Source organism: Echinicola sediminis (genome assembly GCF_054777495.1).
The window spans coordinates 1-47,584 of sequence record NZ_BAAHAP010000041.1; the positions used below are offsets into that span (position 1 = coordinate 1).

Sequence of the window (47,584 nt, forward strand, 5' to 3'; positions counted from 1 at the left end):
GGCCTTCATTTTATTTCCGGGGAAGGAATAAACCTGCAAAAGATACAATGGATTTAACTGAGAAGCTGTATCTGAAAGTACTGGAGAAAGCCGTCAAAAATAGGGTAATAGACAAGCATCGCTTGGAATTCATAAAAAAGAACTGGAAAAAGAATTTTAATGAAATAATAATCCACTGACACGGTCCAAGCAACATGGCAGAGCGATTTGCAAACCGAAGTAGCAAAGCAAACAAGCAGCTAAAAAGCTGATTCGGATAAGAAATAAGCCAAAGTCTCAAAGCTGCCTGCCTCAACCAGTAGAGTGGATTTCAAAAGACTACATATCGACAATGATAAATCAGTTATTAAATTGATTTGTTGACTTAATTTACAGGACTGGTCGGGTAAGAAGAAAGTTTGAACTTAGTAATCCCAACGAAAAAGTTTTAGCAGCAGACGCAAGTAAAGGTACCGTAAAGACAAGAAACCAAGACATTCAGCGTGGAATTGACTGGGTGACTTCACAAAGGGCTGTTGTTATGTTGACAGACAAGAAAATTGTTTGCGGCAAGTGGACAATTCCGCTTGACACTATTGCGACTGCTGAATTGATGAAAATCAACTCTTTGTTTGGTGGTGGACAAGTTCTAAAAGTACAAACGACGGACCATAAACATTATCAATTCGGAATGCAGTTCAATCCTGAATGGACAAGCCAGCAACAACTTCCTTTGACTCTTGAAAAAGGGCAAGTAAAGCATTCAGTTTTTAGTATAACAGTCAGATTGATTGCCGTTGGGTATTTGGTTTACTGGCTTTATAAACGCTATTTTATCTAATGAAACTACTGACTCCATATTGACGGCAAAAAGAAAATGCCCTATGATACGGATTTTGTAACTGGGCAGGGTGCCGTGCAAACTTAGAGCTACCTCGAATAGTTTTCAACCACAAAATCACCCCAATCAGCAATTGATTGGATCAGTGGGATTAATGTTTTTCCAAAATCCGTCAGGGAGTACTCTACTTTCAATGGTGGTTTTGAGGTGTAAACCCTTCTTTTGATCAAGCCATCTTCCTCTAATGCTTTAAGTTGCAAGCTCAACGTTCTCTCGGTAACAGTGGGCATTGATTTTCTTAATTCATTGTATCTCAACTTTTCATTCATTAAATGGTAGAGGATAACTGTTTTCCATTTTCCACCAATAATTCCCATCGTTAAGCTAGCACAACAGGGGTATTCATTGCCTCTATATTTGAGCATTTTTGGTTCCGTAGTTTCCATAACCGTATACTGTCATTTTTGACCGTTATTGCAAAGATATATTACTATAATTAAGTTTGCAACTATAAAAATTATAGTAATAAAAATATAGAGAAAAATGAAAGCAATGTTATTAAAAGAATACGGTGAAAAAGCGAATTTCGAATTAGCACAGGTAGTAAGTCCTATTTTGGGAGACAACCAAGTATTGGTGAAAATTTCAGCATCCAGCATTAATACTGTTGATACGATGATTAAGAATATGGGGAAAAATTTGCCTTTTTCGCCAGATACGCCGGCTATCCTGGGAATGGACTTTGCTGGGACCGTGGAAAAAACAGGAGCTAAGGTGACGGGATTTTCCGTTGGGGATGAGGTGTACGGATGTGCAGGTGGTTTGGCAGATTTGCAAGGAACTTTGGCTGAATATATTTCAGCTGACAGCAGATTAATAGCGCACAAGCCAAAGAACCTATCTCTGCGAGAAGCTGCTGCTCTCCCCTTGGTGGGAATTACTGCTTATGAAGGCTTAACCCGCGCCAATGTAAAAAGAGGACAAAGTGTATTGGTGCATGGTGGTGCTGGAGGAGTGGGCCATGTTGCAGTACAGCTGGCAAAACATTTTGGAGCCAGCGTCTTTTCGACAGGAGGCGGAGAAAAACAACTGGAAATCATTGAAAGTTTTGGGGTGACCTCCATTGATTATAAGAAAGAAAGTGTCGGAGATTACGTGGAAAAATATACCAAGGGGCAGGGCTTTGATATTGTATTTGATTCGGTAGGAGGTAAAAACCTGCTTAACTCCTTTGAGGCTGCTGCACTAAATGGTCAAGTGGCTACTACGGTTTCCTTGCTGGAGCTTGATTTAAATCCTGTCCATTTTAAAGGATTGTCCCTACATGTGGTATTTATGCTTATTCCTATGCTCCACAATTTTCAAAGGGAAAAACACGGAGAAATTTTACGTGAGCTTACAAAAATAATAGAAGCTGGAGAGCTCAAGCCTTTGCTGGATGAAGAGCAATTCTTATTGGAAAATGTGGGAGACGCTTATCGTCGCCTCGAAAGTGGAAAGGCCGTTGGAAAAGTAGTTGTTGAAAATTAATCACTGTATCATGAAAACAATAGTAATAACAGGAAGTACAGATGGCATAGGCAAATTGACGGCCATTAAATTGGGAAAGGATGGTCATAAACTTTTATTACATGGAAGAAACAGCAAAAAACTTCAGGTAGCAATATCTGAAGTTAAAAAGCTTTCAAACAATGAGAACATTACTGGTTTTGTTTCGGATTTTTCAGAGGTTGGAAATGTTGAAAAAATGCTAGCTGAAATAACGGATGAAGTGTCCGAAATAGACACTTTAATCAATAATGCAGGAATTTTCAACAGTCCTTTTGAGACCAATGATGATGGTTTTGATATACGGTTTGCGGTCAATTTTTTAGCCCCTTACTTATTGACAAGGGGCTTACTTCCGCTACTGAAGAAGAGCGCTTCTCCGCGGGTAATAAATTTAAGTTCAGCGGCGCAGGCTGCTGTTTCCATTGATGCGTTGAAGGGCGGGGAAAGATTGTCTGCCCAGCAAGCATACGCCCAAAGCAAATTGGCACTGACGATGTGGAGTTTTTCCTTTGAGAAAGCACATCCGGAGATCATGACGGTGGCGGTCAACCCGGGGTCCTTGTTAAATACAAAAATGGTGAAGGAAGCTTATGGCCATCATTGGTCTTCCGCGGATAAAGGTGCTGATATTTTATACCGATTGGCCAATTTAGAGAAGTTTACCCATAGCGGTGGCAATTACTTCGACAATGACAAGGGAAAGTTTGACCTTGCACACAATGACGCTTATGACCAAGAAAAAATAGATAGGTTAATTTCAGCAACAGCTGAAATTTTGAGGTAGTTGGCTATTTCCAGAGTGAAAACCACGGGGCAATAGCCAAAAGTCAACTAAGCAGTGACTTATGGAGTAAAAAGAAAGAAGGTAAGAATAAAATTTTTTTAATAAATTAAAGCTTTGCTTGGGTGTTATTATGATAAAATAAAACGCAACTATGGGTAAATACATCGATGCTAGGCCTGAAGCTGGAAAAGAGTTCTACCAAAATTTTCACAACAAAGGAAAGGTTGTGATGTTGAATTTGCTGAAGTTTAGGGCCAGGGCCGATTACACAGGCTTTGAAGCATTGAAGCCTGCATTGGAAATCAGTGGGGAAGAGGCTTACCAAAAGTATTTGGACAGCACGGTGCCCCAATTGGAGAAAGCTGGCAGCCGGATCGTTTACTACGGTAAATGCAACCGTTTTCTCATCGGGCCCAATACCGAAGAATGGGATGCGGTGTTATTGGTCGAACATGCATCTGTTTTGAAATTTATGGAGTTTGCCCAAAATGGGGATTATCTGAAAAATGCAGGACATCGTAAGGCAGCACTAGAAGATTCACGCCTTTTACCGAGCAATGAAATAGGGAATTACACCTAAGAAGTTTGATGGGTAGACTTCAGGTAGGAGGTGTGTTTGGGTAAAAGTCCAGCATGTTGTTCACCATTTAGGCTTGTTGAATATAAATATGACATTATGCGTAATTTATTCCTTATCCATTTTACGGTGATTTTTATGGGGCTACTATCCACGCCATTGCGGGCCCAGGGATCTTGGGTTGATACTTCCTTTCATGATGGACTAGTGGAGCTGGAAACAGCTTATGCTTTTCAAACGTTGGTTTCAAATGATTCCATTGTTCCCCCCACTGAAACACTGCAAAAGCTGCACGAGGCCAAGCGGTATTTTGACAATACTTTTCAAATGGATCTGGAATTTGCCGTCCTTCTAATTGAAAACCGCAAATGGCAAAACCATGCTTATTTCCCACCGCCAGGATTGCCACAGGCGGGAAAAGGTAACGTCATTCTGGGCTTAGAAAAATCCATTATTTCAAAAGAAGTAGAAGGAATGATTAGGCAGTTGCCTGAACAGTATTGGGCTTCTTTAAAACCGGTATATGGAGAAAACATCGATTTGGACCTCTTTTACCGAGAGGTCTTATCGGTTCATGAACTGGCCCACTTATACCATTTCGTGGAAGGAACCAAGCCCCAAAGGAAGTGGCTTCAAGAATTGTTTGCCAACCTGTGCATGTATTCCTTCATGAAGGAGGAAGGCGAAGAAACCTATGAGTTAATGGATACCTATCCTGAATTTGTCTTACAGTCGGGCGATAGGATGGCCACCTTTAAGACGCTTACCGACTTTGAAGAAAAGTATGTGCAAAAGTTGTCTCCTCAGAACTATGAGTGGTTTCAAATGCAGTTCTATCAAAAGGCCAAGTCCATAGTTGATGCAAAAAATGAAGCGCTTATTATAAAACTCCGTGACTTTTTAATCAACACTGATTTGAGTAAAACCGAACTGCTTTCTGACCGAGAGTTGGTCTCTCGTCTCGAAAGTGAAGTGGGGGAAGAAGTTGCTGACATTCAGCGAAGTTGGGGGAAGAAATAACTGCTAAAAATCTGCCTACTTAATTGTATCTTTCGGGATGGTATATGCATTGTTTGTCATTGGCTTCCTTTTATTGATAAAGGGGGCCGACTGGCTGGTGGACGGAGCCTCCTCCATTGCCAAAAGGTACCGGATACCGGAGTTGGTTATCGGCCTTACCATTGTCTCTTTTGGGACGAGTATGCCAGAGATGGTGGTTAACCTTCTGGCCAGTATTCAGGGCAATGCAGAATTGGCGATAGGCAATATCTTTGGAAGCAATATTGCCAATATCCTGTTGATTTTGGGAATCTCGGCCATGATCAGGTCCCTGCCCATTCAGCGGAGTATCTATTATACCGAAATCCCCATTTCCTTGGCGGCGACCTTTCTGGTGGGCTTTTTGGCCAATGCCAATCTATTTGACAATGATTCGGGACTGGCCTTGAGCAGGGCGGATGGGGTGATTCTACTCGTTTTCTTTGGTCTTTTTATGATCTATATCTATGCTGTTTCCAAGTCCAAACAAGGGATGGAAGATATACGGGATTCCAATGCGCATATCGATATCATTCCCAAAACCAAGTCCTTGGTTTATATAGCCATTGGGGTGCTGTCCCTGTTTATAGGAGGAAAGTGGGTGGTGGATGGAGCTATTGAAATGGCTTTATTGTTCGGGCTTAGCCAGACTTTTATCGGTTTGACGATGGTCGCGGTTGGGACTTCCCTTCCGGAATTGGTCACCTCGGCAGTGGCCGCGAGAAGAGGACAGGTGGACATAGCGGTAGGAAATGTCATCGGGTCCAATATCTTTAATATCCTCTGGATTCTGGGAGTCAGTGCAGTGATTACTCCCCTCCCTTTTACGGTGGCCTCCAATATGGATATCCTGATGATTACCTTGGCCAGCACCCTGTTGGTATTTGCGGTAATAGTGGGGCGACAGCCCAAAATAAGCTCTTGGCAGGGTATTTTGTTTGTGATCGTCTATATCATATACCTTGGCTATTTGGTATGGCGGGGATGATGCGGGGCATTTTGATGTGGTAGGTGGATTCGAAGGTACATCACTAACCAATTATACCAGTAGCTCCAAGATCCTTAAACTGACTCCCGCGGATCTCGCTGATTTCGCAGTTAATCCCTTAGCTAAACAACAGTGAAAGGGAAGCTGAGAAGGAGTCTGTCTCATTAGTAGATTTCTCTGAGTCCTACACAAATAATATTTTGTTGTAGACTGTGAGTCGGTGGAGAAAGGGGCCGCCCCAAAGGGGCGAACTTATTATAGCCTGGGGTGGCAGCCCCAGGCAAAGGTATTATGCTAAGGGTCATGTTTTGGCCGGATTAATACCAAGAGAGCATACAACTTGCCGCCAAAACCCGTAGATTTCAATTAAGAAATCTACCCAAGACAATGTCTATAATTGCTTCATTGTAAGCGATTAAAAATTCTAAACCCATAGAATATTTGGTAAACAAATTCCAGTCATGACTTATGAGACAGCCCTTTGGGGGTGCAACTGCCAGCGTAAGGAGCATACATTTTTGCAAGAAAGAAATATGGTCCGTAGTGGGCCTAGCCTTGAAGTATTGCCAGCCCATAGAAATTTTTTAATTGAAATTGTTGAGAGATGTTCTGCGAAAAAGCTGTCTGTGCTGATAATATTCTTTAAATACATGTACAGTCGATTTGATAATTGGTGTTTATAAAATCGACCGTTGTTTTTATTTGTCTTTAATTGATTTTTTTTATTTGGTATTTGGGTAAGTGATCAGGGAAAAAGCGTCCAATGTGATTTCTCTGACAGGATAAGAATTGCTAACCCAAAATATCCAAAACAATGAATCCAAAATTACTCTTATTGCTGGCAGGGATGTCTCTAAGTGCCTTTCCCTCGGCCCAAGCACTGACCAGTAACACTGGTCCGAAACCTGAACTGACCGTCAATCTGCTACGGAAAGAAAAAAGCATTTCCGGAGTGGTGAAAGATGCCTCGGACGGCCAGACTATCCCGGGGGTCAATATTATGGTCAAAGGGACACAAAACGGTACGGTTACCGATTTGGACGGGGCTTTTCAGCTTTCCTTAGAGGATAATGCTGCTACACTGGTGGTTTCTTTTGTGGGCTATCTGTCGCAGGAAGTCTCCCTAGGCAACCAGTCTTACCTTGATATTTACTTGGAACAGGATGTTCAAAGTCTGGACGAGGTAGTTGTGGTAGGCTATGGCACCACCAAAAAACGGGACCTGACCGGGGCCGTCAATCGCGTGGGTGAGGAATCTTTTAACAAAGGTGTCAATGTCTCCCCTGATCAATTGATCCAAGGAAAAGTAGCCGGTGTGGATATCGTCAATAACAGTGGCGCTCCGGGAGGGGAAGTGACCTTTCGTATCCGTGGAAATTCATCGGTAAGATCCGGTAACCAGCCCCTTTTTGTGGTGGACGGTGTGCCTTTGGATGGCCGTAATACCAAGCCCGGTGCCACGGCCGGGGAATTGGGAAGCACCGAAGGTTCCAATCCCTTGAACTTTATCAATCCCAATGATATCGAATCCATCGATGTGCTGAAAGATGCCTCTGCTACGGCCATTTATGGTTCACGCGGTGCCAACGGGGTGGTGATCATCACCACCAAAAAAGGCAAATCGGGGGCACCCTCGGTAAACTTGGACTTAAGTTCCGGTGTCAGCACCATTGCCCGTCGTCCTGATATCATGGATGCCGATACTTACAGAAGGGCCTTGGCCCATCGGGGAACAGAAGAAAATAATGGAGGTGCCTCAGTGAATGCTTTTGATGAAATTACCCAAACGGCCATGACCAATATGCTGAACCTCAGCATCAGCGGTGGTGGGGACCGTAATAATTACCGGCTTTCATTGGGCTATCATGACCAGGAGGGAATCATTAAGGAAAGCGGCCTGACCAAATACACGGCCAACTATACCTCCAGCTATCGCTTGCTTCCTGATGATCGGTTGAAACTGGACATCAGTGTGATCGCCTCCAATACTGCTGAAGAAGGCGCTCCGGTAGCGGAGGACTCCAATGTAAACGGAAGTTTGATCGGGAATGCCATCGAGTGGAACCCTACCGTTCCTTTCCGGGATGCCAACGGGAATTTTATCCAGCGGATGTATAACCAGGCAGGCAATGAGGTGGATGGTCTGCCTACCAATCCGGCAGCCTTGATCGCTTATTATAATGACAAAAGTAATATTACCAATATCCTAGGGAGCTTTGCGGCCACTTATCAAATTATTGAAGGGCTGGACTACCGCTTCAGCTTAGGGGTCAACCATTCCAAAGGCAACCGGCAAGTGGATACCTCCGGGGATTTGTTTCTGAGTACCATCACGGATTTGGGCTTAGCAGTGGTCAATTCTTCCGCGCTTACCAGCCGGACCTTGACGCATACCCTGAATTATCAAAAGGAATGGGAAAACCTCAGGATCAATGCACTGGCGGGCTATGAATTCCAGGATTACAAGAGCTATGTCAGTAATATTACGGCCAGGGGCTTTACCAATTTTGACCTCTTGGGTTCGGATATTTTACAAAATCCTTCCCGTGACAATGTGGGGGTGAGTAGCTTCAGGGATCCTACCAACCAACTTCAGTCGGTTTTTGGACGGTTAAACATGAGTTTCATGGATAAATTCCTGATCACCGGTACCATGAGGGCTGACGGTTCCACAAGATTTGGGGAGAACAACAAATACGGCTATTTCCCCTCCTTCGCAGGAGCTTGGGTCCTGAGCGAGGAGGGATTTATGAAAGGGAGTTCTTTGGTGGATAACCTGAAATTGCGATTGGGCTGGGGTAAAACGGGTAATCAGGAATTTCCTGCCGGAGCCTCTCAGGAAAGATACGCTTTTGGCAACCAGCAGATTTCACTGGTCAATGTGGCCAATCCCGATTTGAAATGGGAAACGACAGAGACCGTCAATATCGGGGTGGACTTTTCACTGTTCCGCTCTAAGCTAATGGGCTCCTTGGAATATTTTGACAAAGCAACCACCGACCTTTTGTTTCAGTTACCCACCATTCAGCCTGCTCCTGCAGCACAGTTTTGGACCAATATTCCTGCCACTGTCAAAAATAAAGGGGTGGAGCTGATGTTAAGCACGGTAGTGATGGAATCAGACAAACTGATGTGGGAAATAGGAGCAAATGCCACCTATCTCAACAACCAATTGACCGATTATGAAGGTGCCCCGGTGCTGACCGGACAGATCAACGGAAACGGTCTGGGGGGAGGTTCCAATTCCCAGCAGCTGGTGAACGATCAGCCGTTGAACGTATTCAGGATGTTGGTATTTGAAGGCTTTGATGAGAATGGATCTGCCCAATATTCCGATCAGGAGATGTTCGTAGGAAACCCCAATCCCGATGTACTCTTAGGGTTCAATACCCGCTTAAACTATGGGAAATTAGGTTTCAACATGAGCATGAACGGGGCCCTTGGCCATCAGGTATACAACAATACCGCCAATGCCTATCTGACGGCGGCCAACTTTGGTCTGGGAAGAAATTCCTCTTCTGAGATCGGTTTGGGCAGCGAAAACCTGGGCAATGCCAATGTGGTTTCTACCCGGTTTTTGGAAGATGCCGATTTCCTAAGGCTTCAAAATGCCACGGTAACCTATGATGTAGGGGCCATAGGCAATGTTTTGAGCGGTCTCAGGCTGTCACTTACCGGGCAAAATCTCTTCTTGATCACCGATTACAGCGGATTTGATCCAGAGGTCAATACCAACCGTGCCGTAGGGGGAGTGCCATCCTTTGGAATAGAGTACGCTCCGTATCCTGCTGCCAGAACCTTTATGTTAGGCGTGAGTGCATCCTTCTAACCCAAAATATCCAAAAACATGAAAAAATTATCATTAGTATATACACTGGCCTTGGCTTCCCTCTTTTCCTGTACGGACCTGGAAGAAGACCTGAATTCCAATTTGCCAAAGGACAAGGCAGAGGCATTTCTAAAAGCAAACGTGGATTTTTCCTCCTTGATGGAAACCGTTTACCGTGACTTTGACAGCCGGTACATACAGCATGCCGGTTGTGTTTGGTTGTTCCAGGAAATTTCGGCGGATGCGGCGGTAGTGCCTTCGCGTCCATCGGGATGGGACAATGGCGGAGTTTACCGGCAGCTGCATACCCATACCTGGGTGCCCACCAATCCTTATATATCCTCCCTTTGGAGGGGGCTGAACAAAGGGATTTTTGATGCCACCAATGTGCTTTCTTTTGAGCCCAATCAGGCATTGGCCGCTGAGGCCAGGTTTCTAAGGGCCTTCTTTATGTATTCGGTTTTGGACTTGTTTGATCAGGTGCCCTTTAGGGAGCCCGGGGACAATCTCCTTGAGCCGTCAACAGTTCTCCGCGGTGTGGAGGCAGCGGATTTTATCATCCAGGAAGTAGAAGAGGTTTTGCCAGACCTACCTGCCAGTGGTCCCGCCTACAGGGCTTCGCAAAATGCTGCCAGGGGCTTATTGGCCAAGCTTTATTTGAACCGGGCGGTTTATGAGAACAGGGAAAATCCCCAGTTTTCTTCTGCTGACATGGACAAAGTAATTGCCAATGTGGACGCTATACAGGGTAAAAGCCTTGATTTTTACTGGGACAGTTTTGAGCCCGACAATAATAATGCTTCTTCCGAACTGGTATTTACCATTGAAGGAAATGGCGGTGTACGCTCGCATTCGTTGTGGGTTTGGTGGCATGCCATTTTCCCTACGGAAATGACCTTGCCCAATGGTGGTGGCTGGAACGGTTTCTGTTCGACTCCTGAAGTTTACGATCTTTTTGAGGAAAGTGATGTGCGCAGGTATTATGAGCACCCGATAACCAAAGCCCGGGGGTACAATGCGGGCTTCTTGGCCGGACAGCAGTACAATGCAAACGGAGATCCCATCCCCAATGTAGTCTTCACCAAAGAAGTGCCGACCATTGTAGGGGCAACGCTCTGGAACGGTTACCGACCGGTGAAATATATACCGGATTATGAAAACAAAGGAGCTGCCAATAATGATATTGTTTTGCTGCGCTATGCGGATTTACTGTTGATGAAAGCCGAGGCGCTTTGGCGAAATGGTAATTCCAACCCTGCATTGGAAATTGTCAATGAGGTGAGGGAAAGAAACAATATTGGCCCATTGGGCAGTGTGGATGCTGAGGTGCTGCTGGACGAACGGGGTAGAGAGCTGTTCTGGGAAGGACATAGAAGACAGGATATGGTCCGCTTTGGAAAATTTCTAGGGGCTTGGACCTTGAAGGAACCTTCTACGGCCAAATACCTTATTTTCCCTATTCCTCCTGCGGATGTACTTTCCAATCCAAACCTGGAGCAAAATCCAGGGTTTGAGTAAATAAGAAACTCAGGTTGGGGCTGGGTGCAGATTGCCCCGGCCCAACCTGGTTTTACCCTGAGAGAACAGGATAGTAATCAGGTCTCTCCAAATTAATATTGATAATTAGATCATGAAACAAACGAATTACCAGCTTTTTGACTTTTTGGATTTCGATCCTGATTTGGAGGGGAAATCTGCCCAAAGCCGTCTATGGAGGGCGGGAAAGCCTGTTGCAATTAAGCAGGATGGCCTGGGGCTGCGGATTACGGTTCCCTTTATCTGCCAAAAGCTTTCCAATGATATTGCTCCAGACCCCACGGGGGAGCTACTGAATTTTGACTTGGTCCTTAGGGCTTTTGGCGAAAAGATCCTGCGGATTTCAGCGGAAATGGGCAAGAAGGCCAAAAACGACTCTCCCATGCTGGAATTTGCGGATGATCTGGTGGAAACGGCCTTGGACTTCGAAAAACAGGAGACAAAGTGGGTAATCCGTGATGAACAGCAAAGGGTACGTGCGGAAATAGACCTTTCAGATCCGGCAATTGATCATTGGAGTGACCTGTTACCGGCGCCAGAGGGAGCTTTTCAGGCCACATTTTATCCTGATGGAGAAAAGCCTGTCAGTATCAATGGCTATGACCAGTTTTTTCCGGCTCGCCCGGATGCCATGGGACTGGCCATGATCACGGAGGAGGATATTCCCCAAAGAGCAACGATGTCATTTCATGCGAGACCCAACGAAAAATTCGTGGGCACCGGAGAGCGTTTTGCCAAAATGGACCTTTCAGGACATACTTTCCAGCTGAAAAACCAGGATGGGCAGGGAGTTAACAATAGAAGAACCTACAAAAATATTCCCTTTTACCTTTCCAGTGAATTGTATGGGGTGTTTATGCACACCAGTGCATACGGTAAAATTTCCCTGGCAGACCATTCCACGCGTTCAGTCCAGCTTTTGGTGGAAGAACCGCTCTTGGATGTATTTTTGATCGGTGGAGAAAACCCGGAGGAGATCTTGTTCCATTACCGTAGGTTGACCGGTTTCCCTGCCATGCCTCCTTTATGGAGCTTTGGGGTTTGGATGAGCCGGATGACGTATTTTTCGGCCGAGGAAGTGGAAGAAATCTGTGACCGATTGAGGGCAGAGGATTTTCCCTGCGATGTTATTCACCTCGATACCGGCTGGTTTAAAACCGACTGGCTTTGTGAGTGGAAGTTTAATCCAGAGAGATTCCCCACTCCAAAGGGTTTTATACAAAAATTAAAAAGACAGGGGTATCGGGTAAGCTTATGGCAAATGCCTTATATCGCGTCCGAAGCAGAACAGCATGAAGAGGCCAAGGCCAATAATTATATAGGTCCACTCAAAGAGACCAAGGCCCAAGGAGGTTCGAATTTCAGTGCCCTTGATTATGCAGGGACCATAGATTTTACATACAAGCCTGCAGTGGATTGGTACAAGGGACTGTTGAGAAATCTGCTTGAAATGGGGGTAACCTGTATCAAAACCGATTTCGGAGAAGAGATCCATTTGGATGCCCATTATCATAACATGCCGGCCGAATCCCTCAATAACCTGTATGCCCTGCTTTACCAAAAGGCAGCCTTTGAGGTGACCAAAGAGGTGGCCGGAGAGGGCATTGTGTGGGCAAGAGCAGGCTGGGCAGGCTGTCAGCGCTATCCTCTCCACTGGGGAGGTGATGCAGCTGCCAGTTGGGACGGAATGGCCGGATCGCTGAAAGGAGGGCTTCACCTTGGATTGTCGGGGTTTGGCTTTTGGAGCCATGATGTTCCGGGTTTCCATGGGGTGCCGAACTTTATGAATTCGGTCATCCCGGATGATCTTTATGTGCGATGGACGCAGTTTGGGGTGTTTACCTCACATATCCGCTATCACGGTACTTCCAAGCGGGAGCCTTATTATTATCCCAATATTGCGGACACTGTCCGGAAATGGTGGAAGCTGCGCTATGCCTTGCTTCCCTATATCCTGGAAGAAAGCCAAAAAGCGACGCAGTCGGGCATGCCCGTATTGCGGGCCATGTTGCTCCATTACCCCAATGATCCCATGTGTTGGCACTTGGACGACCAATACTTCTTTGGAGAGGCCTTTTTGGTGGCACCGGTGATGAACAGCGAAAACCATCGGGAGGTATACCTTCCTGAAGGAAACTGGGTGAATTTCTTTACCGGGGAAAAACAAAGAGGCAAGCAGTGGATAAAAATGAAAGATATACCCCTTGAAGAAATGCCCGTTTGGGTGAAGGAAGGGGCGTCGATCCCCATCTATCCTGACGCTATCCAATGCACAGACCAAATGAACAGGGAGCATTCCTTGGAGTTGGAGATTGGAAGCTCATTCAAAGGGATCTGGAATGTAATATTCAGCCCCGTATCTCTTTTATAAGGATTCAGGCCATTAGTGCAGGTTGGGAAAAGAGCCACAAGCTGAAATTTGAGGTCCACCATCCCTATAGCGATGCGGGATGGTTGGGAAACTATGAAAAGCATTTAATGGAATACAGAAGACTGTCGAATGTCTTGTGTCTTTCATCTAACATCTATAAAAAATGACAAAGGAAGGAAAGCTTAGGTTAGGGATTTTGGGTCTGGGAGAGGGCCGCAGTACGATCTCGGCAGCATTGAACAGCAAGAAAATTGAGCTTGTACAGGTCTGTGACCGCAATGAGGAAGTGTGTAAAAAGAGAGCAAAGGAATTTGATTTTTATCAGTATACCACCCGATATGAGGACATGCTGGAAAATCCGGAGATCGATGCCATAGGGATCTATACCCCGGATAAGTTGCATGCGACCCATATCAAAATGGCCATGGAGCATGGAAAGCACGTGGTGTGCACCAAACCTTTGTTGGACGATTTGCAGGATGCCAAGGAGCTGATCGACCTTCAGCGCAAGACCGGTAAGCGCTTGTTCGTGGGACAGAGCAGTAGGTTCTTTGAGCCCATGAAGCGTCAGCGGGCGGATTTTGAGAAAGGCCTTATCGGTGAACTGATCACCATGGAAGCATATTACCATGCCGATCACCGCTGGTTTTTGGAAAAGCCCTGGGCCTTGGAATCTTCCTTCAAATGGCTTTATGGAGGATTGAGCCACCCGGTGGATTTTATCCGTTGGTACTTGCCGGAGATAGAGGAGGTGATGGGCTATGGCATGCTCAGCGCCAACGGCCAAAAAGGGGGACTGAAGAATGCGGATACCATGCATTTTATTTATAAAGCAAAGGATGGAAGAATAGCCCGGGTTTCCGGTGCCTATTCCGGTCCGGTGCAGCCCGCTATGAGGGACAGTGAGATGAGCTGTATACTTCGGGGCACGGACGGCAGCAGCCAAGGGGACTATATGGAACTGAGGTATGCGATCACCGACAGCACGGGAGAAGAGCAGGTGGTGACCTGGGAACACAAGTCAAAGCATTATTTCCGCTTTGAAGGCAAAAGCCACCATGCCGGGGAGTACAATAACTATTTGGAGCACTTTGCCGACAGCATCAATTATGATTTTGTGGCTTTCCCAGACCTGATTGAAGGGATAGGGACGATAGCATTGTTGAAAACCATGGAGAAAAGTCTGCTTTCCGGTAAGCCCGAAAAGGTAGCGGATGTGATGGAGGAATACGATCTGGAAAGTTATCTGAAGCGCGGAGTGGAAGTATAGAGGGGATTGGGATGGTAAATCCTTTAGTTAATAGGGGTGTAGTTGCAAACTACACCCGGCAGAAGCAATTGCTTCGATGCTTCGATGCTTCGATGCTTCGACGGGCTCAGCAACCCCAGGCTCAGCAACCCAGGCTCAGCAACCTTAGGCTCAGCAACACCAGGTTCAGCAAGCCCAGTTCAGCAACCTCGAGTTCAAAGTCCAGACATTCACCATGTCGAATGAAACGCATAGAACAAACAATTAACCAATAAACAATAATAACCTAAAAAACATGAAAACTGTATTGACAAACGAGCAATTGGAGCAGTTCAAGGAGGACGGCTTTTGCATTGTGAAAAATGTAATCCCACAGGAACTTTTGGAGCGTCTCCGGGAAGAATGCCAGCGCTTTATGAAGGAGAAGGATGATGAGATGGATCGCAAAGGTGTGGAGGTCGATGAAATCAACCACAAAGGGAAGCGCTACTTTATCGCTTTGCGGTACAAGGACAGTGAGACCATGCAGGACCTGATCTTCAGCGAACAGATGGAGGAAATCACCAGGAAGGTGCTTGGAGAGGATGTTTATCTTTTCTTGGAGCAGTTTGTGGTCAAGGCAGCGGATAAGGGGATGACCTTCAGCTGGCACCAGGATTCTGGCTACCTGGATTTTGAGCATAAGCCTTATTTGTCCGTTTGGTGTCCCCTGGACGATGTGACCGAGGAAAATGGAACAGTTTATCTTTTGCCTTATAAGGATGCCGGTACTAAAAATCGCATCGATCATGAACTACAGGAAGGTACTAATGATAAAATAGGCTATTTTGGGGATAATCCAGGGGTGCCGGCGATCTTGAAAGCTGGTGATGTGGCCCTGTTTTCCAGTACCTGTTTCCACCGCAGTGGCTCCAATACCACGGGTAAATCCAGGAGGGTCTTGTTACTGCAGTATTCCGCCGAGCCTATCTTGAAAGAAGGAGGAGAGCCCTTATATTGGGCAGAGCCTTTTATAGAGAAAGGTGAACGCAAAAAAGAAGTACCGGCTTAGCATATTGGAATCGTCATTGCAAGAGAAGCAATCTCGTCTATCGCATGTGAGATTGCTTCACTACGTTCGCAATGACGTGGTGAAACTGTCATCACGTATGGAGTTATTGCGCAATGAAGCGATCCCAGCTTTGGAAGTAGAGATTGTTTAGCTTTTCCGTCATTGAGATAAGTCAAGGCGGAGAAGCTATTCCGGCTACCGAAGACTAGACTGCTTCGTTTTGCCTCCCCGCCCAGTCTGCTAGGTAGGCTACAATTGAAAGGAAACGTCACTGCGAGGAGGTACGACGCGGCAGTCTCGCTTTAATGATAGGAGATTGCCTGCCCTCCGAGAGGCGGGCTTCACTAAGTTCGCAATGACGAAGAGAAGTTACAACTGTCATTCTACTCCTTTACTTTTAAGAAAATATTAATTTCTCGCAGTGACGATTAACTTTAGGACCAACTGGAAAAAATGGAAAAAGGAGGATGCATTTACATATTGACCAATAAGCGACACACGACACTTTATGTAGGTGTTACATCAAACCTTATACAAAGAATATATGAGCACAAAATGGGGAAAGACACTAAATCCTTTTCCTTTCGATACAATTTAAACCAACTAGTTTATTATGAGTCTTTTCATTCCATTGAAGAAGCCATTAATAGAGAAAAGCAAATAAAAAGCGGTAACCGTAAAAAGAAGGAGGAATTAATTAATTCGATGAATCCTGATTGGAAAGATCTATGGGATGAAATTCAAAATTGGTAATGAGTCATCTCGAACATATTTCAACAATTCATTGCAACGGACCTATAGTGAAGTGAGGCCACCTTCCGCCTGCCTTGCAGGTAGGCTAAAAGAGGTAGCCAATCTTTTGCTCTAAAACGAGATTGCTTCACTACGTTCGCAATGACGGTTAAATCATAAATTTAAGAAGCACTCCAAAAAATTATCATGGAAATTCATGAAATATTACAGCCACTGGATTTTGCGGTGGTCGGTTTGTACCTCGTTACGTTGATCGGCATAGGTTACTGGGTCAGTTTCAGAAAGAAACGGGCCAGTGATGAAAACCTGTTTTTGGCCGGCAATTCCCTGGGGTGGCCCAGCATAGGCTTTACCATGTGGGGAACCAATGTAGGCCCATCCATGCTGATCGCCTCGGCAAGTATAGGATATACCACCGGGGTGGTGGCCGGTAATTTTGCCTGGTACGCTTTTATCTTTATTTTTTTGCTAGCGGTGGTGTTTGCTCCGCGGTATTTGGGGGCAAGGGTACAGACCTTGCCGGAGTTTATGGGAAAACGTTTCGGGGACTCCACCCAAAATATATTGGCCTGGTACACCATTGTGACGGTATTGGTCAGTTGGTTGTCGCTTACCCTGTTTGCAGGAGGCATATTGGTACGGCAGATGCTTGACCTGCCGCTTTGGCTTTCTGTACTGCTTTTATTGTTGATTGCCTCCTTTTTCACCATTGCCGGTGGTCTAAAGGCAATTGCCTATACGAATGTATTCCAGATGGTCTTGTTGATCCTGGTTTCTCTGGCACTGACGCTGACGGGGCTTTATCATGTTGGAGGCGTAGGTGAACTGGTGGCCAACACTCCCCCCGAATATTGGAATTTGCTCCTTCCGGCAGAGGATCCCAATTATCCCTGGATAGCCATTGCATTGGGATATCCCGTGATGGGGGTTTGGTTTTGGTGCACGGACCAATCCATGGTGCAGTCGGTCCTGGGAGCCAAAAATCTGCGGGAAGGTCAATTGGGTGCTAACTTCACCGGCTGGCTGAAAATTTTGGATGTAGCCTTGTTCATTTTGCCAGGGATCATGTGTTATGTGCTCTTCCCTGATTTGGATGATCCTGATGAAGCTTATATGACCATGGTGACCAAACTGTTTCCAGTGGGCATGACCGGCTTGGTCATGGCGGTGCTGATCGCTGCTCTGGTGAGTACTATCGATTCGGCGTTGAATGCGCTGAGTACGGTATTTACCATGGATATTTATGTAAAGAAATACCGGCCTGATGCCAGCCAAAAACAAATAGTAAACATAGGAAGGGTAGTAACGGTTTTGGGAGCGGTGATCGCCATATTTATGACCCTGGCCATAGACAGCATCAAGGGGCTTAACCTTTTTGATGTTTTTCAATCTATTTTGGGCTTTATAGCTCCTCCGATGTCGGTGGTTTTCCTTTTTGGGGTACTTTGGAAAAAGACCACCACCAGGGTGGCCAATACCATTCTGATCTTTGGGACCATCCTCAGTATGGGGATCGGGGTACTTTATCTCTGGGTTTTCCCCAATGAAATCTATCATTTCTGGCCCCACTTCCTTTTGCTGTCCTTTTTCATCTTTGTTCTATTGGCAGTATTGATTGTGGTGATTTCCCTTTTGGATGGTAAAGGCAAAGCGCTTTATGTAAGTACTTTGGATTATGGAGTAATTCCAAAACTTCCGGCCAAGGTAAAGTGGCTGTGGATCGCCCTGATCATTGTGATGGTGGGGATGTATGTGGTTTTTAATGGACATTGATAGTGGGGAGTATTGAGTATAGAGTATTTAGTATTGAGTCCATCAAATACAGCTTATAGTAGCAAGATTGGAGTATCAAGTATCAAGTAGCTTGATAAAAGAATAATGAATCAAGAACAAGGATCCTATGAGGAGGTACGAAGGAGTTAGAGGGATCAAGTGTGAAGCTGATACATGGACAGGAAATCAAATCAAAAGAATTGTCCCGTCAGTCAAAAGTCTACCACTTTAGGTCGGTTGACAGAGCACAGGCCTTCCCCCTATAGGTGGCTAGGGGGCGGGGAGTCGGTTTGATCCGAGTACTGCAACCAGACGCGATAAGTATTTAGCCAATTCAATAAAGTCTGTAGTAGTAGGATTGGAGTATCAAGTAGCTGGATAAAAGAATCAAGAACAAGGATCCCAATGAGGAGGTACGAAGGAGTTAGAGGGATCAAGTATGAAGCTGATGCTTGGACAGGAAATCAAATCAAAAGAATTGTCCCGTCAGTCAAAAAGTCTACCACTTTAGGTCGGTTGACAGAGCACAGGCCTTCCCCCTATAGGGGGCTAGGGGGTGTGCGAGGGGGCGGGTTGTATCAAGGGTGCCCCCAGGTACGATGGGTATTGAGCCTGTCCAGTACAGCCTGTAGTATCAAGATTGAAGTATCAAGTAGCTAGATAAAATAATCAAGAATAAAGAGCAAAGAGTGCTTAACGTGTTATAAGTAGTGTCGAGGCTCCATACTCAATACTCAAGACTAACTACTCAATACTAAAAGCACGGGACTGTGCAGGATAGAGAACCGAAAAGATTCCTTCATTTTGTAAAAGGAATAACTATTTGGGATTGTAAACAATAAACCTTTAATGATGAACCGAAAATTTTATCATAGTTTTTTGCTGTTGGTGCTCTGTATGCTGTCTTCTTTCAGCTACGCACAAAATAGCAGCTCCAAAGCTACCTGGATCTGGTATCCGGGAGATTACGAAATTTGGCTGAGCAATAAGATGCAGGCCAGAAGGACGGAGCGGGGTGCTTTTTTGCCTCCCTTATGGCGCTATTACAGTCCTTATGCTTTGGTGACTTTTAGAAAGGAATTTGATCTGCCTGCAGAAGACGAGGTTTCCATTTATACAGAAGGACAATTCAAACTGCAAATTGATGGACAACAGGTTCATGGAAATCCTAAAAAGGTGAAGATCCCTGCTGGAAAGCACAGCATGGTGATCAAGGTGTATAACCAGGAACGGGTGCCTGCAGTTTTTATTCAGGGAAAAAACCTGGTCACCGATGATAGTTGGAAAGTGACCTTTGAAGATAAAGAATGGATAGACGAAACCGGGAAGGCTTCTGACCAGTCAGGTACCAATTGGGAAGCGGTGGGAAGCTGGAATTTTGATAGCCCTGAAACACTTCCTTCCGAATTCAGACTTTCGACCACCCCTCAGTATGCACAGGAGGTGAAAGCCGCTGGAGAGGGGGAGTTGGTGGATTTTGGTCGGGAAACCTTTGGTTACATCAAGTTCCATGGGCTGGAAGGGGAAGGCAAGCTTTCTATTTACTATGGGGAATCCGAAGAGGAGGCCATGGACAGTGCCTATTGTGAAACACTGGATCATGTGATCTTGGACGGCAGCCAAGCTGCCGAGCATACGCTGGAGAATTCCAAAGCCTTCCGCTATGTGCAGATCCAGCATGATGCCGGTGTCAGTTATGATTCGGTTTCCATGTTGTATGAATACTTGCCCGTGGAATACCGCGGTGAGTGGAACAGCTCTGATGAGCTGCTGAACGAGATTTGGGATGTATCGGCATATACCATGCACCTGAATACCCGTGAGTTCTTTCTGGACGGTATCAAGCGTGACCGCTGGATCTGGTCGGGGGATGCTTATCAGAGTTACCTGATGAATTATTACCTGTTTTTCGACAATGCCTCCGTCCGCAGGACACTGTTGGCCCTGAGAGGAAAGGATCCTGTCTCCAGCCATATGAATACCATTATGGATTATTCATTTTATTGGTTTGTGGGTATCTACGACTACTACCTGTACTCCGGGGATGCTGAGTTTATCAAGAACTTCTATCCGCGTATGGTCAGCATGATGGATTTTTGTTTGGAGCGCCGCAATGCAAACGGTATGATGGAAGGCCTGCCGGGCGACTGGATTTTCATTGACTGGGCGGATGGACTGAGCAAGCAGGGAGAAGTGAGTTTTGAGCAGATGCTATTGGCCAGAAGCCTGGAAGCGATGGCTGTCAGTGCAGAAATTGCGGGAGATAAGGAAGGCCAGGCCAACTACCAAAGAATGGCCGATGAGATGAAGAAAAAACTATTTGAGGTCTTTTGGTCGGAGGACCGTGAAGCGATCATGCACCAAAGGGTGGATGGTAAGGTGTTGGACAATGTGACCCGCTACGCCAATATGTTCGGGATTTTCTTCGATTACTTTTCCGAGGAGCAAAAACAGGCTGTGAAACAGTCGGTACTTCTGAACGATGAGGTGCAGCAGATAACGACTCCCTATATGCGTTTTTATGAACTGGAGGCCCTTTGCGCCATGGGCGAGCAGGAATTTGTGCTGGATGAAATCCGGGACTACTGGGGCGACATGCTGGATCTGGGGGCTACTTCCTTCTGGGAGAAATATGATCCAAAAGAATCTGGTGAAGAGCATCTGGCCATGTACGGGAGGCCTTATGGGAAAAGCCTTTGCCATGCCTGGGGTGCCAGCCCGATTTACCTGTTCGGGAAGTACTATTTAGGTGTAAAACCGCTGACCGAGGGATATAAAATGTATGAAATCAGCCCCGCTTTGGGAGGATTGGAATGGATGGAAGGCAAAGTGCCAACACCTGAGGGAGAGATCGAAGTGCATTGCTCGACCAAAGAAATCAAGGTTTCAGCTGACCAAGGCCAGGGCGTTTTGAGGTTTAAAAGCAAGTCTAAGCCCAAGAGCAGCCAAGGAACTATCAAGGAAGTGGGAGACAATGAATATGAGTTGGCCTTAGAGGCAGGAATGGAATATGTGGTGAAGTACAAGGCGCTTTAATGGTCCACGGATTAACACAGATTGATACAGATGGTTATAGGAATTCGTAAATCCTCGTTACAAACGAGGATCAGTGAGATGGTTTACGCATTAGCACGAATGATAAAGGGGATATAAAAGATATCTGGATTTATCCTATTTATCAGTGGATAAAAAACTAAGAATAATTAGAAATACAATATAATGATCAAATCAAAAAGCATTCATCAACTTTTTCTGGGCCTGGCAGCCTTGTTTTCAGCTTCACAGTTAAGTGCTCAGGAAACGGAGAAACAATACCTTTCCGGTACAGGCTATCAGGATACCAAGGAATGGGAATTTATGGTGTCGGGAGGTAGGAAAGGTGGAGAATGGAGCACGATCAATGTGCCTTCAGTTTGGGAACAGGAAGGCTATGGCAAATACCAGTACGGTATCAAATTTTATGGCAAGCCTTTTCCAGACGGCATCGCCGATGAGGTAGGCCATTACAAATACACTTTTGAAGTGCCCCAGGAATGGGAAAACAAGATCGTAAGGATTGTTTTTGATGGTTCCATGACCGATACAGAAGTGAGGATCAACGGACGATCGGCCGGGAACAAGCATCAGGGAGCTTTTTACCGCTTCAAATACGATATCACAGACCTCCTCAAATATGGCAAGGAGAATTTGTTGGAGGTGACAGTGAGCAAGGAATCAGAGAACGCTAGCGTCAACCTGGCCGAAAGAAGGGCTGACTACTGGAACTTTGGCGGGATTTTCCGCCCGGTATTCTTGGAAGCTTTTCCTGCCAAGTTTATCGATCGTACTGCCGTGGATGCCCAGGCCGATGGAAGCTTTCTTGCGGAAGTTTATCTGGGCAGTGCTAATAATGGGGACCTTAAAGTGGTCGCTAAGCTTACCGACGAAAACGGAAAAGCCATTGGAAAGCCATTAGAAGGCGTTTTTACCGCAGGAGGTGATAAAGCGGTGCTTGAAGGAGCCTTTGAAGGGGTGGACTTGTGGACTGCCGAAACTCCCAACCTTTATCATATTGAGTTTTCACTCTTTGACGGGGATCAACTGGTCCATCAGACCAAAGACCGTTTTGGTTTCAGGACCATTGAGCTGAAGGCCAGTGATGGTATCTATATCAACGGGCAGCGGGTACTGATGAAAGGGGTGAACAAGCACAGTTTCTGGCCGGAATCCGGCAGGACTTTGAACAAAGAGCTGAACTATGCCTCTGCCAGGCTGATCAAGGAAATGAACATGAATGCGGTAAGGCTTTCGCACTATCCTTCGGATCCGGAATTTTTGGATGCCTGTGACGAATTGGGATTGTATGTATTGCATGAGCTGGGGGGCTGGCATGGCCATTATGATGAAAACATCGGGATGAAGCTGGTGGAATCGCTGGTGACCCGGGATGTAAACCACCCCAGTGTGATTTTCTGGGACAATGGTAACGAGGGAGGCTGGAACACCGAATTGGATGATGAGTTTGCCAAATGGGACCCGCAGAACCGGCCTGTTTTGCACCCGCAGCAATTGCTGAGTGGGATAGAGTCCATGCATTACCGTTCTTATGGGGAGACACAGGAATACTTTAGGGGCGATTATATTTTCATGCCCACGGAGTTTTTGCACGGCCTGTATGACGGTGGTCACGGGGCTGGACTTCACGATTATTGGGAGATGATGAGAAATCATCCTCGAAGTGGGGGCGGTTTCCTATGGGTTTTTGCCGATGAGGGGATTGCTAGAACTGATCAAGATGGGAGAATTGATAACCAAGGAAATTACGGAGCAGATGGTATTGTAGGCCCGCATCATGAAAAGGAAGGAAGCTTCTTTACGGTGAAGGAAGTTTGGTCACCGGTCATGGTGATGCAGGAGGACAGGATCAGTGCTGACTTTGATGGAGTCTTGAAAGTGGAAAACCGATATGATTTTACCAATCTGAACGAATGTACTTTTGAATGGTCTTTAGGGGACTTTTATGCTCCAGAGGAGAGTAGAAGCGGCCATAAGGCCATCAAGTCCGGTCAGTTTAAGGGACCGGATGTGGCACCCCATGAAACCGGAAGCATACAAATTCCTTTACAGGGAAATTGGCAGGAAGCGGACGTACTTTATGTAACGGCTAAAAATCCGGAGGGAGAGGAGCTCTGGACCTGGCATTTTACCTGGGAAAAGGAAAGACAATATTTGACCGCCGGAAAGGGAGAGGTACAGCTGGAGGAATCTTCTACTGCTTATACGGTCACTTCCGGAAAACTAGAACTGGTATTCAACCGGGAAAGCGGAAAAATTGCCTCAGTAAAAGAAGCAGGAAAAACCATTTCCTTTAATGGAGGTCCTCGCTTTGTTGCAGCAAGGAGGGGTGACCGTACTTTAGATGGAACGGTAGATCCGGAGTTTGAAAAAGGTATGGACCGGGTTTATAAGGAAATCCAGTTGGAGCAGGTGCTGAGAGGAATCACAGCAGAAAAAGCTGGGGAAAATATCCTGATCACCGCCAAGTACTTTGGCCCCATGCAGGAAGTCGTATGGACCGTTCAGCCGGGCGGATTGCTGCAGTTGGACTATGCTTATGCATACAATGGGGTGGTAGAACTGATGGGGGTGTCCTTTGATTACCCTGAGCAAAATGTCCGGTCCATCCGTTGGTTGGGAGAAGGGCCTTACCGGGTGTGGCAAAACCGTATCCACGGAACCACACTGGACATCTGGGGCAATGACTACAATGACCCTATTCCGGGAGAGTCCTTTACTTATCCTGAGTTTAAAGGGTATTTCAATGATTGGCACTGGGCGGCTTTCCAGACCAGTGAGGGAGAGATCTTTATGGCCAATGAGCAGCCGGACAATTATCTGGGAGTGTATTCCCCAAGAGATGGAAGGGATGCCCTTTTGTACACCTTGCCACAGACGGGCCTTGCGGTATTTGATGTGATCCCGGGAGTGAGGAATAAGGTAAATGCCACCGATTTGGTGGGGCCATCCTCCCAGCCCAAATGGGTCAGCGGACCGAAGAAAGGCCGGGTTTATTTTAAGTTTAAAGCGAAGTGATCGTCCACGAATTACACGAATTTCCACTAATTATTAATTCGTGCTAATCCGTGAAATTCGTGGACAAAATTTTACGCCAATAAAACAACATTCTAATGATCAAAAACACCAATGACGGAACGAATGCAGCCCCTTACTTGAGGGTGGATATGAATTATGGAGGCTGCAGTGATTTGCCGGCCTTTTCCATTGGCCCCAAAGGAGACGATAAGGAGAAGCATGAGGCCATCAAGCAAGCAGGCTTCAAAGGCATTCAGGATGGAGACCCTGCTCTTTGCGGAGAGCTTGGCTTGAGCCTGACCGCCCATGCACGGATGAATGAGGTGGGGGATCTGGATGATTTGGTTCCCAAATGGAAAGATGGGGGCTATAATTGTGCTACCCTGCATGTGGGCTGGGGCATGGAGTCGGATGCTGAAGTGGACCGTTTGGTAGAGTATGTGCTGAACAGTTCGGTGAAATTCGATCTTCCCATCTATATAGAAACCCACCGGGCCACCATTACCCAAGACCTTTGGAGGACGGTGGAGCTGACCAAGCGCTTTCCTGAAGTGCGGTTTAACGGGGATTTTTCCCATTGGTATACCGGACAGGAAATGGTGTATGGAGGCATTGAAAACAAGTGGGACTTTATCCAGCCGGTATTTGACAGGGTGAGGTTTATGCATGGCCGGATCGGTAACCCCGGATGTATCCAGGTGGATATTGCCAATGGGGAAAACCAAAGCTACGTGGAACATTTCAAGGAAATGTGGACCAGGGCTTTTATGGGCTTTTTGAAATCGGCCAATCCAGGGGATTTTATCTGCTTTACTACGGAATTGCTACAGGCGGATATTTTTTACGCAAGGACAGTCAAAAATGCCAAGGGAGAAGAGCAAGAGGAGGGTGACCGCTGGCAGCAGGCTTTGCTGTATAAGGAAATCGCTGAAGGATGCTGGAAAGATGCCGTTTCCAGATTGAAGAAAATGGAGCAAAGAGCAAAGTGATGGAAAAGATATTAGATTGAGTTGTATAGAACAGTCCTCGTTGTGAACGGGGACTTTTTTCTTTTAAACCATTAATTTGATGAATGACCATTTCAACCTTAATTCCCTTCATGCCTTAATGGTTTAAATGATTTTTAAATACCCCACGGCGATCAAGTTGTTCTCAAATTTTAGCCTTATGCCATATTCGTTTCGGTGTTTTAGAATGGCGTTAGGCAAAAAAATAGCCTTAAATTTTGAAATCGGTTTGTGCCATAAAAATTGCACCAGAGGTAATTTATGATATTCAACAAGGCGTAGATTGGTACAACAATGAGCAAGATGGCGAAGGGAGGAGATTTTTAGTTGACCAGTAATTGATATTCTCAAGACTGAAGGTAAATTTTGTATTAAAAAAAATCCTAAGCCCCTGAGAAAAAACAGGTAAGTTCAGGATACATGAATAAAGTGTATCTATTACATTTGTTGCATAGGGTTTTATTAGGTTTTTAGTAGGATGGGAGGAGGTTCTTCCATCTTACTTTTTTTTAGGGGAAAAGTAAATTGTATCTCATTCAATATCGCCACGGTTAAGGAGCTTTAATTTTTTTTTGAACCATTAAGAAGTGAAGGAACATGAAGGTAAGCGCAGCTTAATGGCCTTCCTGCCTTTATGGTTTTACCCAATCTTCCAATACGCCACGGGGCACAAGTTTTTTCAATTACCTAATCTTCCAATCCATTACATGAAAGCACAGGAAGGTAAAAAGCAGCGGTTTAGTAACTTTAACCTTATAATGAACTTTAGCAAACCACGTCCCAAGGTCTTTGGGAACGTTGATTCCCTGCACTTCTATGGAAAGAATCACAGCAACATATTATATAGAAACACCCTTTGCGGTGGAAGCGGCGGCCAAAGTGCTTGCCGGAGAACAGTCTTCAGGCACCTTTGTGGCTGTTCCGGGTGAAACAGAAGCCCTGAAACAGCGCTTTGCTGCCAGGGTGGAGGCTATCGAGGAGCTGGAAACGGTCGGTGAGCCGGCCATTCCAGGAGCCCTTTCCCAAAGCGGAAAATATCACAGGGCGATGATCCGGGTTTCCTGGTCCATTGAAAACTTCGGGTACAACTTGCCCACCATGATGTCTACCCTGCAGGGAAACCTTTATGAAATTACTCAATTCACCGGGCTGAAATTAATGGATCTGGAAGTGCCGGATTCCTTTGTGGAACATTTCCGGGGACCCCAATTTGGTGTCCAAGGGTGCAGGGAGCTGACAGGGGTAACGGCAGGGAGGCCTTTGATCGGTACCATTATTAAGCCCAGCATAGGCATGAGTCCGGAGGAAACAGCTGGCTTGGTGAAAACCTTGGCCGAGGCAGGGATTGATTTTATCAAAGACGATGAGCTGATGGGCTCCTCAGCCAACTCACCTTTTGACAAAAGGGTGGAAGCCATCATGAAGGTGATCAACACACATGCTGATAAGACTGGGAAGAAAGTGATGTATGCCTTCAATATCTCTGACGAACTGGATGCCATGCAGCGCCACTACGATAAGGTAGTGGAAAGTGGCGGAACCTGTGCCATGATGAGCATCAACAGCGTAGGACTGGCTGGGGTGAAGAAAATCTGCGACCGTGGGGAACTGGCCATCCATGCGCACCGAAATGGCTGGGGAATGCTGAACAGGCATCCCCTGTTGGGGATTGATTTTAGGGCCTATCAAAAGTTTTGGAGGCTGGCCGGTGTGGACCAGCTCCACGTAAACGGCATCCAAAACAAATTCTGGGAATCCGATGATTCGGTGGTCCGGTCGATAGAGGCTTGTTTAAGCCCCATGTTGGGCGGATATGAGGTGATGCCGGTGGTTTCTTCCGGTCAGTGGGGCGGACAGGCTCCGGAGACTTACAGGAGAACGAAAACCACAGATTTGCTGTACATGGCAGGTGGGGGCATTATGGCCCATCCTGCTGGTCCGGCAGGCGGAGTGGTAGCACTTCAGCAGGCCTGGAAAGCTGCAGTTGATGGACTTTCGGTAGAAGAGGCTGCTGGCGAATACGAGGAGTTTGGTTTGTCGGTACAAAAATTCGGAATGAAATAATGTCCAAGATCCATTCCCCTTTATTACTGGCCTATTATGGCGATGATTTTACAGGCTCTTCAGATGCGCTGGACTTCCTTAGCCGTGCAGGGGTTAAGACGGTGCTGTTTATTGCCCCGCCTACACCGGAGCAGCTGGCCAGGTATGAAGGGATCGAGGCCCTGGGCATTGCGGGTATGACCCGTTCCATGGGGCCAGTGGAAATGGAGGAAGAACTGAAAAAAGCTTTTGTGGCATTGAAAGCATCAGGGGCTTCCCAAGTGCATTATAAGGTGTGTTCCACCTTTGACTCCTCCCCGAAGATCGGGAATATAGGCAAGGCCATGGAAGTGGGAAAAGAAGTGTATGAGGCGGAATATATCTCCTTATTGGTAGCGGCCCCGGCCTTGGGGCGTTACTGTTCCTTTGGGAACCTCTTTGCCCGGATGGGAATAGGCAGCCAAGGGGAAATACACCGTTTGGACCGCCATCCGTCGATGAGCCAGCACCCGACGACACCTGCGGATGAAAGTGACCTTCGTACGCATCTGTCCAAGCAGACAGATTTAAAAGTAGGGCTGGTGGATATTTTGGAGCTGGAGGGAAATGCCATTGACCAAGCTTTGCACAGAGAGTTGGGTAAGGAGGCACAGGTAGTTTTATTTGATGCCCTTTATCCCGAGCAGATGAAAAATATCGGCAGGTTGATTGACCAGGCCGGAAAAGATAAAACACATTTTTCAGTAGGTTCTTCAGGGGTGGAAATGGCTTTGGGAGCTTACTGGAAGGAGCAGGGAAAGGTGGCCAAGGAGCCTTCCTGGACACCTCCAGGTAAAGCTGCGCCCATGCTGGTGCTTTCGGGAAGTTGTTCCCCGGTGACATCGGGACAGATCCGCTATGCTATACAGCAAGGCTTTGAAGAGGTGGGATTGGATCCTGAGAAGCTGATTGACCAGGAAACGAGCCGGGCTTTTTACCTTGAGGAAGTAGCATCAAAAATGAAGTCGGGCAGATCTGTGATCCTCCACACGGCTTTAGGGGTGGATGATCCGAGGAGGGAGAAAACCAAGAACATATTGGCAGGACAGGGAATAGCGGCAAAGGACATGTCCTCCAAGACCGCAGATTTCTTTGGTCGGGCTTTGGGGGAGATCGCCAGAAAAGTAGCTAAAGAGGTTCCTTTTAAGCGCTTGTTGATTGCAGGTGGGGATACCTCCAGTAAGGTGGCCAGGGCACTGGGCATTGAAGCCGTGGAAATGATTGCGCCATTGGTCCCCGGGGCCCCGTTATGTAAGGCCTTTGCTCCGGGATCACCCATAGATGGTATGGAAGTCAACTTTAAAGGCGGCCAAGTAGGGGCAGAGGATTACTTTGTGAGGGTGATGGAAGGGAAGGTTTAGAGAATGATGAATCATAAATGAAGAATGAAGATCGGAGACTGAAGGTTACCAGTGGACTGTGGACAGTCGACTCTGGACTTCAATAGACGGAGGGGCAGCCCTGTAACAAATAACTAATAACAGCATAACCAAATAACAAATAAATGAAAACACTAGGATTGATCCATACTTCGGCCACCTTGGTGCCGATTTTTCAGCAGTTGTGTGAAACGCATTTGCCGGAGGTAAAGGTTTTCAATATTGTGGACGACAGTTTGATCAAGGATGTGATCAGTAAGGGGAAATTGACGCCCCAGACCGCCAGAAGGGTGGTTGATTATGTGGGCTCGGCGGAAGCGGCAGGAGCAGACCAGATCATGGTGACCTGTTCTTCTATCGGGGCGGCTGTGGAGGCTGCGGCCGAACTTAGCGGTGTCCCTGTGTTGCGGGTGGATCAGCCCATGGCAGATCTGGCCATCAAAACCGGCGTAAAGATCGGCGTAGTGGCTACGCTCCCTACCACCTTGGAGCCTACCTCTGATCTGGTAAGAAGAAGGGCCAAAGTCTTGGGAAAGGATATTGTATTGACTTCGAAGCTTTGTGAAGGGGCTTTTGAAGCCTTGATGGGGGGGCAGCCAGAGAAGCATGATGAAATGGTCGCCAAAGCGCTTAAAGAACTTGCCCAGGAGGTAGATGTGATTTTGCTGGCCCAGGCTTCTATGGCCAGGGTGGTCGATACACTGGATGAGGCAGATAAGAAGGTGCCGATCGTGGCCAGTCCGCCGGAAGCGGTGAAATACCTAGCGGAAATTTTGAAGTAGCAAGTAGAAAGTATCAAGTACAAAGTATTGAGTCTTGAGAGATCCGTGTTTCCATCGGCAGTGGACTGTTGACAGTCGACCGTGGACTGTCCGAAATCTTATATTAGCAATATCTAAGTAGCTAGACGCTAGACATTAGACGCTAGACTTGAGACTGGAACAGTGCCGACTAGGAAGCCAAAAACAAAGCGTAAAGATTAAGTTTGGTCCTTGTGCCCGAGCGATTGCTTCCCCCTTTCAGGGGCTTAGCAATACTATTAAGTTAAGAGGAATAATAACCACAGATGAATACAGATAAACACAGATGGGTTATTTTACCTCTTTTAATCTGTGTTCATCCATTTAACCCGCCTGTCCGGCGAGGCAGGTCTGTGGTTAACTTATCAACATTGAGGGGGTAAGCGAGGGGATGAAGAAATAAGAGTCTTAAATCAAACCCTTATCGTCGGTGGACAGTCGACCGTGGACTGTTAACATATACAACATATAGTTCTTTCAGTAGCAGTTGGACTAAAGAGCCAAGAACAAAGCGTAAAGACAAATCGATGTCCTACTTCCGTCGGCAGTGGACCGTTGACGGTGGACTGATAGCTTAATAACTGCTTAACTAAATAACTCAATAACCGCTAACCAAATAACCCAAACCCATGCCTAAACTTCGAAAGCTTTTATTGAAAGGTGCATTAGTCATTTTGTTGGTATTTATCATTGCCCTGATAATGGGGCATACCAATATTTGGCAGGGAGCTGCGGTGGCAACTTGTGTGGCATTTGCTTTGGGCATGGGGAGCTTGGAAAAGCTGAAAGGTTACCAATACACCGCATGGATCGTGACCGCTGTGGTGGCGGGAATGGTCTATCCTGACGCTTTCTTGCATTGGGGACCGGTGGATTTGAGGAACAAGTGGCTGATTCTATTTGTGGTGCAGGCCGTAATGTTCGGCATGGGGATACAGATGAGCCTTAGGGATTTTTCCAATTTAGGGAGTACGGGAAAAGGAGTGCTGGTGGGGCTGTTGAGTCAGTTTTCCATCATGCCCTTGGTAGGTTTCACGCTGACCAAAATATTTGATTTTGACCCGGAGATCGCTGCGGGGATTATTTTGATGGGGGCCTGTTCGAGTGGGCTGGCATCCAATGTGATGGTTTACTTGGCCCGTGCCAATTTGGTGCTGTCGGTTACAGTAACGGCCATGGCCACCATGTTGGCACCGATCATGACCCCGTTTTGGATGAAAACCTTGGCAGGGACCTTGATCGATATTGAATTTCTAGGGATGATGATCAATATTGTCAAGATTGTGTTGGTGCCGATTGGAGCGGCCCTGTTGCACGATTACCTGAAAATGGCTCCTAGATCCTATAAAAACGGGGTGTATATGATAGCGGCTTTATTGGCGGTTTATTTGTTGGCACTACCTGTCGGTTTATGGGGTTTCTTTACTGAAGGCCTTAGCCCAAGGGCTTTACAATCTATGGAGATCTTCAGCTTCTTTATGGGGGCCATTGTCTTCGGGACCTTTTACCATCTGTGTACCCGCTGGGTCAGGAGATTGGACAAGTGGATGCCTTACCTGTCCATGTTTGGAATCGTGTATTTTACCACGGTGACCACCGCCGCCGGCAGGGATAACCTGTTGCAGGTGGGGGGATTGTTGTTTATAGCCTCCGTGATCCATAATGGACTGGGTTATTTCTTTGGCTATTGGTTGAGCAGGCTGTTGGGCTTGGATGTGCCCTCGGCTCGGTCCATGGCCCTGGAAGTGGGACTGCAGAATGGGGGCATGGCTTCCGGGCTTGCAGGCTCCATGGGAAAACTCGGTACCGTAGGCTTGGCTCCCGCAGTGTTCAGTCCATGGATGAATATCTCCGGTTCCATTTTGGCCAATTACTGGCGGAAAAAATCATTGAGGGAAGAGGAGATGGAGGCCGATGAAGTGACTAAGGGTTTGTCCACGAATTACACGAACTCGCCTGCTCGGCCGGCAGGTTAACACGAATTATTTGAACCATGAAGAGGTTAAGGACATGAAGGGGAAAGCAATTTCTGATTATACGCTTTTCTGCCAGTAAGAGAATTTATAGGAAGTTTAAAGGTCTCAAACAATTCCCCAAAAGAAAATTCGTGGAAATCCGTGTAATTCGTGGACTCCCTCCTCAAAATTTCTGCTACTGGCATAATTTCGTATAATCATAAAGGAATTCCTTAATTTCCTTCATGCCTTAATGGTTTCCATAATTTTTCAACCTTCCAACCTTAATACCCTTCAATCCTTAATGGTTCAATTAATCTTTCAATCTCCCATCCTCAATTATTTCAATTGCATCATTTCATCACTTTTAGCCTTTAACCTTTCAACATTACCACTTACATCACCATGATAGCACAGGAAGGTAAAAAGCAGGTGTTTTGTAATTTTAATTATTAAATACCTGAGTTCAGCAATAATTAAGGTTTAAAACGTCATTGCGATTGAAGGCCCCTGAGCTTGAGGTTCCTGAGCCTATCGAAGAGTCGAAGGGTCATAGAGAAGCAATCTCATCTCTAGTAAATGAGACTGCCACATCCTCCTTCGTCGGATTCGCAGTGACGGTATTAAATAGAAACTGAGGTTAAAATCTATGGCCTCTTGGGGCCACTTACTCTTTAGCATTATGAGAAATATCCTAAAATATACAATCGCTTTGGCGCTTGGTGTGGGTGGGTTTGCCTGCTCCAAAAATGGACATCAAGAAAGCTCCCTTGGTGAGACTTTGCCTTCGATCACCGATTCGGTGATGCAGGAAGTCTATGAGGAAATAAAGACACCGTATAAGTATGGCCTGGTGAAAGTGCCGCCCAGCAATGACCTGAAAATGGACTGTCCTAGTATCTTCCGGAAAGGGGACAAATGGTACATGACCTATTTGATCTATGGTGGCAGGGGCTATGAGACCTGGTTGGCCGAAAGTGATGATTTGCTGAACTGGGAGGATAAGGGCCGCATCATGTCCTTTTCAGATACCACCGATTGGGATATGAACCAAAAAGCGGGATACATTTCCCTGCAGGACAAAGAATGGGGAGGAAGCTATGAATTGGAAACATTCGATGACAAGTATTGGATGAGTTATTTTGGGGGCAACTCCCGCGGTTACGAAGCCGGGGTTCTGTCCATCAGCATGGCATATACAGAGCAGTCCCCCACAGAGGTACACGAATGGAGCCGCCTGGAAAAGCCAGTCCTGACGCCTACAGAAGAAGAGGCTAAGTGGTGGGACAATAGCACCATGTACAAGAATTCGGTGATCAGGGATGAAGAGGAGTTTACCGGGCACCCGTTTATCATGTATTACAATGCCCGCGGGGACAGCACCAATCCCGCCCGTGGGGCGGAAAGGATTGCCATGGCGGTATCTGACGATATGGTCAATTGGAAGCGATATGGAGAGGCGCCTTTGATCAACCACCACAAAGGGATATCGGGTGATGCCTATATCCAGCAGATGGGGGATTTGTATGTGATGTTTTACTTTGGTGCCTTTTGGCCGGATAGAGAAGGGGTTTCCGCTTACAACCGATTTGCGGTTTCCAATAACCTTATCGACTGGGTGGATTGGAAAGGGGAAGACCTGATCAGTCCCTCGGCCCCTTATGACAATCTTTTCGCCCATAAATCCTTTGTGGTCAAACATGAAGGAGTGGTGTACCATTATTATTGCGCTGTAAACAAGGACGAACAGAGGGGCATAGCAGTAGCCACTTCCAAGGACCTGGGAAGCAGTGAGCTGAATTTCCTACCATTAGATGCCAAATAAGTTGATGCATAACGTTTTTTTTACGGGCTTGATCCTGTTGATGAGTGCCCGTGCGCTGATGGCTCAAACGGTCACGGGAGAGCCAGCGGCAATACCTAAACAGCCTAAAAAGTACCATTTTGCCCCTTGGGAAGACCCATTGGTGACCAGTGTCAACCGGGAACCGGCCAGGGCTACGGCTTATTCTTACCGCAGTGCCGAGGATGCCCTGGGGGGCAACAGGGAAGAGAGCCGTATGGTCCTGCTCAATGGAGAGTGGGATTTTCATTTTGCCAGGAACCTTAAAGAAGCGCCCAAAGACTTTTACCAAAGAAAGGTTACAGGATGGGACAAAATAGAAGTGCCTTCCAACTGGGAACTTAAAGGCTATGACAAGCCTATTTATAAAAGCGCGGTCTATCCTTTTCGCCCGATCAATCCCCCCTATGTGCCGGAGGATTATAATGGGGTAGGCTCCTACCAAAGGACTTTTGAAATTTCCGATAGTTGGGAAGAGATGAACATCACCCTGCATTTTGGAGCCGTTAGCTCGGCTTTTCAGGTATGGTTAAATGGAGAGTTTGTAGGCTATGGGGAAGACAGTTTCCTGCCTTCTGAGTTCAATATCAGCCCTTATTTGAAGGCCGGGGAAAACGTGCTTTCCGTACAGGTGCTGCGTTGGAGCGATGGGGCCTATCTGGAGGATCAGGACCATTGGAGGCTCAGCGGTATACAGCGGGAGGTATTTTTGATGGCCGAGCCAAAACTGCGGATATTGGATTTTCATTATCAGACCAAACTGGATAAGAACTATAAAAACGCGGTTTTCAGCTTAAGGCCAAAGATCGAGAATCTGACCGGGGAAAGGGTGTCCGGAAGTAAGCTGAAAGTGGAATTGTATGACCAGGCGGGCAGGGCGGTTTTTTCTGAACCTATGGAAAAGGAAGTGGAGGAAATTCTCAATGAAAGCTACCCCCGTCTGGACAATGTGAAATTCGGGCTTTTTGAGGCGGAGGTAAGCAACCCCCAGCTCTGGAGTGACGAACATCCTTATTTGTACACCTTGGTGCTCAGCTTGGAGGATGCAAAAGGCCAACTTCTGGAGGCGAAAAGCTGCAAAGTCGGTTTCCGCTCCATTGAATTTTCCGAGAAGAACAGCAAGCTCCTGATCAATGGCAAGGAAACCTATATCTATGGGGTAAACCGCCATGACCACCACCCTGTTCGGGGTAAGGCCTTGACCCGAAAGGATATCGAGGAGGATGTAAAGACCATCAAGCAGTTTAATTTCAATACCATCCGTACCAGCCACTATCCGAATGATCCGTACTTCTACGAATTGTGTGACGAGTACGGCATTTTGGTCATCGATGAGGCCAACCATGAAACCCATGGTATTGGCGGCAAGTTGAGCAATGATATTCAATGGACCCATGCCTATATGGAAAGGGTGACCCGCATGGTGCAGCGGGACAAAAACCATCCAAGCATTATTTTCTGGAGCTTGGGAAATGAAGCGGGCCGCGGTCCCAACCATGCGGCCATGGCCGAGTGGGTGCATGATTTTGACATTACCCGACCGGTGCATTATGAGCCTGGACAGGGAAACCACCGCGCTGAGGGTTATATCCCTCCCGGCCATCCTGATTATCCCAAGGACCATTCCCATCGTATTCAGGTGCCATCTGACCAGCCTTATGTGGACATGGTCAGCCGTTTTTATCCGGGTTTGTTTACCCCGGATCTCCTGGTAAATCAGCAGGCGGATAAGCGTCCGATTGTATTTATAGAGTATTCCCATTCTATGGGCAACAGCACCGGAAATATGAAGGAATTGTGGGACAAGTTTCGCTCCCTGCCCCAAGTAATAGGAGGCTGTATCTGGGATTTTAAGGATCAGGGCCTGTTGAAAACCACAGAGGGTGGTGAAGAATTTTACGCCTACGGCGGTGATTTTGGGGAGGAGCTGCATGACGGAAATTTCTGCATCAATGGAATAGTGGCCTCGGATGGAAGGCCCAAAGCGGCCATCCATGAATGCAAATGGGTATACCAGCCCGTTGAGATGAGCTTGGTGGACACAACAGATTTTAAGGTCAACTTTCTGAACAGGCATGCAGATAAGTCCTTGGAGGGGTATCAATTGAATCTGGCTATTTTGGAGGATGGGAAGCCGGTGAAAAGTGTTACACTGGAGCCCTTGCAACTTGCAGCAGGGAAGGATAGCACTTTGCAGTTGAAATCCTATTTTGAGCCAAAAGAGGGTAAGGAATACCTGGCCAATATTACGTTTACGCTTCCAGAGGATAGAGTTTGGGCGGAAGAAGGGCATACCATCGCCCAGCAGCAGTTTCAGTTGCAGAAGGGAAACCATCCCCAATTTGGGCTTGCAAGTGGAGCATTGACCGTGGAAGAAAATGATGAGTTCTTGCAGGTCAAAGGAAAGGGATTTGAACTAGGCTTTGGCAAGACCAAGGGTGCTTTGAGCAGCTATAAGGTAAATGGAGAAGAGCAGCTTTTCAGTCCTTTGGTACCTTCCTTTACCCGGCCATTGACCGACAATGACCGTAAAGGCTGGAAGCCTCATGAGAAACTGAAGTACTGGTATGAAGCCAAGCCTGAACTGATCAGCTTTACCTCCAATACTTCGGATGATAAACAAATAAAGGTTCAGGCCGAATATGCCTTGACCGAGCAAAAGGCAAGTGTGAAGATAGAATATACTGTTATGGCTTCCGGAGTGGTGAAGGTGGATTATACCTTGATCCCTCTGACCGACCTGCCCAATATTCCTAAAGTGGGCATGAAGATGGGGATCAAAGGGGAATACGAACAGATCACCTGGTACGGGAAGGGACCGTTGGAAAACTATAGTGACCGTAACCATGGCTTTATGGCGGGAATTTACAGTCTTCCACTGGAGCAGTTTATGGAGCCTTATGTGATGCCACAGGAAAACGGCAACCGTACGGAGGTACGCTGGATGAAGTTGGCAGCAAACAAAGGCAAGAATGGCTTGACCATTACGGCTGACAGCCTGTTGAGCATGAGTGCCTGGCCATACACCGAGGCAATGATCAATGAGGCCAAGCATACTTTTGAACTGAAGGATGCCGGTTTTATTACCGTGAACATCGATCTGGTACAGATGGGCGTGGGCGGCAATGACAGCTGGTCAGAAGTGGCCCAGCCCTTGGAACAGTATCAGGTGAAGGCAAAGCCTTATCGGTATAGCTTTTATATTAGTAGTGAGTAGCTAGTATTGAGTCTTGAGTATATAGTCTTGAGTATTGGAAAGAAAAAAGATTGGGCTGTTCGGGCTGCGATGCTGGTCGGACGGTGATGCTGGTCGGAATTTGCAATTCCGACCTCATATAAAGTGGATTTGTAATCCCCAAAAGGATAGGTTAGACTATCTCAGTCTTTTCTCTTGATTCTTGGCTCTTTTCTCCATCTAACGTCTAAAATCTAACATCTAATGTCTAAATATTTACTTTTAGCGCTTCTTATAATAGGTTCCCTTCTGGCTTGCAAGAAACAGCAAGACAGCGCCCAAACTGTCGATTTTCAACCCAGCTATGAAAGTTCACAGCCATGGGTATATTGGTATTGGATGTATTCGACTTATTCCAAGGAAGGCATTACTGCCGACCTGGAAGCAATGAAGGAGGCAGGCCTTGGCGGGGCTTTTTTGATGTCTATCAAGGGACCTGCTGAGCCACCATTGACGGATAAGCCTACTTTGCAAGGCTCCAAGGAGTGGTGGGAAATGGTAAGGCATGCCATGGAAGAGGCGGACAGGCTGGGCCTGAGATTGGCCATGCATGCCTGTGATGGTTTTGCAGTGGCTGGAGGTCCTTGGATTACTTCCGAGAACTCCATGCAAAAGGTGGTTTGGGCAGATACTTTGGTTGAAGGAGGGGGCAAACTCGACCTGAGCCTGCCCTTGCCGGAACACTACGAGGATTATTATCGGGAACTGGCTGTCTATGCTTATCCTGTAAAGGAGGGCTTTGAGCTGGAAGCAGCGGATAAAAGGCCCCAAGTCAGCAGTAACTTGGAAGAAAAGGACCTCGGATTTTTGTTGGATGACCGGACGGACGAACACTTTGGAACCAATGAGGAGGCCTGGATCCAATATGCATTTGAGGAGCCTTTCACCTGTCGTTCGATCCGGATTAAAACCAGCGGTAACAGTTATCAGGCACATCGATTGAAAGTAGCGGTGAGCAATGATGGAGAGGATTTTGAAGAAGTGACCCGTTTGAAGCCTCCCAGGCATGGTTGGCAGGATTGGGATTATGATTATACCCATGGTGTTCCAGAAATTACGGCAAAGTACTTCCGGTTTATTTACGAAAAGGAAGGCACCGAGCCCGGAGCGGAGGATTTGGATGCTGCCAAGTGGAAGCCTTCCTTAAAGGTAAAGACCATTGCCCTTTCTTCCAGCCCTAAAATCAACCAGTATGAGGGGAAGTCAGGAGCGGTATGGCGGATAAGCAAGCGAACTAGTGGGGAATTGTTGCCAGAAGGAGTTTGTGTTCCGAAAAACGCTTTGGTGGACCTGTCGGAAGAAATGGATGAAAAGGGCCGTTTGATCTGGGAAGCTCCCGCTGGAAAGTGGAAGATTCTGCGCTTTGGCTATACGTCCACCGGCCATACCAATTATACCGGTGGCGGGGCAAAAGGCTTGGAAGTGGATAAGTTCAGTGCGGAAGCGGTTAGGTTCCAGTTTGACCAATGGTTTGGAGAAGCCATCAGAACAGCCGGACCGGAGTTGACCGAGCGGGTGCTGAAGATATTCCATATTGACAGTTGGGAAGCCGGCAGCCAGAATTGGTCACCGGTATTCAGAGAAGAATTTCAAAAGCGCAGGGGCTATGATATCCTTCCTTATTTGCCCGTCTTGGCCGGGGTGCCTTTGGAAAGTGCGGAGACTTCTGAAAAGGTGCTTTATGACCTGAGGAAGACCATCTCAGAACTGATCATGGATAATTTTTTTGGTACCCTGAGGGAGGAGGCGAAAAAGAACGGTATGGAATTCAGTTCAGAAAATGTGGCCCCCACCATGGTGAGCGATGGCATTGAGCATTTCAAATACATCGATTTACCTTCAGGAGAGTTTTGGCTCAATAGCCCGACGCATGACAAGCCCAATGATATGCGTGATGCCATATCGGGAGCCCATATTTATGGAAAGCAGATCGTACAGGCAGAAGCCTTCACCCAGCTGCGTATGGATTGGGATGAATACCCGGGAATGCTCAAAGCAATGGGAGACCGGAATTATGCTTTGGGGATCAACCGCTTTTTCTACCATGTTTTTGTGCATAACCCTTGGCTGGACCGTAAACCCGGGATGACCCTGGATGGCATCGGTCTGTACTTCCAGAGGGACCAAACCTGGTGGAAACAAAGCAGGGCCATGGTAGACTATGCCCAGCGTACCCAGTACCAGCTTCAAAAGGGCAGGCCCGTGGTGGACATAGCTGTTTTTTCAGGGGAAGACCTGCCGAGCCGCTCGGTGCTTCCTGAGCGCTTAGTGGCCTTTTTACCCGGGATATTCGGTGCGGAGAGGGTGGCTAAAGAAGAAGCCCGTTGGGCCAATGAGGAACAACCGACGAGGGTAATTCCTGCGGGTGTGAGGCATTCGGCCAATATGGCCGATGCCGAAGATTGGACAGACCCCTTACGCGGATATCATTATGATTCCTTTAACAGGGATGCTTTATTGAACCTTGCGGAAGTTAAGGACGGAAGAGTAGTATTGCCTGGAGGAGCCTCCTATGCACTGTTGGTCTTTCCGGGAATCAGAAAAATGAATCCCAATGCAGATTTGATGTCTGTGGAAGTAGCCAAGAAGGTATTGAATTTGGTCAAAGCTGGAGCGACCATTTTGGTGGATGAAAAGCCACTGGGGACATTGGGTATAGATGGTGATGATCAGGCTTTGGCGGTAATCGTGGATGAGATATGGAAAGGCGATCAAGGGGATAACAGCACGGGGCAGGTGCAGGCCTGGAAGGTGGGCAAAGGTACCGTGGTGAAGATGCCTTATGCCCAGAGTACTTTTGAGGCTTTGGGCCTGGCGCCTGATGTAATGGCTAAGGAGGCTAACGGACAACGGAACCAAGGTTTTGCCTTTGCCCATAGGAAGAGCAGTAAGGAGGATGTTTATTTTATCTCCAATCAGGAAGAAAGGGAAAGGGAGCTTCATCTTTCGTTTAGGGTTTCGGGCAAAGCACCGGTGTTTTATGACCCTGTTTGGGATAAGGAATATCCTGCGAAAAACTGGAAGGTAAATTCAGGAAGGACGGAGCTTTCTGTAAAGTTGCCGGCTAATGGATCTTTGTTTATTTTGTTTAAAGATGCCACCAAGCAAAAGGGAGAAGAAGAGGGGCTCAACTGGGCCAGCTATAAAGAAAGGCAGCTCATAGCAGGAAACTGGTCGGTAAGTTTTGATACTGCTTATAGAGGGCCAAAGGAACCTGTCAAAATGGGAGCCTTGGAAGATTGGAGCAAGCATTCAAATGAGAACATCAAGTACTATTCAGGCTCGGCAGTTTATCGCAGTACATTTAATTGGGACGGAAACCGGGATGGAACGTTTTGGTTGCACCTGGGAAAAGTGGCCAATATCGCCGCGGTCAAAGTAAATGGAAAGGATTGTGGCATTGCATGGACCTTTCCCTATCAGGTACCCCTATCCGATGCGCTTCGTGTTGGGGAAAACGAGTTGGAAATTACTGTTTCCAATACCTGGGCCAATAGGATTATCGAGGATCTGAAATTGCCAAAAGAACAAAGGCTGACCAATACCATTGCCGATTTGGGCAGAATGGAGGGTAGGGACTTGCTGGAAGCAGGCTTGTTGGGGCCGGTGAGGATATTGGAGGAGATAAAAGAATAGAGATTAAAGTAGCAAGACTAAAGTATCAAGACCTAAGTATCAAGATGGAAGAAAATGGTCCACGGATGCACACGGATTAACACGGATGTATTAAGTTGTTGTTTTGTGTTTAAATAGTGTTGTGCAGTGGCTGCGCCTCGCTTTTCATCGTACCATGTCAGAAACTTGGAATAACATAATTGAAGAAAATGGTCCACAGATGGACACAGAGGAACACAGATTTATTTTGTTGACTATTTGCGTATGTTGTGTAGTGTTGATTAGGACATGGAAGTAGAAGAAAGAATAAAGAGCAAAGAATAAAGTAGCAAGATGGAAGAAACGGTCCACAGATGGACAGGGATTAACACGGATGTATTAAGTTGTTGTTTTGTGTTTAAATAGTGTTGTGCAGCGGCTGCGCCTCGCTTTTCATCGTACCATGTCAGAAACTTGGAATAACATAATAAAAGAAAATGGTCCACAGATGGACACAAATGAACATAGATTTATTTAGTAGACTATTTGCTTATGTTGTGTAGTGGTTGTGCTTCTGTTGCAAAGAGAAATAAAGATCAATAGTCACATTGAACGGGTTGAAGATGGAGTAAGATTTAAATAGACATCTGTGTTCATCTCCTTCATCTGTGGTTAATTACTATAGATAAATAAAAGACTTAGAACTAAACTAATATGAAAAACTTAGTAGCATTTTTGACGCTTTGTTTGATGATCCAAACGGCTTCTGCGGAGGTGAAGTTGCCCGCTATTTTTTCGGATAATATGATCCTGCAGCAGCAGATGGAGGCACCCATTTGGGGCTGGGCAGATGCTGGGGCCGAGGTGAGCATTGTCACTTCTTGGGATGGAAAGACCTATTCAGCCCTTGCCAATAAAGAAGGGGAATGGAATACGAAGCTGGCCACCCCGGAAGCAGGAGGACCTTATACCATCACCATCAGTGATGGGGATGAAGTCAAACTGGAAAATGTTTTGATCGGGGAAGTGTGGCTATGCTCCGGCCAGTCCAATATGGAGATGCCACTCAAAGGATTTTCCGCCCAGCCAGTCATCGGAGGCAATGAAGCCATTGTAAACAGCAGGAATCCCTCTATCCGTTTGATCACCGTCCCCCGCAAATCCACAGTCGAACAGGTCAAGGATTTTGAAGGGCAGTGGGAAGAAGCAAAGCCTTCTACTAGCTCCAATTTCAGCGCCACAGCCTGGTTTTTTGGAACACAACTACAGAAAGTACTGGATGTGCCGGTAGGTCTGATCCATGTTTCCTATGGTGGATCCAATATCGAGGCCTGGATGAGCGAGGCCATGTTGTCCGATTTTAAAGACGAAATCAAGATTCCATCCAAGCAAAAAGATATCGGAGAACCCAACCGTACGGCTACGGCACTATTCAATGGCATGCTTTCGCCAGTGGTGGGCTATGGCATCAAGGGAAGCATTTGGTACCAAGGGGAGTCCAATTATGACCGTCCGGATCAATACGAGAAACTGATGGTGAAGATGGTGGAGGAATGGAGAAAGCTTTGGGGAATAGGAGAGTTCCCTTTTTACTATTGCCAGATTGCGCCTTTCAATTATGGGATGTTTCATCCCACTGAAGTGATCGAAAAGAACAATTCCGCTTACCTGAGGGATGCCCAGAGAAAGGCCGCCACTAGGATTCCCAACAGTGGCATGGCCGTGTTGATGGATATTGGAGAAAAAGACAATATCCATCCAGCAGACAAGCGTGCCGGGGGGCACCGTCTGGCCTATTTGGCCTTGGCCAAGACTTATGGCGTGGAGGGCTTTGAATATACCAGCCCGGAGTTCAAGGACATGGAGATCAAAGGGGGTACGGTTACGGTGGCTTTTGACCACGTACCCAACGGGATTACCTCCTATGGAAAGGAAGTTTCCAGCTTTGAGATTGCCGGTAAGGATAAGCGTTTTTACCCTGCGACAGTGGTTTTGAGAAGGAAGTCGGTATTGCTTTCCTCTCCACAGGTGGAGAAGCCGGTTGCGATCAGGTATGCTTTTAAGGATTTTACGGAAGGGGAAATTTTTGGTACAGGGGGCTTGCCCTTGAGTTCTTTTAGGACAGACGATTGGTAATATAGGAAAGGTCCTCTTATAACTAAACCTTATTGTACCTATCTAAATGTAATTGATTAGAAAGGACCACTGGTTATCGGTCAATAACAAGGCTGCCAGGCATGGCTGATACGATGCTTGGTTCTTTTTTTACCAGCTAAGCATATTGGGCTTGGATTTGCTCCCAAAGAATGCCCTGTGCATGTTTCGTGTAATTTCAAGAATGTTTCGTTGAGATAAAAAAAGCGGCCGATTTCAATAATCGGCCGCTGTTGTAATTGATGGCTTTCCTAAAGCAGCATTGAAGTCTTTGGAAAGCCGATTAACTAATAGTGTGTGTAGTTAGTTGAATTATTTTTTGCGTTTAACTTCCCGCATTTCGTATCCTTCAATCGTATCGTCGATCTTGATGTCGTTATAGCCTTTGATGGATATACCACATTCGTAACCTGCCTTCACTTCGGATACATCATCTTTGAAGCGTTTCAACTGATCGATTTCTCCGTCATGGATTACGATACCATCGCGGATCACCCTGATCTTGTTCTTTCTGGTCACGTAACCATCCGTTACATAACATCCAGCAACGGTACCCACTTTGGAGATCTTAAAGACTTCCCTAACCTGGATATTACCGGTGATGACTTCTTCAAATTCAGGCTCAAGCATTCCCTCGATGGCATCCTTGATCTGGTTGATGGCGTCATAGATGATGGAGTAATGTCTGATCTCGATTTCTTCTTGCTCAGCAAGTCGCTTCGCGCTTGAAGAAGGTCTTACCTGGAAGCCGACGATAATGGCATCAGATGCAGATGCAAGCAATACATCGGATTCAGAGATCTGCCCCACACCTTTGTGGATGATGTTTACGCTTACTTCATCCTTAGAGAGCTTCAATAAGGAGTCAGACAAGGCTTCCACAGATCCGTCCACGTCACCCTTGATGATGATGTTAAGCTCTTTAAAGCTACCGATCGCCAGACGTCTACCGATCTCATCCAAGGTAATGTGTTTCTTGGTACGCATACTTTGTTCACGGTTGATCTGCTCACGGGAGTTGGCAATTTCCCTGGCTTCACGCTCTGTGTCGTACACTTTAAGGACATCACCTGCTTGAGGAGCACCGCTAAGCCCTAGCACCTGTACCGGTGTAGATGGCTCGGCCTCTTTTACTTTTTTGCCCGTGTGGTCAAACATGGCTTTTACCCTGCCATAGTGCTGGCCGGCCAGCATAATGTCGCCTATTTTAAGCGTGCCGGACTGAATCATCACCGTGGATACATAACCACGGCCCTTGTCCAGTGAAGCTTCCACCACCGTACCGATGGCGTTCTTGTTTGGATTGGCTTTCAATTCCAGGATTTCAGCCTCCAGCAATACTTTCTCAAGCAATTCGTCTATGCCTTGCCCGGTTTTTGCAGAGATTTCTTGGGACTGGTATTTACCACCCCATTCCTCTACCAGCAAGTTCATGTTGGCCAACTCTTCTTTGATTTTATTAGGGTTGGCATTCGGTTTATCGACTTTGTTGATGGCAAAGATCATCGGTACCCCAGCCACTTGGGCGTGGTTGATGGCCTCTTTGGTTTGCGGCATGATGCTGTCGTCAGCGGCAATTACAATAATGGCCACATCGGTGATTTTAGCACCACGGGCCCTCATCGCGGTAAAGGCTTCGTGTCCCGGAGTATCCAAGAAAGCGATTTTTTCACCGTTGTCCGTCATTACATCATAGGCTCCGATGTGCTGGGTGATACCACCCGCTTCACCGCTGGTTACTTTAGAACTTCGGATATAATCAAGCAAGGAAGTTTTACCGTGATCTACGTGTCCCATGATGGTCACGATTGGAGCTCTCGCCTCTAGATCTTCTGGGCTTTCTACTTCCACCTCCTCATTCTCTTCCTCGTCAGTTTTGGTAAATTCTACTTCATATCCAAATTCGTCCGCAATAATGGTGATGGCTTCCGCATCCAAACGTTGGTTGATGGATACAAACATGCCTAAAGACATACAAACAGAGATGATTTCATTGACAGAAACATCCAACAGGGAAGCGAGGTCATTGGCCGAAATAAATTCGGTTACTTTTAGTATTTTGCTTTCTTCCTGCCCCTCAAGGTGCTGGTCTTTTGCACGGTCTCTTTGCTTATCTCTTCTGGTTTTCTTACCGCCACCGGATTTTCCGCCGCCTTGCAGTCGGGCAAGGGTTTGCTTGATTTGGTCTTGGATTTCCTTTTGGGTAGGCTCCACTTTCTGGAAGCGATTACCTCCTTTTTGTTGGTTTCCACCAGGTCGTTTACGGCCTCCTTGCTGTGGTCGGGCTCCTCTAGGGCCGCCTTGTTGGCCACCTCCAGGTCGATTGCCCTGTCCACCGCCTGGACCGCCGGTCCCTGGCTTGTCTATGCGTTTACGAGGTCTTTTCTTTTTATCTTTCCCTCTTTCGTCAGATGAAGCTACAGGTTTGGCTTTCTTCTTAGGTTTGTCCTTAGGAAGTTCGATTTTTCCCAAGACCGTAAGTCCTTTCAGCGCATCAGCTTTGGCTGAAATTACAGCATCGGGATCATTTTGTTTTGTTTCCTCGGCTGGGGATTTTTTGTCTTTGGACTGTTCAGAAGTAGGAGCAGCGGGCTTCTCAGCTTGCGGCTTTGATGCTTTAGGTACGTCAGGCTGCTGTTCCTTTTGAGGTTCAGCTTTGGTTTTTGGTTTTGCGTCTTCTTTTTCTTGAGGCTTCTCAGCCTTAGGGTGTACTTTTTCTGTTGACTCCGCCTTTGGTGGTGGTGCCGCTTGTGGAGCTTTGGCCTGTGGCTTCTCCTCCTTGGGAGCTTCCTGTGGCTTCTCCTGCTTTTTAGGCTCCTCTTTTTGGGCCTGTGGTTTCTCCTCTGGCTTAGGACTGTCTTTCTTGACTTGCCCTTTGTTGCCAAGGTCGATTTTGCCCAATACCTTTATCCCCTGAAGCTTAGGGGCTTCAGAAGTGACCTTGCCTTCTTCCTCTTTTGGAGGTTCAGGTTTTTTGGTCTCCTCTTTTTTGGCCTGGCTGGGCTCTGGTGTTTCCTCTTTTTTGGCCGGCTCAGGTACAGAGTCTGATTCGGCTTTGATGGTAAAGGTCTCATGGTGACGCTTACCGATAGATAAGTGGGATGCCTCCTCCTTTTCTTGTGCAGAGGACTTAAACTCCTTTGCCAGCATATTATACTGGTCCTGACTGATTTTGGAGTTAGGGTTGCTCTCTACATCAAAGCCTTTTTTAGCCATCGACTCAACAATCGTGGAAATACCCACGTTGAGTTTCCTGGCTACCTGGCCTAATCGCATCATTTTTTCTTCTGACATACGCTAAAACCTGTTGCTTAATTTTTTATTGATGTAAATGTACCGCCCTATGGTGTTTCCATAGGGCTATGGATTTACTGTTCAAATTCCTGTTTTAATATTTTGAAGATCTCCTCGATGGTCTCTTCCTCGAGCTCCGTCCTTCTGGTCAGATCTTCTTTGGTCAAGGCCAATACGCTTTTTGCTGTATCCAGCCCTGTTTTTTTCAATTCTTCAATAATCCAACCTTCAATTTCGTCAGAAAATTCGGTTAGATCGACATCTTCCTCGTCCTCAAAATCAGAAAGTTCACGGAAGACATCAATTTCATAGCCTACCAAACGGCTGGCCAGCCTGATATTGAAGCCGCCTTTTCCAATGGCCAAAGATACTTGATCGGGCTTTAAAAAGACAGAAAGTCTTTTCTCTTCTTCATTGGCTTGTATGGAACTTACTTTTGCCGGACTCAATGCCCTGGATACATAGAGCTCCAGGTTGTCCGTATAATTGATCACGTCGATGTTCTCGTTTTGGAGTTCGCGAACCACAGCGTGAATCCTGCTGCCTTTCATCCCCACACATGCTCCTACCGGATCAATTCGGTCATCGTAGGATTCCACGGCTACCTTGGCCCTCTCTCCCGGTTCTCTGACGATTTTTTTGATGGTGATCAAACCATCATAAACTTCCGGTACTTCATTTTCGAACAGCCTTTCCAGGAAAATTGGAGAAGTTCTGGAAAGGATGATTCTTGGGTTGCCGTTGACCATTTCCACTTTGTGGACGATGGACCTTACAGCATCTCCCTTTCTGAACCTGTCCTTAGGAATCTGCTCGCCCTTGGGAAGGATCAGCTCGTTGCCTTCGCTGTCCATCAGGAGCATCTCCCTGCCAAGGATCTGGTAGACTTCCGCGGTGATGATTTCACCCACAAGTTCTTCATATTGTTGGAAAAGGAGGTCTTTTTCCAGGTCTTTGATCTTTTGGATCAAAGTCTGTCTGGCCATCATTACGGCCCTTCTGCCAAAGTCCTCCAGCTCAATTCTTTCATAAGTCTCTTCCCCGATTTCAAAATCAGGTTCGATTTTTCGGGCTTCGGATAAGCTGATTTTGTCGTGATCCCAGATGTCCTCAGAGTTATCGTCTACAATCTCCCGGATCCTCCAGATCTCCAAGTCACCTTTGTCTGCATTGATGATCACATCAAAATTCTCATCCGTTTCGTACTTTTTACGAATCATTGCTCTAAACACATCCTCTAAGATGCGGATCATGGTTGGACGATCCACATTTTTTGACCTTGCAAATTCTGCAAACGATTCTATAAGAACTTTAGCATCCATTTTTTTTATTTAAAAGAGACTAATACAATTGATTTCTTGATTTGTTCAAAAGCGACCGGTGTATCCACCTCGGTTGCTTTTTTGCCTTTTTCTTTCTGTTTTACCTTTATGGTAATCGAGGAAGGCTCCACGCTTACCAGCTGCCCCTCCATCTTGTCTCCATTCTCCAAGCTTACCTGGAGCTTCCTGCCGATGTTTTTCTGGTACTGCCTCCTGCCTGAAAGAGGGAAATCCAATCCCGGTGAAGAGACTTCCAGTACATAGGCGTTTTCCATGATTTCCTTGGCTTCGATCTCCTCTCCGACAGCTCGGCTTACCAGCGCACAGGCATCTATGTTCAATCCCTGGTCAGCATCGATCAAAATGCTTACCTTCTGCTTAGGGCCTTTCTCACTAATGGAAACGTCTACCACAAAGTGGGATTCGTCGGGCAAATGTTTGGTGACAATCTCCTCGATGGTCTGCTTCAAACTCATACTTACTGTACCTATAATGAAAGAGGGGACTGTGTATCCCCTCTTTAAACG

At 46.6% G+C, this 47,584-nt stretch carries 28 protein-coding genes; 24 read left to right on the forward strand and 4 right to left on the reverse strand.

What is annotated here, in order from left to right:
- The first annotated feature begins 520 nt into the window (after positions 1 to 520).
- Positions 521 to 820: a hypothetical protein gene (locus ACYVAA_RS12135; RefSeq protein ID WP_460541989.1), complete on the forward strand. Its 300-nt coding sequence runs from the start codon at positions 521 to 523 to the stop codon at positions 818 to 820.
- A gap of 89 nt (positions 821 to 909) precedes the next feature.
- Here ACYVAA_RS12135 and ACYVAA_RS12140 read toward each other — a convergent pair whose 3' ends face one another.
- Positions 910 to 1,266 carry a winged helix-turn-helix transcriptional regulator gene (locus ACYVAA_RS12140; RefSeq protein WP_460541991.1) on the reverse strand — a complete coding sequence of 119 codons (357 nt, stop codon included), beginning with the start codon at positions 1,264 to 1,266 and terminating at the stop codon, positions 910 to 912.
- 97 nt (positions 1,267 to 1,363) lie between these two features.
- On the opposite strand from ACYVAA_RS12140, the gene ACYVAA_RS12145 reads away from it, so the two are divergent.
- The 23 genes from ACYVAA_RS12145 to ACYVAA_RS12255 all read left to right on the forward strand — a co-directional run bounded on the left by ACYVAA_RS12145 (position 1,364) and on the right by ACYVAA_RS12255 (position 42,423).
- The gene (locus ACYVAA_RS12145; protein WP_460541993.1) at positions 1,364 to 2,350 is read left to right on the forward strand and encodes a zinc-dependent alcohol dehydrogenase family protein; all 987 of its coding nucleotides are present in this window, start codon (positions 1,364 to 1,366) and stop codon (positions 2,348 to 2,350) included.
- A 10-nt stretch (positions 2,351 to 2,360) separates the two neighbouring features.
- The gene (locus ACYVAA_RS12150) at positions 2,361 to 3,155 is read left to right on the forward strand and encodes a Rossmann-fold NAD(P)-binding domain-containing protein (RefSeq protein WP_460541995.1); all 795 of its coding nucleotides are present in this window, start codon (positions 2,361 to 2,363) and stop codon (positions 3,153 to 3,155) included.
- A 151-nt stretch (positions 3,156 to 3,306) separates the two neighbouring features.
- Complete coding sequence (locus tag ACYVAA_RS12155; RefSeq protein ID WP_460541998.1) at positions 3,307 to 3,735, forward strand: DUF1330 domain-containing protein; 429 nt, start codon at positions 3,307 to 3,309, stop codon at positions 3,733 to 3,735.
- A 96-nt stretch (positions 3,736 to 3,831) separates the two neighbouring features.
- Positions 3,832 to 4,752, forward strand: coding sequence for a hypothetical protein (locus tag ACYVAA_RS12160; RefSeq protein WP_460542001.1), 921 nt, complete (start codon positions 3,832 to 3,834; stop codon positions 4,750 to 4,752).
- A gap of 37 nt (positions 4,753 to 4,789) precedes the next feature.
- A complete protein-coding gene (locus tag ACYVAA_RS12165) occupies positions 4,790 to 5,758 on the forward strand; it encodes a sodium:calcium antiporter (protein WP_460542003.1) in 969 nt (322 codons plus the stop codon).
- Between the two features lie 814 nt (positions 5,759 to 6,572).
- Complete coding sequence (locus ACYVAA_RS12170; protein WP_460542006.1) at positions 6,573 to 9,587, forward strand: SusC/RagA family TonB-linked outer membrane protein; 3,015 nt, start codon at positions 6,573 to 6,575, stop codon at positions 9,585 to 9,587.
- A gap of 18 nt (positions 9,588 to 9,605) precedes the next feature.
- Complete coding sequence (locus ACYVAA_RS12175; protein WP_460542008.1) at positions 9,606 to 11,105, forward strand: RagB/SusD family nutrient uptake outer membrane protein; 1,500 nt, start codon at positions 9,606 to 9,608, stop codon at positions 11,103 to 11,105.
- A gap of 112 nt (positions 11,106 to 11,217) precedes the next feature.
- Positions 11,218 to 13,494 carry a glycoside hydrolase family 31 protein gene (locus ACYVAA_RS12180; RefSeq protein ID WP_460542010.1) on the forward strand — a complete coding sequence of 759 codons (2,277 nt, stop codon included), beginning with the start codon at positions 11,218 to 11,220 and terminating at the stop codon, positions 13,492 to 13,494.
- Positions 13,495 to 13,657: 163 nt separating this feature from the next.
- Entirely contained in the window at positions 13,658 to 14,764 is a 1,107-nt protein-coding gene (locus tag ACYVAA_RS12185) for a Gfo/Idh/MocA family protein (protein ID WP_460542012.1), read from the forward strand.
- 274 nt (positions 14,765 to 15,038) lie between these two features.
- Entirely contained in the window at positions 15,039 to 15,794 is a 756-nt protein-coding gene (locus ACYVAA_RS12190; protein WP_460542013.1) for a phytanoyl-CoA dioxygenase family protein, read from the forward strand.
- Between the two features lie 453 nt (positions 15,795 to 16,247).
- The gene (locus ACYVAA_RS12195; protein ID WP_460542015.1) at positions 16,248 to 16,547 is read left to right on the forward strand and encodes a GIY-YIG nuclease family protein; all 300 of its coding nucleotides are present in this window, start codon (positions 16,248 to 16,250) and stop codon (positions 16,545 to 16,547) included.
- Between the two features lie 186 nt (positions 16,548 to 16,733).
- Positions 16,734 to 18,320: an SLC5/6 family protein gene (locus ACYVAA_RS12200; protein ID WP_460542017.1), complete on the forward strand. Its 1,587-nt coding sequence runs from the start codon at positions 16,734 to 16,736 to the stop codon at positions 18,318 to 18,320.
- An 849-nt stretch (positions 18,321 to 19,169) separates the two neighbouring features.
- Positions 19,170 to 21,356: an alpha-L-rhamnosidase-related protein gene (locus tag ACYVAA_RS12205; protein ID WP_460542019.1), complete on the forward strand. Its 2,187-nt coding sequence runs from the start codon at positions 19,170 to 19,172 to the stop codon at positions 21,354 to 21,356.
- Positions 21,357 to 21,539: 183 nt separating this feature from the next.
- Positions 21,540 to 24,392, forward strand: coding sequence for a glycoside hydrolase family 2 TIM barrel-domain containing protein (locus ACYVAA_RS12210; RefSeq protein ID WP_460542021.1), 2,853 nt, complete (start codon positions 21,540 to 21,542; stop codon positions 24,390 to 24,392).
- Between the two features lie 95 nt (positions 24,393 to 24,487).
- On the forward strand, positions 24,488 to 25,381 hold the full coding sequence (locus tag ACYVAA_RS12215) for a hypothetical protein (protein WP_460542023.1): 894 nt from the start codon (positions 24,488 to 24,490) through the stop codon (positions 25,379 to 25,381).
- Between the two features lie 834 nt (positions 25,382 to 26,215).
- The gene (locus ACYVAA_RS12220; RefSeq protein WP_460542025.1) at positions 26,216 to 27,463 is read left to right on the forward strand and encodes a ribulose-bisphosphate carboxylase large subunit family protein; all 1,248 of its coding nucleotides are present in this window, start codon (positions 26,216 to 26,218) and stop codon (positions 27,461 to 27,463) included.
- Complete coding sequence (locus tag ACYVAA_RS12225; protein WP_460542027.1) at positions 27,463 to 28,842, forward strand: four-carbon acid sugar kinase family protein; 1,380 nt, start codon at positions 27,463 to 27,465, stop codon at positions 28,840 to 28,842. Before ACYVAA_RS12220 ends, ACYVAA_RS12225 begins: the two co-directional genes overlap by 1 nt.
- Positions 28,843 to 28,985: 143 nt before the next feature.
- Positions 28,986 to 29,642, forward strand: coding sequence for an aspartate/glutamate racemase family protein (locus ACYVAA_RS12230; RefSeq protein ID WP_460542030.1), 657 nt, complete (start codon positions 28,986 to 28,988; stop codon positions 29,640 to 29,642).
- Positions 29,643 to 30,289: 647 nt separating this feature from the next.
- Positions 30,290 to 31,636, forward strand: a complete 1,347-nt coding sequence (locus ACYVAA_RS12235) for a bile acid:sodium symporter family protein (protein WP_460542032.1) — start codon at positions 30,290 to 30,292, stop codon at positions 31,634 to 31,636.
- Between the two features lie 661 nt (positions 31,637 to 32,297).
- Complete coding sequence (locus ACYVAA_RS12240; RefSeq protein WP_460542034.1) at positions 32,298 to 33,440, forward strand: glycoside hydrolase family protein; 1,143 nt, start codon at positions 32,298 to 32,300, stop codon at positions 33,438 to 33,440.
- Positions 33,441 to 33,444: 4 nt separating this feature from the next.
- Complete coding sequence (locus ACYVAA_RS12245) at positions 33,445 to 36,675, forward strand: glycoside hydrolase family 2 TIM barrel-domain containing protein (RefSeq protein WP_460542036.1); 3,231 nt, start codon at positions 33,445 to 33,447, stop codon at positions 36,673 to 36,675.
- A 222-nt stretch (positions 36,676 to 36,897) separates the two neighbouring features.
- Complete coding sequence (locus ACYVAA_RS12250) at positions 36,898 to 40,329, forward strand: glycosyl hydrolase (RefSeq protein ID WP_460542038.1); 3,432 nt, start codon at positions 36,898 to 36,900, stop codon at positions 40,327 to 40,329.
- 672 nt (positions 40,330 to 41,001) lie between these two features.
- Positions 41,002 to 42,423 carry a sialate O-acetylesterase family protein gene (locus ACYVAA_RS12255; protein WP_460542040.1) on the forward strand — a complete coding sequence of 474 codons (1,422 nt, stop codon included), beginning with the start codon at positions 41,002 to 41,004 and terminating at the stop codon, positions 42,421 to 42,423.
- A 330-nt stretch (positions 42,424 to 42,753) separates the two neighbouring features.
- On the opposite strand, the gene infB is transcribed toward ACYVAA_RS12255, so the two are convergent.
- From infB to ACYVAA_RS12270, 3 genes are all read right to left on the reverse strand, one after another.
- Complete coding sequence (gene infB, locus ACYVAA_RS12260; RefSeq protein WP_460542042.1) at positions 42,754 to 45,735, reverse strand: translation initiation factor IF-2; 2,982 nt, start codon at positions 45,733 to 45,735, stop codon at positions 42,754 to 42,756.
- Between the two features lie 74 nt (positions 45,736 to 45,809).
- Positions 45,810 to 47,057, reverse strand: coding sequence for a transcription termination/antitermination protein NusA (gene nusA / locus ACYVAA_RS12265; RefSeq protein WP_460542044.1), 1,248 nt, complete (start codon positions 47,055 to 47,057; stop codon positions 45,810 to 45,812).
- A 5-nt stretch (positions 47,058 to 47,062) separates the two neighbouring features.
- Entirely contained in the window at positions 47,063 to 47,533 is a 471-nt protein-coding gene (locus ACYVAA_RS12270; protein ID WP_460542046.1) for a ribosome maturation factor RimP, read from the reverse strand.
- Positions 47,534 to 47,584: the final 51 nt, after the last annotated feature.

Coding starts and splice junctions, on each gene's coding strand:
- ACYVAA_RS12140 (WP_460541991.1), bottom strand. CDS start 1,266: ATGGAAACTACGGAACCAAAAATGCTCAAATATAGAGGCAATGAATAC.
- ACYVAA_RS12135 (WP_460541989.1), top strand. CDS start 521: ATGTTGACAGACAAGAAAATTGTTTGCGGCAAGTGGACAATTCCGCTT.
- ACYVAA_RS12195 (WP_460542015.1), top strand. CDS start 16,248: ATGGAAAAAGGAGGATGCATTTACATATTGACCAATAAGCGACACACG.
- ACYVAA_RS12145 (WP_460541993.1), top strand. CDS start 1,364: ATGAAAGCAATGTTATTAAAAGAATACGGTGAAAAAGCGAATTTCGAA.
- ACYVAA_RS12215 (WP_460542023.1), top strand. CDS start 24,488: ATGATCAAAAACACCAATGACGGAACGAATGCAGCCCCTTACTTGAGG.
- ACYVAA_RS12175 (WP_460542008.1), top strand. CDS start 9,606: ATGAAAAAATTATCATTAGTATATACACTGGCCTTGGCTTCCCTCTTT.
- ACYVAA_RS12235 (WP_460542032.1), top strand. CDS start 30,290: ATGCCTAAACTTCGAAAGCTTTTATTGAAAGGTGCATTAGTCATTTTG.
- ACYVAA_RS12205 (WP_460542019.1), top strand. CDS start 19,170: ATGATGAACCGAAAATTTTATCATAGTTTTTTGCTGTTGGTGCTCTGT.
- ACYVAA_RS12210 (WP_460542021.1), top strand. CDS start 21,540: ATGATCAAATCAAAAAGCATTCATCAACTTTTTCTGGGCCTGGCAGCC.
- ACYVAA_RS12255 (WP_460542040.1), top strand. CDS start 41,002: ATGAAAAACTTAGTAGCATTTTTGACGCTTTGTTTGATGATCCAAACG.
- ACYVAA_RS12245 (WP_460542036.1), top strand. CDS start 33,445: ATGCATAACGTTTTTTTTACGGGCTTGATCCTGTTGATGAGTGCCCGT.
- infB (WP_460542042.1), bottom strand. CDS start 45,735: ATGTCAGAAGAAAAAATGATGCGATTAGGCCAGGTAGCCAGGAAACTC.
- ACYVAA_RS12225 (WP_460542027.1), top strand. CDS start 27,463: ATGTCCAAGATCCATTCCCCTTTATTACTGGCCTATTATGGCGATGAT.
- nusA (WP_460542044.1), bottom strand. CDS start 47,057: ATGGATGCTAAAGTTCTTATAGAATCGTTTGCAGAATTTGCAAGGTCA.
- ACYVAA_RS12170 (WP_460542006.1), top strand. CDS start 6,573: ATGAATCCAAAATTACTCTTATTGCTGGCAGGGATGTCTCTAAGTGCC.
- ACYVAA_RS12180 (WP_460542010.1), top strand. CDS start 11,218: ATGAAACAAACGAATTACCAGCTTTTTGACTTTTTGGATTTCGATCCT.
- ACYVAA_RS12160 (WP_460542001.1), top strand. CDS start 3,832: ATGCGTAATTTATTCCTTATCCATTTTACGGTGATTTTTATGGGGCTA.
- ACYVAA_RS12270 (WP_460542046.1), bottom strand. CDS start 47,533: ATGAGTTTGAAGCAGACCATCGAGGAGATTGTCACCAAACATTTGCCC.
- ACYVAA_RS12165 (WP_460542003.1), top strand. CDS start 4,790: ATGGTATATGCATTGTTTGTCATTGGCTTCCTTTTATTGATAAAGGGG.
- ACYVAA_RS12200 (WP_460542017.1), top strand. CDS start 16,734: ATGGAAATTCATGAAATATTACAGCCACTGGATTTTGCGGTGGTCGGT.
- ACYVAA_RS12150 (WP_460541995.1), top strand. CDS start 2,361: ATGAAAACAATAGTAATAACAGGAAGTACAGATGGCATAGGCAAATTG.
- ACYVAA_RS12190 (WP_460542013.1), top strand. CDS start 15,039: ATGAAAACTGTATTGACAAACGAGCAATTGGAGCAGTTCAAGGAGGAC.
- ACYVAA_RS12155 (WP_460541998.1), top strand. CDS start 3,307: ATGGGTAAATACATCGATGCTAGGCCTGAAGCTGGAAAAGAGTTCTAC.
- ACYVAA_RS12220 (WP_460542025.1), top strand. CDS start 26,216: ATGGAAAGAATCACAGCAACATATTATATAGAAACACCCTTTGCGGTG.
- ACYVAA_RS12240 (WP_460542034.1), top strand. CDS start 32,298: ATGAGAAATATCCTAAAATATACAATCGCTTTGGCGCTTGGTGTGGGT.
- ACYVAA_RS12230 (WP_460542030.1), top strand. CDS start 28,986: ATGAAAACACTAGGATTGATCCATACTTCGGCCACCTTGGTGCCGATT.
- ACYVAA_RS12250 (WP_460542038.1), top strand. CDS start 36,898: ATGTCTAAATATTTACTTTTAGCGCTTCTTATAATAGGTTCCCTTCTG.
- ACYVAA_RS12185 (WP_460542012.1), top strand. CDS start 13,658: ATGACAAAGGAAGGAAAGCTTAGGTTAGGGATTTTGGGTCTGGGAGAG.